The sequence below is a fragment of the Allobosea sp. genome, from assembly GCF_017308015.1.
GTDB lineage: Bacteria > Pseudomonadota > Alphaproteobacteria > Rhizobiales > Beijerinckiaceae > Allobosea.
Map to the genome: position 1 here is coordinate 55,665 of NZ_JAFKFW010000011.1, position 56,553 is coordinate 112,217.

General features: G+C 66.6%; 53 protein-coding genes and 1 riboswitch (2 of these 54 running past the window's edge). Of the genes, 9 read left to right on the plus strand and 44 right to left on the minus strand.

What is annotated here, in order from left to right:
- The 3 genes in view from J0I42_RS11400 to J0I42_RS11410 are tightly spaced (at most 60 nt apart) and all read right to left on the minus strand, a layout consistent with a single transcriptional unit that may run on beyond the window.
- Nucleotides 1-414, minus strand: the 5' end (the start) of a protein-coding gene (locus J0I42_RS11400; protein ID WP_291654949.1) for an ABC transporter substrate-binding protein. Its footprint begins 789 nt before the window's first position; only the first 414 of its 1,203 coding nucleotides appear in the window; its start codon is at nt 412-414; the stop codon falls past the left edge of the window.
- 60 nt (nt 415-474) lie between these two features.
- On the minus strand, nt 475-1,221 hold the full coding sequence (locus tag J0I42_RS11405) for an ABC transporter ATP-binding protein (protein ID WP_291654950.1): 747 nt from the start codon (nt 1,219-1,221) through the stop codon (nt 475-477).
- Nucleotides 1,208-1,978, minus strand: coding sequence for an ABC transporter ATP-binding protein (locus J0I42_RS11410; RefSeq protein ID WP_291654951.1), 771 nt, complete (start codon nt 1,976-1,978; stop codon nt 1,208-1,210). The genes J0I42_RS11405 and J0I42_RS11410 overlap by 14 nt, the downstream gene beginning before the upstream one ends.
- A 401-nt stretch (nt 1,979-2,379) precedes the next feature.
- Between J0I42_RS11410 and J0I42_RS11415 the strand changes: the two genes are divergently transcribed.
- On the plus strand, nt 2,380-4,026 hold the full coding sequence (locus J0I42_RS11415) for a caspase family protein (RefSeq protein WP_291654952.1): 1,647 nt from the start codon (nt 2,380-2,382) through the stop codon (nt 4,024-4,026).
- 59 nt (nt 4,027-4,085) lie between these two features.
- Here J0I42_RS11415 and J0I42_RS11420 read toward each other — a convergent pair whose 3' ends face one another.
- A complete protein-coding gene (locus J0I42_RS11420) occupies nt 4,086-5,009 on the minus strand; it encodes a LysR family transcriptional regulator (RefSeq protein ID WP_291654953.1) in 924 nt (307 codons plus the stop codon).
- A 95-nt stretch (nt 5,010-5,104) separates the two neighbouring features.
- On the opposite strand from J0I42_RS11420, the gene J0I42_RS11425 reads away from it, so the two are divergent.
- On the plus strand, nt 5,105-6,325 hold the full coding sequence (locus J0I42_RS11425; protein WP_291654954.1) for an MFS transporter: 1,221 nt from the start codon (nt 5,105-5,107) through the stop codon (nt 6,323-6,325).
- 3 nt (nt 6,326-6,328) lie between these two features.
- Here J0I42_RS11425 and bluB read toward each other — a convergent pair whose 3' ends face one another.
- From bluB to cbiE, 5 genes are read right to left on the minus strand one after another with little or no spacing between them, the layout of a single operon-like run.
- Entirely contained in the window at nt 6,329-6,940 is a 612-nt protein-coding gene (bluB, locus tag J0I42_RS11430) for a 5,6-dimethylbenzimidazole synthase (protein WP_291654955.1), read from the minus strand.
- On the minus strand, nt 6,937-8,265 hold the full coding sequence (locus tag J0I42_RS11435; protein WP_291654956.1) for a cobyrinate a,c-diamide synthase: 1,329 nt from the start codon (nt 8,263-8,265) through the stop codon (nt 6,937-6,939). Before J0I42_RS11435 ends, bluB begins: the two co-directional genes overlap by 4 nt.
- Complete coding sequence (gene cobM, locus J0I42_RS11440; protein WP_291654957.1) at nt 8,262-9,026, minus strand: precorrin-4 C(11)-methyltransferase; 765 nt, start codon at nt 9,024-9,026, stop codon at nt 8,262-8,264. The genes J0I42_RS11435 and cobM overlap by 4 nt, the downstream gene beginning before the upstream one ends.
- A complete protein-coding gene (locus tag J0I42_RS11445; RefSeq protein WP_291654958.1) occupies nt 9,023-9,415 on the minus strand; it encodes a cobalamin biosynthesis protein in 393 nt (130 codons plus the stop codon). Before J0I42_RS11445 ends, cobM begins: the two co-directional genes overlap by 4 nt.
- Nucleotides 9,412-10,662 (minus strand): precorrin-6y C5,15-methyltransferase (decarboxylating) subunit CbiE, encoded by a 1,251-nt coding sequence (cbiE, locus tag J0I42_RS11450; protein ID WP_291654959.1) that lies wholly within the window; start codon nt 10,660-10,662, stop codon nt 9,412-9,414. Before cbiE ends, J0I42_RS11445 begins: the two co-directional genes overlap by 4 nt.
- Here cbiE and J0I42_RS11455 point away from each other — a divergent pair.
- Complete coding sequence (locus J0I42_RS11455; protein ID WP_291654960.1) at nt 10,661-11,425, plus strand: cobalt-precorrin-6A reductase; 765 nt, start codon at nt 10,661-10,663, stop codon at nt 11,423-11,425. The genes cbiE and J0I42_RS11455 overlap by 2 nt on opposite strands.
- Here J0I42_RS11455 and cobJ read toward each other — a convergent pair.
- From cobJ to J0I42_RS11500, 9 genes are all read right to left on the minus strand, one after another.
- Complete coding sequence (gene cobJ, locus J0I42_RS11460) at nt 11,368-12,159, minus strand: precorrin-3B C(17)-methyltransferase (protein ID WP_291654961.1); 792 nt, start codon at nt 12,157-12,159, stop codon at nt 11,368-11,370. The genes J0I42_RS11455 and cobJ overlap by 58 nt on opposite strands.
- A 187-nt stretch (nt 12,160-12,346) precedes the next feature.
- On the minus strand, nt 12,347-13,087 hold the full coding sequence (locus J0I42_RS11465; RefSeq protein WP_291654962.1) for a precorrin-2 C(20)-methyltransferase: 741 nt from the start codon (nt 13,085-13,087) through the stop codon (nt 12,347-12,349).
- Nucleotides 13,088-13,090: 3 nt separating this feature from the next.
- On the minus strand, nt 13,091-13,723 hold the full coding sequence (locus J0I42_RS11470; protein WP_291654963.1) for a precorrin-8X methylmutase: 633 nt from the start codon (nt 13,721-13,723) through the stop codon (nt 13,091-13,093).
- Complete coding sequence (gene cobG, locus J0I42_RS11475; RefSeq protein ID WP_291654964.1) at nt 13,720-15,003, minus strand: precorrin-3B synthase; 1,284 nt, start codon at nt 15,001-15,003, stop codon at nt 13,720-13,722. Before cobG ends, J0I42_RS11470 begins: the two co-directional genes overlap by 4 nt.
- The gene (gene cobN / locus J0I42_RS11480; RefSeq protein WP_291654965.1) at nt 15,000-18,311 is read right to left on the minus strand and encodes a cobaltochelatase subunit CobN; all 3,312 of its coding nucleotides are present in this window, start codon (nt 18,309-18,311) and stop codon (nt 15,000-15,002) included. The genes cobG and cobN overlap by 4 nt, the downstream gene beginning before the upstream one ends.
- Before the next feature lie 9 nt (nt 18,312-18,320).
- Nucleotides 18,321-19,376 (minus strand): cobalamin biosynthesis protein CobW, encoded by a 1,056-nt coding sequence (gene cobW / locus J0I42_RS11485; RefSeq protein ID WP_291654966.1) that lies wholly within the window; start codon nt 19,374-19,376, stop codon nt 18,321-18,323.
- Nucleotides 19,377-19,380: 4 nt separating this feature from the next.
- Nucleotides 19,381-19,770: a DUF1636 family protein gene (locus tag J0I42_RS11490; protein ID WP_291654967.1), complete on the minus strand. Its 390-nt coding sequence runs from the start codon at nt 19,768-19,770 to the stop codon at nt 19,381-19,383.
- A 10-nt stretch (nt 19,771-19,780) separates the two neighbouring features.
- Nucleotides 19,781-20,521, minus strand: coding sequence for a CbtA family protein (locus J0I42_RS11495; RefSeq protein ID WP_291654968.1), 741 nt, complete (start codon nt 20,519-20,521; stop codon nt 19,781-19,783).
- Nucleotides 20,522-20,533: 12 nt separating this feature from the next.
- Nucleotides 20,534-20,710, minus strand: coding sequence for a CbtB domain-containing protein (locus J0I42_RS11500; RefSeq protein ID WP_291654969.1), 177 nt, complete (start codon nt 20,708-20,710; stop codon nt 20,534-20,536).
- Nucleotides 20,711-20,747: 37 nt separating this feature from the next.
- A riboswitch (cobalamin riboswitch) is annotated at nt 20,748-20,946 on the minus strand.
- 153 nt (nt 20,947-21,099) lie between these two features.
- On the opposite strand from J0I42_RS11500, the gene cobU reads away from it, so the two are divergent.
- Nucleotides 21,100-21,612 carry a bifunctional adenosylcobinamide kinase/adenosylcobinamide-phosphate guanylyltransferase gene (cobU, locus tag J0I42_RS11505; protein WP_291654970.1) on the plus strand — a complete coding sequence of 171 codons (513 nt, stop codon included), beginning with the start codon at nt 21,100-21,102 and terminating at the stop codon, nt 21,610-21,612.
- Complete coding sequence (gene cobO, locus J0I42_RS11510; RefSeq protein ID WP_291654971.1) at nt 21,612-22,220, plus strand: cob(I)yrinic acid a,c-diamide adenosyltransferase; 609 nt, start codon at nt 21,612-21,614, stop codon at nt 22,218-22,220. The genes cobU and cobO overlap by 1 nt, the downstream gene beginning before the upstream one ends.
- A gap of 96 nt (nt 22,221-22,316) precedes the next feature.
- Here cobO and cbiB read toward each other — a convergent pair whose 3' ends face one another.
- Nucleotides 22,317-23,294, minus strand: a complete 978-nt coding sequence (gene cbiB, locus J0I42_RS11515; RefSeq protein ID WP_291654972.1) for an adenosylcobinamide-phosphate synthase CbiB — start codon at nt 23,292-23,294, stop codon at nt 22,317-22,319.
- Between cbiB and cobD the strand changes: the two genes are divergently transcribed.
- The 3 genes from cobD (at nt 23,293) to J0I42_RS11530 (ending at nt 26,620) form a co-directional block, all read left to right on the plus strand.
- Nucleotides 23,293-24,327, plus strand: a complete 1,035-nt coding sequence (gene cobD / locus J0I42_RS11520; protein ID WP_291654973.1) for a threonine-phosphate decarboxylase CobD — start codon at nt 23,293-23,295, stop codon at nt 24,325-24,327. The two genes, cbiB and cobD, sit on opposite strands and share 2 nt — an antisense overlap.
- Before the next feature lie 82 nt (nt 24,328-24,409).
- The gene (locus tag J0I42_RS11525; protein ID WP_291654974.1) at nt 24,410-25,381 is read left to right on the plus strand and encodes a D-2-hydroxyacid dehydrogenase; all 972 of its coding nucleotides are present in this window, start codon (nt 24,410-24,412) and stop codon (nt 25,379-25,381) included.
- An 18-nt stretch (nt 25,382-25,399) separates the two neighbouring features.
- Nucleotides 25,400-26,620 (plus strand): MFS transporter, encoded by a 1,221-nt coding sequence (locus J0I42_RS11530; protein WP_291654975.1) that lies wholly within the window; start codon nt 25,400-25,402, stop codon nt 26,618-26,620.
- Here the strand turns inward: J0I42_RS11530 and J0I42_RS11535 are convergent.
- The 4 genes from J0I42_RS11535 to J0I42_RS11550 all read right to left on the minus strand — a co-directional run bounded on the left by J0I42_RS11535 (nt 26,617) and on the right by J0I42_RS11550 (nt 31,842).
- Complete coding sequence (locus J0I42_RS11535; RefSeq protein WP_291654976.1) at nt 26,617-27,144, minus strand: hypothetical protein; 528 nt, start codon at nt 27,142-27,144, stop codon at nt 26,617-26,619. The two genes, J0I42_RS11530 and J0I42_RS11535, sit on opposite strands and share 4 nt — an antisense overlap.
- A gap of 88 nt (nt 27,145-27,232) precedes the next feature.
- The gene (locus J0I42_RS11540) at nt 27,233-28,897 is read right to left on the minus strand and encodes a GMC family oxidoreductase (protein WP_291654977.1); all 1,665 of its coding nucleotides are present in this window, start codon (nt 28,895-28,897) and stop codon (nt 27,233-27,235) included.
- Nucleotides 28,898-29,062: 165 nt separating this feature from the next.
- The gene (locus J0I42_RS11545; protein ID WP_291654978.1) at nt 29,063-30,451 is read right to left on the minus strand and encodes a glycosyltransferase; all 1,389 of its coding nucleotides are present in this window, start codon (nt 30,449-30,451) and stop codon (nt 29,063-29,065) included.
- Nucleotides 30,448-31,842, minus strand: a complete 1,395-nt coding sequence (locus J0I42_RS11550) for an N-acetyl sugar amidotransferase (RefSeq protein WP_291654979.1) — start codon at nt 31,840-31,842, stop codon at nt 30,448-30,450. The genes J0I42_RS11545 and J0I42_RS11550 overlap by 4 nt, the downstream gene beginning before the upstream one ends.
- A gap of 35 nt (nt 31,843-31,877) precedes the next feature.
- Between J0I42_RS11550 and J0I42_RS11555 the strand changes: the two genes are divergently transcribed.
- The gene (locus J0I42_RS11555; protein ID WP_291654980.1) at nt 31,878-33,158 is read left to right on the plus strand and encodes a glycosyltransferase; all 1,281 of its coding nucleotides are present in this window, start codon (nt 31,878-31,880) and stop codon (nt 33,156-33,158) included.
- On the opposite strand, the gene J0I42_RS11560 is transcribed toward J0I42_RS11555, so the two are convergent.
- The 21 genes from J0I42_RS11560 to J0I42_RS11660 all read right to left on the minus strand — a co-directional run.
- A complete protein-coding gene (locus tag J0I42_RS11560) occupies nt 33,145-33,906 on the minus strand; it encodes an AglZ/HisF2 family acetamidino modification protein (protein ID WP_291654981.1) in 762 nt (253 codons plus the stop codon). The two genes, J0I42_RS11555 and J0I42_RS11560, sit on opposite strands and share 14 nt — an antisense overlap.
- 41 nt (nt 33,907-33,947) lie before the next feature.
- Nucleotides 33,948-34,577 carry an imidazole glycerol phosphate synthase subunit HisH gene (gene hisH / locus J0I42_RS11565; RefSeq protein WP_291654982.1) on the minus strand — a complete coding sequence of 210 codons (630 nt, stop codon included), beginning with the start codon at nt 34,575-34,577 and terminating at the stop codon, nt 33,948-33,950.
- Nucleotides 34,574-36,532 carry an asparagine synthase (glutamine-hydrolyzing) gene (gene asnB, locus J0I42_RS11570; RefSeq protein WP_291654983.1) on the minus strand — a complete coding sequence of 653 codons (1,959 nt, stop codon included), beginning with the start codon at nt 36,530-36,532 and terminating at the stop codon, nt 34,574-34,576. The genes hisH and asnB (J0I42_RS11570) overlap by 4 nt, the downstream gene beginning before the upstream one ends.
- Before the next feature lie 7 nt (nt 36,533-36,539).
- A complete protein-coding gene (locus tag J0I42_RS11575) occupies nt 36,540-37,436 on the minus strand; it encodes a class I SAM-dependent methyltransferase (RefSeq protein WP_291654984.1) in 897 nt (298 codons plus the stop codon).
- A gap of 15 nt (nt 37,437-37,451) precedes the next feature.
- Nucleotides 37,452-38,867, minus strand: a complete 1,416-nt coding sequence (locus J0I42_RS11580) for an ABC transporter ATP-binding protein (protein ID WP_291654985.1) — start codon at nt 38,865-38,867, stop codon at nt 37,452-37,454.
- Nucleotides 38,864-39,493 carry a gamma-glutamyl-gamma-aminobutyrate hydrolase family protein gene (locus J0I42_RS11585; RefSeq protein WP_291654986.1) on the minus strand — a complete coding sequence of 210 codons (630 nt, stop codon included), beginning with the start codon at nt 39,491-39,493 and terminating at the stop codon, nt 38,864-38,866. Before J0I42_RS11585 ends, J0I42_RS11580 begins: the two co-directional genes overlap by 4 nt.
- Before the next feature lie 3 nt (nt 39,494-39,496).
- On the minus strand, nt 39,497-42,511 hold the full coding sequence (locus tag J0I42_RS11590) for a PEP/pyruvate-binding domain-containing protein (protein WP_291654987.1): 3,015 nt from the start codon (nt 42,509-42,511) through the stop codon (nt 39,497-39,499).
- Nucleotides 42,508-43,362 carry a formyl transferase gene (locus tag J0I42_RS11595; protein ID WP_291654988.1) on the minus strand — a complete coding sequence of 285 codons (855 nt, stop codon included), beginning with the start codon at nt 43,360-43,362 and terminating at the stop codon, nt 42,508-42,510. The genes J0I42_RS11590 and J0I42_RS11595 overlap by 4 nt, the downstream gene beginning before the upstream one ends.
- Nucleotides 43,362-43,778, minus strand: coding sequence for a hypothetical protein (locus J0I42_RS11600; protein WP_291654989.1), 417 nt, complete (start codon nt 43,776-43,778; stop codon nt 43,362-43,364). The genes J0I42_RS11595 and J0I42_RS11600 overlap by 1 nt, the downstream gene beginning before the upstream one ends.
- Nucleotides 43,779-43,785: 7 nt before the next feature.
- Nucleotides 43,786-44,574 (minus strand): phosphocholine cytidylyltransferase family protein, encoded by a 789-nt coding sequence (locus J0I42_RS11605; RefSeq protein WP_291654990.1) that lies wholly within the window; start codon nt 44,572-44,574, stop codon nt 43,786-43,788.
- Complete coding sequence (locus tag J0I42_RS11610) at nt 44,571-45,692, minus strand: CDP-glycerol glycerophosphotransferase family protein (RefSeq protein WP_291654991.1); 1,122 nt, start codon at nt 45,690-45,692, stop codon at nt 44,571-44,573. Before J0I42_RS11610 ends, J0I42_RS11605 begins: the two co-directional genes overlap by 4 nt.
- 12 nt (nt 45,693-45,704) lie before the next feature.
- Nucleotides 45,705-46,520: a class I SAM-dependent methyltransferase gene (locus J0I42_RS11615; RefSeq protein WP_291654992.1), complete on the minus strand. Its 816-nt coding sequence runs from the start codon at nt 46,518-46,520 to the stop codon at nt 45,705-45,707.
- Nucleotides 46,521-46,535: 15 nt separating this feature from the next.
- Nucleotides 46,536-47,858, minus strand: coding sequence for an ABC transporter ATP-binding protein (locus tag J0I42_RS11620; protein ID WP_291654993.1), 1,323 nt, complete (start codon nt 47,856-47,858; stop codon nt 46,536-46,538).
- Nucleotides 47,851-48,669 (minus strand): ABC transporter permease, encoded by an 819-nt coding sequence (locus tag J0I42_RS11625; RefSeq protein WP_291654994.1) that lies wholly within the window; start codon nt 48,667-48,669, stop codon nt 47,851-47,853. Before J0I42_RS11625 ends, J0I42_RS11620 begins: the two co-directional genes overlap by 8 nt.
- Before the next feature lie 12 nt (nt 48,670-48,681).
- Nucleotides 48,682-50,571, minus strand: a complete 1,890-nt coding sequence (asnB, locus tag J0I42_RS11630) for an asparagine synthase (glutamine-hydrolyzing) (RefSeq protein WP_291654995.1) — start codon at nt 50,569-50,571, stop codon at nt 48,682-48,684.
- 98 nt (nt 50,572-50,669) lie between these two features.
- Nucleotides 50,670-51,863, minus strand: a complete 1,194-nt coding sequence (locus tag J0I42_RS11635) for a glycosyltransferase (protein WP_291654996.1) — start codon at nt 51,861-51,863, stop codon at nt 50,670-50,672.
- A complete protein-coding gene (locus J0I42_RS11640) occupies nt 51,860-52,957 on the minus strand; it encodes a glycosyltransferase family 4 protein (protein WP_291654997.1) in 1,098 nt (365 codons plus the stop codon). The genes J0I42_RS11635 and J0I42_RS11640 overlap by 4 nt, the downstream gene beginning before the upstream one ends.
- Complete coding sequence (locus J0I42_RS11645; protein ID WP_291654998.1) at nt 52,954-54,111, minus strand: DegT/DnrJ/EryC1/StrS family aminotransferase; 1,158 nt, start codon at nt 54,109-54,111, stop codon at nt 52,954-52,956. Before J0I42_RS11645 ends, J0I42_RS11640 begins: the two co-directional genes overlap by 4 nt.
- Nucleotides 54,111-54,713, minus strand: a complete 603-nt coding sequence (locus J0I42_RS11650; RefSeq protein ID WP_291654999.1) for an acyltransferase — start codon at nt 54,711-54,713, stop codon at nt 54,111-54,113. Before J0I42_RS11650 ends, J0I42_RS11645 begins: the two co-directional genes overlap by 1 nt.
- Before the next feature lie 2 nt (nt 54,714-54,715).
- The gene (locus J0I42_RS11655; protein WP_291655000.1) at nt 54,716-55,654 is read right to left on the minus strand and encodes a Gfo/Idh/MocA family oxidoreductase; all 939 of its coding nucleotides are present in this window, start codon (nt 55,652-55,654) and stop codon (nt 54,716-54,718) included.
- 35 nt (nt 55,655-55,689) lie between these two features.
- Nucleotides 55,690-56,553, minus strand: partial view of a nucleotide sugar dehydrogenase gene (locus J0I42_RS11660; RefSeq protein WP_291655001.1) — the 3' portion only. It continues 504 nt past the right edge of the window; only the last 864 of its 1,368 coding nucleotides appear in the window; the start codon falls outside the window, past its right edge; it ends in the stop codon at nt 55,690-55,692.

Genomic DNA, 56,553 nt, shown 5'->3' on the forward strand with positions numbered 1-56,553 from the left:
GTTGGGGCTGCAGGCCTTGCCGGTGAGGTCCGAGGTGCCGGCGCCCGAGTTGATATGGACCTTGTTCTTCTCCTTGGTGATCTGGCTCACCGCCAGCGCGACCGAGGAGGTCGGAACGTCGAGGATCAGGTCGACGCCGTCCTGGTCGTACCATTGCCGGGCGATGGTCGAGCCGACATCGGGCTTGTTCTGGTGGTCGGCCGAAACGATCTCGACCTTGATGCCCTTGTCGGCCGCCTTGAAGTCCTCGACCGCCATGCGCGCCGCGATCACCGAGCCTTCGCCGGCAAGGTCGGCATAGAGGCCTGAGCGGTCGTTCAGAACGCCGGCCTTGACCGTGATCTGCTGGGCGAGCGCCGGGGCCGCCATCAGGGCCGCGAGCGCCGTGGTCGCGAGAATCGTCTTAAGCTTCATGATCGTTCTCCCTCTGTTGATGCCGGGCGAGCCGGTATTGTTCTGGTGGATCGCGCTGCTTCAGACGCCGAGATAGCGATGCAGCTTGTCGATATTGGCGTCGAGCTCGGCATTCGGGATCATGTCGATCACCTTGCCTTGCTCGACCACATAGTGCCGGTCTGCGACCGTCTGGGCGAAGCGGAAGTTCTGCTCGACCAGGATGATGGTGAAGCCGTCCTGCTTCAGCTTCGCGATGGTGCGGCCGATCTGCTCGATGATCACCGGCGCCAGGCCCTCGGTCGGCTCGTCGAGTAGGAGCAGATGCGCGCCGGTGCGCAGGATGCGGCCGATCGCCAGCATCTGCTGCTCGCCGCCGGAGAGCTTGGTGCCCTGGCTCTTCAGGCGCTCCTTGATATTGGGGAACAGCGTGAAGATCGCGTCGAGCGAAAGTCCGCCGGGCCGGACCTGCGGCGGCAGCATCAGGTTCTCCTCGACCGAGAGCGAGGAATAGATGCCGCGCTCCTCCGGCACGAAGCCGATGCCGAGTCTTGCAATGGCCCGAGAGGGCAGGGCGATCGTCTCCTTGCCTTCCAGCAGGACCGAGCCCTTGCGCTTGCCGATCACGCCCATGATCGACTTCAGCGTCGTGCTCTTGCCGGCGCCGTTGCGGCCGAGCAGCGTCACGACCTCGCCGGGCGCCACGTCGAAATCGATGCCGTGCAGGACATGGCTTTCGCCATACCAGGCCTCGAGCCCGCGCACCGCGAGCAGCGGTGCGGTGCCGGCGGCAGCGGCCGGCATCTTCAGGGCTTCAGTGGTGGCCATGTCCGCCTCCCGAGCCGATATAGGCCTCGACCACGCGCGGATCCTTCGAGACGGTGGCGTAGTCGCCTTCCGCCAGCACCTGGCCGCGCGCCAGCACGGTGATGCGGTCCGAGAGCGAGGCCACGACGGAGAGATTGTGCTCGACCATCAGGATCGTGCGGTTGGCAGAGATCTTGCGGATCAGCGCGGCGATGCGCTCGACATCCTCGCGGCCCATGCCGGCCATCGGCTCGTCGAGCAGGAGCATTTCGGGGTCGAGCGCCAGCGTCGTCGCGATCTCCAGCGCGCGCTTGCGGCCGTAGGAGAGTTCGCCTGCGGTCAGCCCGAGGAACGAGGTCAGGCCGACCGCATCGACCAGGGCCGCCGCTTCGGCATCGAGTTCCTTGAGCGATCGCTCGGATCGCCAGAAGTCGAACGAATCGCCGCGCTTGCGCCGTTGCAGCGCGATGCGGACATTGGTCAGAACCGAGAGCTGGGGGAACACGGCCGAGATCTGGAAGGATCGGACCAGCCCGAGCCTGGCGATCTCCGCCGGCTTCTCGCGGGTGATGTCGCGGCCATTGTAGACGATCGAGCCGCGCGTTGGCGCGAGGAACTTGGTCAAGAGATTGAAGCAGGTCGTCTTGCCGGCCCCGTTCGGTCCGATCAGGGCGTGAATAGACCCGCGGCGCACGCTGAGGTCGACGCCATTAACAGCTGTAAAGCCGGCAAATTCTTTGGTAAGACCTGATGTCGAAAGAATAGTATCCTCAGGCATGCCGGTTGCCAGCCTTCATCAGCTTTATCTTTCTTCTTTGAGCGGTTCCCCTTGCATGGCATGCTGCACCGCGCTCCGAGCATAAGTCAACGCTGGCAGGCTTCAAATCGGTGTTGGCAGACGCGCACTCATCCCTTCGTCTTATGTCGCGCATCTCATGCGTTCGGAGGATGCGGATACCGCCATACCGGCTCGATGCTCGCGGTCCGGCGCGCGACAGGGGAGCGGATTTGAACCGGCGCCACGGTTCGCGCGACCAAGGGATGTTCCGGTTTACCGCCGGAGCGTGTTGCGGTAGAAAAGGCGGCTGGCTTTCATCCATATTGCTGCCTTGTTTTTTGATCGTGCGCTGCGCCGACCGTTGCGGGCGGGCAGCCGATTGCCGAATTGGGGAGATTGTCGTGAGCTTCGCGTCTCTGGTTTCAGGGTTCCGTGCCCGAATGGCTGTCGCCTTTGCGCTGGTGCTCTCAGCGGTGGCGCTTGCCTCTCCTGGCTCTGCTGCCGTGCCCGAGCGGCGGGTCGCGCTCGTCATCGGCAACAGCGCCTATACGGCGGTGCCGCCGCTCGCCAATCCGCAGCGGGATGCCAAGGGGATCTCGGCAGCGTTGAAGCGCCTCGGCTTCGATGTCGTGGAAGGCTATGACCTCAAGATGGACGAGATGACGGGCATCGTGCGCGAGTTCGCGCAGAAGCTCGACGGCGCCAAGGCCGGTCTCGTCTACTATGCCGGCCACGGCATCGCCGTCGGCGACGAGAACTATCTCATCCCCGTCGACGCCTCGCTGCGCTCCGAAGCCGATCTCGATTTCCGGGCGGTGAACGTCCAGCTCGTGCTGCGCCAGATGCAGCGCGACGAGCGCGTCAATATCGTGATTCTCGACGCCTGCCGGGACAACCCTTTCGCCGCCCAGCTTGCCGCCAAGTCGCGTGCCGTCACCCGCGGCCTGACCGCGATCGAGACGCAGTCCGCCTCCGGTATCCTGATCGCCTTCGCCACCGATCCGCGCGCCACGGCGCTCGACGGCGAGCGCGACGGCAACAGCCCCTTCACCAGCGCATTACTCAAGCATATCGAAACGCCCGAGGTGTCGATCACCACGGTGATGGACCGCGTGCGTGCCGATGTCTGGGAGAGCACCGGCAAGAAACAGAAGCCCTGGACCAATTCATCGATCATCGGCGAGTTCAAGATGAACCCGACGCTGAAGCTCGCAGCCGTCGATCCGGGCGTGGCCGCCACCAAGACCATCGACGCCGCCGTGCCGATGCCGGCCATGCCGGCGGCCCCCTCGCTCGATCGTGCCCAGATCGATATCAAGACCTGGGAAGTGGCGGAGCGCGGCAATTCCGCTGCCGATTATCGTGCCTATCTCGACGCCTTCCCGTCGGGCCAGTTCGCGACCTTCGCCCGCAACCGCCTCGCCAGCCTCGAAGCGGCGAAGCCGGCCGCCGGCTTCCTCGCCACGCCTCCCGGCGTCAACGACGAGGCGCTCAAGAAGGAGATCGGGACAGCGCAGACCGAGACCGCGATGAAGCTCGAGGCCAAGGACCGTCGCGAGGTGCAGGCCCGCCTGCGCGTCAGCGGCTTCCAGCCCGGCAAGGCTGCCGCGACCTTCGGCCCGAGCCATCGCAAGGCGATCCAGGCCTGGCAGAAATCGCGCAGCATTCCGGAGACCGGCTTCCTGACGGCGATGCAGGTCAGCGCGCTGCGCGCCCAGAGCGAGACCGCCTATCAGGCCGTCCTCGCCGAGGAAAAGGCTGCTGCCGAGAAGAAGCGCAGCACCAAGTCGGCCGGAGAAGGCAAGGCTGCCACTCGGAATGTGAGCTCCTATGAGGGCGACGAGATGTATCGGCGAGACCTCGCTCGCGAGCGCGGCGAGACCTATCAGGGAACGACGACGCCGCGCCGCGGCACGACCAGCACCGGCTATCAGGGCCGCGTCCGGACGCGTGAAGGCGATGCCGGCGACAGCGCTGGCGCCGCGATCTTCGGCGGTATCGTCGGCGGTGTGCTGGGTGGCGCGATCGGCGGCGGCTTCCGGCGCTGACGGAACGCTCCCTGCTTCCATGACGTGGAAGGCCGGCCTTCGGGCCGGCCTTTTCTTGTTCAGCCGCCGCGGGGCCACGGTTCGGCGCAGAGCCGTTTCAGGGCCGACGCGAAACTGCGCGCGGCCGGGCCGAGCGGTGCGTCCAGCCGGTGCCCGATATAGGCCTCGGCCGGTAATGCGCCGTGCCGGCCGAGCACGCCTGTCTCGACGCGAACCAGCCGGCCGCTGGCGATATCCTCCGCGGCCAGCCAGCCCGGCAGCCGGCCCCAGCCGAGTCCTGCCCGGATCATCGCATGCTTGATGTCCTGCCCGCCGACCCGGCAGGTCCGCGGCGAGATCACGCCGATGTCGCGCCCGTCGGTTAGCGGCGAGCGGTCAAACTGGACGATCTGGAGATGATCGGCGAGCGTGGCGGCATCGAGAACCCGCTGGCGTGTCTGCGCCAGCGGATGGGAAGGGGCCGTAACCGCGATCATCTCGATCGACGTCAGTGCCTCGATCGCGATGCGCGCGTCGCGAAAGCTCTCGCCGACGATGACCGAGACCTGGCTGCGCTGCTCCAGCAGCGCTGTGATCGGGCCGCCCAGCGCCTCGGCAGAGAGCCGGATCGCGACCGACGGGAAGACCACGCTCATCTCGGCCAGCGCCGCGCCGACCAGCAGGGGCGGAAACAGCACGTCGACCGTCAGCGACAGTTCCAGCTCGACGCCTTCACGCAGCCCCCGCGCCCGTGCCCGCATGGCATCGACGCGCAGCAGCACGTCGCGAACATTGGCGAGGAGCGCCCGGCCTTCCGGTGTCGGCACCGGCCGATGGCCTGAGCGGTCGAAGAGGCTGATGCCGAGTTCCCTCTCCAGCTTGGCGATGGCATGGCTCACCGCCGATTGCACGCGGCCGAGCTCCTTGGCGGCGGCGCGGAAGCTGCCGCTGTCGCAGACCGCCCGGAACATGCGCATCTGGTCGAGGGAGAGATTGTCGAGCATGATCGATATCATAGATCATCTCGGTGAGAATTATCTCTCTTCTGTCGATTGGCGGGGTGGTGCATCACAGGGCCCGGGCAACGAGGTGATGCGTCTTGGGTAAGATCGACGAAACGGCCGGGCGCGCGACAGCCGGCCGAACCGACTGGTGGGTGGTGGCGCTGGTCGTCGCGGCCGGCATCGCCGCGTCGTTCCAGATCGGCAAGGCGGCGATCGCGATCCCGTTGCTGCAGGTCGAGACAGGGCGTGATCTCGCGGTGCTCGGTTGGGTCAGCTCGATCTTCGCAGTGCTCGGCCTCTTTGGTGGGGTGCCGGTCGGTGCGCTGGCCGCGCGCTTCGGCGACAGGCGGATGCTGCTGCTCGGCTTGCTCATGCTCGCTATCGGCAGCGTTCTTGGGGCGGTGGCCTCGGGCCTCGGCCTCCTGCTCGCCTGCCGGGTCGTCGAGGGCGCGGGCTTCCTGATGGTTAGCGTCTCCGGCCCGGCGCTGCTGCGCCGTTGCGTCGGCGTGCGTGACCGCGAGATCGCGATGGCCCTGTGGAGCTGCTTCATGCCGGCCGGCATGGCGCTGGCGATGCTGCTCGGGCCGCTTTTCGGCGGCTGGCGCGCGATCTGGCTTGCGGGTGCGGGTTTCGCGCTGGTCGTGGGTGTGGCCGTTGCGCTGCGCGTGCCGGCAGCAATGGCGGGCGCGGTCGTGTCCTGGCGGCAGCTTGCTGCTGATGCCGGCAGCATGTTCCTGACGCGCGGGCCGTTCCTGCTGGCTGTATGCTTCGCGCTCTACGCCATGATGTTCTTCGCCGTGCTGAGTTTTCTTCCCGTTCTGCTGATTGAGCGGATGCACAGCTCCCTTGCGGTCGCAGGTTTGCTCAGCGGGCTCGCCACGGCCGGCAATATCGTCGGCAACCTGATCGCCGGCGCGCTGCTGGCTCGCGGCGTGCCGCGGCTGATCGTCCTCGCCGGGGCTAGCTTCGCGATGGGGCTCGCGGCAGTCTTCGTCTTCCTGCCGCTCCTGCCACCGACGGGGTCGTTTCTGTCCGGCATCCTGTTTGCGACCGCCGGAGGTTTCGTCCCGGCGACTCTGCTCTCGACCGCGGCCTTGCTGGCGCCGCGCCCCAATCTGGTGCCGGCCAGCATCGGGCTCCTGATGCAGGGCAGCAATCTCGGCCAGGTTATGGGGCCGACCGTGGTCGGGCTGGTGATCTCCGGCATCGGCTGGGCCGGCGCCGCTGGGCTGGTGGCGGCTCTCGCCCTTTTGGCGGCGCTGACCGCTTTCGGTCTGCATCGCGATCTGTCCGGCCTTGCGGTGGCACGCGCTTGAGGTTCAACCGCTCTCCCAGCCCGCCCTGACGAGGTCGGGTACTTCGCATTCCTCCTCCGGCCAGCCGACGCAGAGATAGGCGACGAGCTTCCAGCGCGGCGGTGTATCGAGGGCTTCGGCGATCTCCCGGGGATCGAGGATCGAGACCCAGCCGACGCCGAGCCCATGAACGCGCGCAGACAGCCAGAACTGCGTGATCGCCGCGACCACCGAATAGTCCAGCATTTCCGGCATTGTCGCCCGGCCGAGGCCATGGCCGCGCGCGGTGCCATGATCGCAGAACACGGCGAACTGGACGGGCGCTTCCCGCAGGCCTTCGAGTTTGAGACGCGCATAGAGAGCGGCTCGTTCGCCTTCATAGGAGGCCAGCGCATCCGCATTGCAGCGGCTGAAGCTATCCTGCACGGCGGCGCGCCGTGCCGGCTCCGCGATGGACACCCAGCGCCAGGGCTGTGCATTCCCTACGGAGGGCGATAGACGGGTCTGCGCCAGCAGCGTTTCGATCAGTTCGGACGGAACCGGATCGCGCCTGAACCGCCGGACATCGCGCCGCCAGCGCAGCAATTCCGCGAACTGCCGGGAAAAGTCTTCATCGAAGACGGGTGGCCGGCTCACGCCGGGTCCGCGACGGCGATGGCGTGGAAGAACGAGCCCGTGACCTGTCCGCGCCGGCTGCCGGCGGAAGCAGGCGCCGAACCATGCGGGTCGGTCACCATGGCGAAGGGCGGGTCGTCACCTTGTGCGACGATGCTGGCATAATGGAATTCATGCCCGGTCAGGGCCGAGCCCGCCGGCCCCAGCGGGCCGTCCGCTTCCAGCACCGCTCGGCGATAGCCCAGGTTCATCTTCCGCTTGGCGAAGGAGGTCTCGACCGAGAGCAGGCCGGCCATGGCGTGGGTGACGCCGTCCGCGTCAGTCAGGCTGCGTCCGAGCACCATGTAGCCCCCGCATTCGCCATGCACCGGCCGGGTGTTGGCGAAGCGGCGTAACCCGCCGAGGAAGCGGCTTGCCGCCGCGATCGTGCCGGCGTGCAGTTCGGGATAGCCGCCCGGCAGCCAGCAGGCGTCGCAATGATCCGGCGGCGCCTCGTCCTTGAGGGGCGAGAATGGAGCCAGCTCGGCACCCACCGCGCGCCATCCTGCCTCGACATGCGGATAGACGAAGGAGAAGGCCGCATCGCGGGCGATGGCGATCCTCCGGCCGGGTGCGGGCAGGGGCGGAGCCACATTGCCAGCCGTTGCCGGAAGCATCGTGGCGCCGGCTGCCGCGATGACGGCATCGAGATCGACGGCGTTCGAGACGGCCTCCGCGAGAGCATCGAGCCGTGCATGCAGGTCTGCGGTCTCGCCGGCCTGGACCAGCCCGAGATGGCGCTCCGGCAGGATCAGGCTCGCCTCGCGGGGCAAGGCGCCCAGTATGGGCAGGCCGATCCGCTCCAGGCCCTGCCGCACCAGGCGCTCATGGCGGGCGCTCGCGACCTTGTTCAGGATCACGCCTGCGACGCGGATGCGCGGATCATAGAGCTTGCAGCCGAGCGCGACCGCCGCGACCGACTGCGCCGCCCCGGATACATCGACGACGAGCACGACCGGCCAGCCGGTCAGCGCGGCGATATCGGCGCTGGCGCCGGTATGTCCTTCGGGCCCCGGCACCGCGTCGAACAGCCCCATCGAGCCCTCGGCGATCACGATATCGGCGGCTCGGGCTGCTCCCCCCGCGATCCGCCCGAGCAACCCGTCCGTCATCGCATAGCTGTCGAGATTGGCGCTCGGCGCGCCGGTCGCGGCGGCATGGAAGGCTGGATCGATATAATCCGGCCCGCATTTCAGCCCGCGCACGGTCAGGCCGCGACGCGTCAGGGCGCGTTGCAGCCCGAGCGTGATCGTGGTCTTGCCCGAGCCTGAACGCGGTGCGGCGATAAGAAGCCCGCGCGCGCTCATTGCCCGCCACGCGGCCGGAAGCGGCGATCGTAATCGATCGAGTAAAGCGCGCTTTCGCCGAAATCATCGGCGGCCAGTGCGGGCCCGACGAGGATCAGCGCCGTGCGCTCGAGTGCGCTGGCGCGGACTTGTCCCGCGATATCGGCGAGCCTTCCCTGGAGAACTGTCTCATCCGGCCAAGTCGCCCGGAACACCACGGCGACCGGGCAATCAGCGCCGTAGAATGGCGTCAGCTCCGCTACGACCTGCTCGACGACATGGATCGAGAGATGGATCGCGAGCGTCGTGCCGGAAGCTGCGAAAGTCGCGAGCTTCTCCTTCTCGGGCATGGCCGAGGCTCGGCCGGAGGTGCGGGTCAGTACCAGCGATTGCGCCACGCCCGGCAAGGTGAGCTCGCGCTTCAGCACGGCGGCGGCGGCGGCGAAGGCAGGCACGCCCGGTGTCACCGTATAGGGAATGCCTGATCGGTCGAGCCGGCGCATCTGTTCGCCGCAGGCGCTCCAGATCGAGAGATCGCCGGAATGCAGCCGGGCCACATCTTGCCCGGCGCGATGCGCTGCTTCCATCTCGGCAATGATCGCGTCGAGATCGAGCGGAGCGGTGTCGACGATGCGCGCGCCTGGCGGGCACCAGTCGAGCATCGCTTTCGGGATCAGCGAGCCCGCGTAGAGGCAGACAGGGGAGGCTGCGATCAGGTCGCGTCCGCGCAGCGTGATGAGATCGGGTGCACCGGGGCCGGCGCCGATGAAATGAACGGTCATGCGAGGCTTCTGGCGAGCGCGCAGGTGACGCGCGCGGTTGCGATACGCGGCTGTATCAGTTCGCCGCCCGGACCTGCCGCAGCCAAAGCCGCGGCTTCAGCCACCGAGCCGACGCCATAGAGCGAGGCGATCCGGGTCGAACGCGTCGCGCAGGCGGCCTCGAAACCCTTCAGCGCCTCGTCGGGGATGGCGACGAGCTCGGCTGCGCGCTCGTTGGCGGCAGCGACCATGCCGGCTTCCGCGGCGCGGCTCGCCAGCGTGGCGAAGCGCGGCGCCGGTGCACCGGCAAGCCCCGCGCTCGCCAGAGCCTGGTCGAGACAGGCGAGGATGTCGGCGGCCTCCGTTCCAGGCCGGATGCCGATCCCGGCGACGAGGCGGCCCGTGCTCAAGGCTTCTCGACCCGCCATTGCGTCACCGGCATCGCCGGGCGCCAGCCATGCTTGCCGCCGACAGGCGCGAGCCGGTCGATCGAAATGCGGCGCAAGGAACCGCCATGCTCGGCATGGAGTGCGGCGAGCTTGGCCTCGCCCTCGATCGTCACGACGTTGGCGACCAGCCGCCCGCCCGGTTTCAGCGCCGCCCAGGCAGCGTCGAACAGACCGTCCCCGGTCAGGCCGCCGCCGATGAAGACCGCATCCGGCGCCTCGCGACCGACGAAGCCGGCCGGCACCTCACCGACCACCTCGACCGAGAGCCCGCCGAGTTCGAGCTTGTTGCGCCTGATGCGCTCGGCTCGTTCCGGCTTCGCCTCGAAGGCGACGGCCCGGTTGTGCAGATGGCGCTGGCACCATTCGACCGCGACGGAGCCGGAGCCCGCGCCGACATCCCAGAGCAGTTCGCCACCGCGCGGGGCGAGTGCCGAAATCGTGATCGCGCGGATTTCCGACTTGGTGATCTGCCCGTCATGGGCGAACCACTCCTCGTCGAGCCCCGGCGCCAGCGGCAAAATGCGGGAATCGCGGGTGGCGGCGACCTCGACCGCGATCAGGTTGAGCGGCACGATGTCGCTCAGGTCGAAAGCATCGGCGCGGCATTCGCGGATGCGCTCCTGCGGCCCGCCGAGCGATTCCATCACTACGATGCGGCTTGCGCCCATGCCACGTGCGGTCATCAACTCGGCCACGGCGCGCGGTGTCGTCTCGTCCCAGGACAGGGCGAGGATGCGTGCTTCCGGCTGGAGATGCGGCACGATCCGGTAGAGCGTGCGGCCGTGCAGCGAGACCAGCGTGCATTCCTCCTGCGGCCAGCGCATCCGCGTGCAGGCCATCGAAAAAGACGAGAGCTGCGGGATGATCCGCATTTCTTCGGCCGGAATCGCGCGGCTGATGCTGTTGCCGATGCCGTAATGGAACGGATCGCTGGTCGCGAGCACGCAGACCTTGCGGCCGCGCTCTCGGAGAATCTGCGGCAGCGCGTTGCGGAAGGGCTGCGGCCAGGGGCGTAGTTCACCCGGAACGGAACCGACCAGCGCGATATGCCGCTCGCCGCCGAAGACGATCTCTGCGTCGTTCAGAGCCGCCAAGGCCTCCCGGCAGAGCCCGGAGGCTCCATCCTCGCCGAGGCCGATCAGCGAAAGCCAGGGCGCTGGCGTCTCGCGGCTCGACAGAACATCCGATTCACGCAAAACTGGCGACATGACCGTCCTCATCCTCGGCGGAACGAGCGAAGCTGCTGCGCTTGACCAGCATCTGGCTGATCAGGCTCCCGACATCCGTGCCATTATCTCGCTGGCGGGCCATACCGTCGATCCCCGTCCGACCAATCTGCCGGTCCGCACCGGCGGCTTCGGCGGTGTCGAGGGTCTCAGGCGCTATCTGGTCGAGGAAGGCATCGTCGCCGTCGTCGACGCCACGCACCCCTTCGCCGCGATCATGCCCTTCCATGCAGAGCATGCCTGCAAGGCCGAAGGTGTGCCGCTGCTGGCGATCCGGCGCGAGTCCTGGAAGCCTCGCGCCGGCGATCGCTGGAAATCCGTGCCGGACATCGAGGCCGCCGCGCAGGCGCTGGGTGACGAGCCGCGGCGTGTCTTCCTGACGGTCGGCCGGCTCGAACTTCCGGCCTTCGCCGATGCCCCCCAGCATCGCTATCTCGTGCGCGCCATCGAGCCGATCGGCGACCGCCTGCCCGTGCCGCATGTCGACGTCATCCAGCAGCGCGGGCCCTTCGATGCCGACGACGAGGAGGATCTGATGCGCCGCGAGGGCGTCGAGATCCTGGTCAGCAAGAACTCGGGCGGCCCGGCTACGGTCGGCAAGCTCGTAGCGGCGCGCCGGCTCTCCCTGCCGGTCGTGATGGTGGAGCGCCCGCCCAAGCCCGATGTCGAGACCGTCGATCATATCGATCAGGTCCTGCCCTGGCTGGTGGCGCAGGGCATCTTCGCGACCGAACGCGGCGTGTAGAGGTAAGGCGCAGCGCCCTCGCGCGCGATCAGGCGCGTGCTCGACGCTCCGATCATCACCAGCGTCGCCATGTCCGCGGTGCCGGCAGCCGCCACGGCTTCCGCCAGCGTCAGAATGCGCAGGCTTTCGTCCGGCCGCCCGACGGCGCGGGCGAACAGCACCGGCGTTGTCACCGCACGGTGCTTGGCCGCCAGATCCAGCGCCTTGCCGAGCTGCCAGGGCCGCGCTTTCGAGATCGGGTTGTAGAGGCAGATCACCAGATCGGCTGCGAGCACCGCTTCAAGCCGTGCCGTCACCACCTCCCAGGGCTTCAGGTTGTCCGAGAGCGAGATCGCGCAGAAATCGCCGCCGAGTGGGGCACCGGCCCGGGCCGCTGCCGCCAGCATCGCGGTGATGCCGGGCTCGACCGTGATCGGAAGTGCACGCCATGTGGCTGGTCCGGCTTCCAGCGCCTCGAACACCGCTGCCGCCATCGCGAAGACGCCGGGATCGCCGCCCGAGACCACCGCGACCGTCCGGCCTTCCGACGCCATTTGCAGCGCGTGCGAGGCACGCTCGACCTCGACGCGATTGTCGGAGGCGTGCTTGGTCAATCCGGTCCGCTCGGGCACGCGGTCGACATAGGGGCCGTAGCCGACGAGATCGGTCGCGGCATCGAGCGCGGCCTGTGCGGCCGGCGTGATCCACCCCGCAGTGCCGGGTCCGAGTCCGACGATGGTGAGCGAGCCCGTCACAGCAGCCGCCCCGCTCTTTGTGCCGGGCCTTCTCCCCGCGCCGTCATCCCGGACGTAGCGAAGCGAAGATCCGGGATCCATGCCTGAACCCTCGTCGGAAGCGCTCCGGCATGGATCCCGGATCGGTGCCGCTTCGCGGCTTGTCCGGGATGACGGCGGAGAGACGGAAAGAGACGTCGGACCGAATTCACAGCCGCCGCCCCTCGCCCGGCACGAGCACCATTGCGAAATAGGGCGCCTCGTCATCGGTCTTGTCGGCGAGGCGCGCCACGACCTGCCGGGCCATGGTCGCGCGCTCGACATAGATCGCGCGCCCTTCCAGCCCGGCGGCCACGAGCGCGCGGCGCACCTTCGGCAGGTTGCGGCCGAGCTTCATGATCACGGCTGCGTCGGTATCAGCCAACCGGCGCGCCAGTTCCGCCTCCGACAGCGTGCCGGGCAGCACGGTCATCACGTCGTCGCCCCAGGTGATCGGCGCGCCGGCCTCGCCCCAGGCGCCGGTCATCCCGGTGACGCCGGGCACCACCTCGGTCGGGAAGCGGTGGCTGAGCCGACGCCACAGATGCATGAAGGAGCCATAGAAGAACGGATCGCCGTCGCAGAGCACGGCGAGCGTCCGCCCGGCCTGCATCTCGACGGCCAGCCGCTCGGCCGCCTCCTCGTAGAAGGCCGCAATCGGGCCGTCGTAATCGGGCTCGCCGACGCTGGCCTCGATCGTTACCGGGAAGGCGAGCTCGATCTCGCGGGCCGGATCAGGCGCGATGATCGCGTCCGCCGTGCCGCGGGCGTTGCCGCGCCTGCCGCGCTTGCAGAAATGCACGAGACGGTCGGCCGTGGTGATGATCTCGCGCGCCCTGACGGTCATCAGGTCCGGAGCGCCCGGCCCGAGGCCGACGCCGTAGAGCAGGGTCCTGTTCGTCCCGCTCATCGCCTATTCCTTGTCCTGCGCCAGCGCATTGACGGCCGCCGCCGCCATGGCCGAGCCGCCGCGGCGCCCATGCACGACGACGAAAGGCACGCGCCCATCGTTTGCCAGCGCTTCCTTCGATTCCGCCGCGCCGACGAAGCCGACGGGGATGCCGATCACGGCGGCAGGCTTCGGCGCCCCGGCGTCGAGCATTTCGAGCAGGCGGAAGAGCGAGGTCGGTGCATTGCCGATCACCACCACGGCGCCGGCAAGCCGGGGCTTCCAGAGTTCCATCGCGGCAGCGGAGCGGGTCGTGCCCATCTGCGCCGCCAGAGCCGGAACCTGCGGATCGTCGAGCGTGCAGAGAACCTCGTTATTCGCCGGCAGGCGCGCGCGGGTCACGCCATTCGCCACCATCTTGGCGTCGCAGAGGATCGGCGCGCCGGCCTTGAGCGCGGCCTGCGCGGCCTCCGCGAAACCGGCTGATATCTCGACGTCCTTGGGCAGGTCGGTCATGCCGCAGGCATGGATCATGCGGACGACGACGCGCTCGGCCGCCCCGCTGAAGCGGGCGAGGTCGGCCTCGGCGCGGATGATGGCGAAGGAGCGCTCGTAGATCGCCGCGCCGTCCCGGATATAGTCGTATGCCTTGCTCAACCCTGCGATCCCATTGAACGCCCGGCCTTCACCAGCCGGGCGTGAATATCCTGTCCGGGCTGCAATCGCGTGAGCAGCGCCGAAAGGTCAAGCGTCGCGAGCGGCTTGTCCCGCGTCGTCCCGCCCGGCACGATATCGTAGTTCCCGTCCCGCCCCACCAGCGTGAGATCGGCGGCTGTCGGGTGAGCGCAGGCCTTGACGCAGCCGGAGACATGCAGCGTCACGCCCTGTACGAGCAGGCTGGCGGCGGCCGCGGCAAGCGCCGCCGCATCGGTCATGGTCGGTGCCTCGGCGCGCGAGCAGGAGGGGCTGCCGGCGCAAGCCTGCACCGAGAGGCGAGGATCGTCGTCCTGCGTGATGAGGCCGAGATCGCCGGCCAGCCGCAGCAGTGCCTCTGCTCCGGTGCGATCGAGATCGCGGAAGGCAAGCCCGCGCCACGGCGAAAGCCGGATGTCGGCCTTTGCCAGTGCGGCGCCGAGCCTGTCGAGCGTCTCCGCATCGCAACGGCCGAAGGGCAGGCCGACGAGCGTAGCGAACCGATCGTTTTCCAGCGCGAACAGCCCGGCGCGTCGGGGTGGCATCCGGGGCGCCGGAGCGGCGGCTTCGGGCAGGGTGCTCAGGCTCGCCAAGGCTTCGGATGACAGGTCGCGCAGGCGGCGGATCTGATCCGGTGCGGCGGCTCGCAGTGCGGCAAAGTCACGGAGGATCGCTGCCACGGTTGGCGCGGCTTCGGTGACCGGGATAGGGCCAAGCCAGAGACGATCAGCGAGACACAAGACTGCGCTCCTGGCGTCCATCCCGACCAGCCGGATATCCCCGGAAAAACCATCGAGAGCCTGTGCGCCGCCATCGTCCACGACGATGCCGAGCTTGGCCGGCAGGCCATCAACGGTGCGGGCGCGCGGCTCGATCAGCGCAACCAGAGCGGCGGCGTCGATCAGGCCGGTCGGATCTCGTCCCGCCAGCGGCGAGACCAGCGTCACGCGCTGCGGCCCGTCGCCTTCATGTTCGTCGACGAGCTGCTCCGTCAGCAGCCGTTCGACGAGCTTCGGATGGCTCTCCGCCGTCACGCCGCGGATCTGCAGATTGGCGCGGGCGGAAATCTCGATGAGCCCGTTGCCATGCTCGGCCGCCAGCGCCGCGATCCGTTGCAACTGCACAGGCGTCAGCGTCGCGCCGGGCGGATGCAGCCGCACCAGCCAGCCGTCCCCGGTTTCCATCGGTTTCAGCGTGCTCGGGCACCAGCCGCGCCGCAATGCTTCCTGTGACAGCGCGCTCATTCCGCCGCTTCCCGCGCGAGGAAGGCGCCGACGGAATTGCGCCGGCTGGTCCAGAGACCTCGCCGGGCCGCGTCTGTCAGCCGCGAACGGATCGAGGTGGCGGCGGGCGCGTTGGCGGCTTCCAGCGCCGCCCAGACCTGGGGATCGGCGCAATAGGCCTGGAACACCGCGTCGAACAGCCCGTCGGCGACCGCATCCGTGCTGGCGGCGAAGACGAAGAGCGTGTCGACTGCTTCCGCCAGTTCCGCCGCGCCGCGCCAGCCATGGGCGAGCTGCGCGGCGATCCAGCGCGGATGCGTTAACCGGCCATGGACGATGCGGGCGATGTCCTCGGCGAGCGTGCGGGCCTTCGGCGCCTCCGGGTTCGAGCTGTCGAGGCTGTAGAGCGCAGGATCGGTGCCGAGCGCCTTCGCTGCCGCTGCAAGTCCGCCGATGACGTCGGCGGCGCTGCTGGCTTCGAGGATGTCGCGCCCCGCCGTGTCGCTTACATGGATGAAGGCGTCGGAGACGCGGATGCGATCGGCAAAGCCTGCATCGATCGCAGCCGTGCCTTCCGCCCCGCCATAGGCATGGTCCGACGCCGCGAGATAGGCGGCACCCAATTCCTCGCGGTGCGTCCAGTTGCCGTCGAGGGCACGGTCGGCCATCGCCGCGCCATAGCGGCCGGGCGCGGCGCCGAAGATGCGCGCTCCGTGCTCGCCGCGGCGGCGGGCGGCGGCGGGCTCGTTCCAGTCATCCGTCTCGTCCAGCGCAGCCACGGCCCGCGCGGCCTGGTCGAGAAGCGCGATCTGGCCCGGAAACGTGTCGCGGAAGGTGCCGGAAATGCGCAACGTCACGTCGAGACGCGGATAGGAGAGCTTCGGCTGCGGCACGACGCTGAAGCCCGTGACGCGGGTCGAAGCATTGTCCCAGATCGGCTCGATGCCCATCAGTGCCAGCGCGTGCGCGATATCTTCGCCTCCGGAGCGGAGCGTCGGCGAAGCCCACAGGTCCATGACGATCCGGCGGGGATAGTCGCCGTGATCCTGGAGATGGCGCGAGACCACCGCCTGCGCCGCCAGTCGACCCAATCGCGCAGCGGCACGTGTCGGGATGGCGCGGGGATCGAGCGTCGAGAGGTTGCGCCCGGTCGGCAGCACGTCGGGCCGGCCACGATGCGGAGCGCCTGCCGGGCCGGGCGCGACGAAACGACCATCGAGCGCGGCGAGAAGGTTTTCGCGCTCGTTGCGGGCGGATTCTAGATCGATCTCGGAACGGCCGAAGACATGCAGCCCGTCGCGGAAGGGCAATTCGGCGATGTCGCAGAGATGCGCGTCGAGACGCGTCAACGCCTCGTTCATCTCGGTATCGGCGGCGACGCCGCAGGAGGCAGCGAGCCCGCTCGCCTCGGCCCGCGCCCGGATTTCGCTGGCGACGACATCTGCCCGGCGCGGATCGAGCACCTGAGCCTGCGAAAACTCCTCGACGAGGTCGCGCAGCAAGGCGGTTTCGCCGGCGGCTTCCGTCTCGGCTAGAGGCGGCGGCAGATGGCCGAGCGTGACGGCCGAGAGCCGCCGCTTGGCCGGCGCGGCCTCGCCGGGATCGTCGACGACGTATGGATAGATCATCGGCAACCCGCCGACGGCGAGGCGGGGCCAGCAGGCCGCCGAGAGCGCCACCGCCTTGCCCGGCAGCCATTCCGTTGTGCCATGCGTGCCCAGATGGATCAGCGCATCGATGGCTTCCGCCTCACGCAGCGCGAGGTAGAACGCGAGGTAGCCATGACCCGGCGGCGCGTCGGGGTCGTGATAGCGTGCCTTGCGGTCGGGCGTGGCGTCGCGTGGCGGCTGCAGGGCGACGGTAAGGTGGCCGCAGCGCACGGCGCGGAAATGGAAGGCGCCGTCGCGGCAGGCGGGGTCGGTCTCCGGCGCGCCGTGGCTGGCAAGAAGGGTCTCACGGGCCGCGGCAGGAATGGTGTCGAACCAGTCTCGGTAGGTCGCGAGCGGAATGCTCAGCTCTGCAGGACCCGTCGTCAGGGCAGCCATCAAAGCCTGGCCATTCAGGTGGGGGGCATCGAGCGTGTAGCCGGCATTATCCAGCAACTCCCGGATCGCCGTCACGCTCGCCGGCGTGTCGAGCCCGACGGCGAAGCCGGCACGTCCGCCGCGCGCGGGATAATCCGACATCACCAGTGCCAGCCGGCGCCCGGCGGCCGGTTTGCGCGCCAATGCGACCCAGCCCGCCGCCAGATCGGCCAGCCCGGCAATGCCCTCCGCATCGGGCACGAGCCGGCGGATGGACAGGCCGGCCGCCGGGCCGGTCTCGTCCGCCTTGAAGGCAACGGGGATCGCACCGATGCGCCCGTCGAATTCCGGCAGCGCCACCTGCATGGCGAGATCGGCGGCCGATAGCCCGCGCGGCGATGCCTCCCAGGCCTCGCGGGGGCTGCCGACCGGCACCGCCTGCAGGATCGGGCAATCGGCGCCGTCGAGCACGAAATCCGCGCCTTCGCGGGCGGAGAAGGCGGTGGTGGTGATGATCAGCGCGGGCTTCGGGATCGCAAGCAGCGCCGCGAGCTCGGTGGTGACGGCGGGGTCTTTCAGGCTGGTCAGCGCGAGCGGCAAGGGTGCGAGGCCGCGTGCGGTCAGCGTGGTGGCAATCGCTTCACCCATGGCGGTGTCGCCCGCTGCGACGCCGGAGCGGTAGAGCAGGATCGGGACGAGTGCGCGATCGCGGGGCAGGGTGGCGAGTGCTGCGCGCCAGGGCAGGGGACGACCACCGGCGCCAAGCGCGAAGAAGGATGGCAGCGGGACGGGAGCGAGGTCCGTATCGTTCCGCTCAGGCTTATCCGCCTGATATCCTTCGATCCGCCGCAAGAGTCGCCGCATGTTCTCGGCACCGCCGCCCGCCTGGAAGTAGGCCTGCAGCTCTGCCGTGAATTCCGCCGGCACCGTCGCATGCTCGCCAAGCCGAGGATCGTCCCGCTTGTCTCCGGGGAGGATCACGAGCGGAATGCTGCGCTCGCGGCAGGCGATACCGAGCTGCTCGATGCCGTAGCGCCAGTAATCCAGCCCGCCGAGGCAGCGCACCAGCACGAAGCGGCATTGCGCCGCCGTCTTCTCGATGAGGAAATCAATCGAGAGCGGATGCTTCAGGCGTCGGAGCGGCGCGAGCCGCACCGACAGATTGCTGCCGCCTGCCGCCACCGCCAGCGCCGAAAGGTCGCTGTCGGTGAAGGACAGGACGAGCACGTCTCCCGGCGGCAAGGCGAGATCGACGGCGTCCTCGCCGTCGTCGAGCCTGATCTCGCTGGTCGGGAGAAGGTGCATCGGCCGATGTTACGCCCCCGCGAGAGCCGCTTCCACGGCCTTGAGGTCGAAGCCCTTGAGGCCGATCACGGTGAGGCGGCCGTCGCGTGGCTCGCTCGCGCCCCAGGCCCGGTCGAAATGATGCCCGACGCGGCGGCCGACGCCCTGCACGACGAGCCGCATCGGCTTGCCCGTCACGGCGGTGAAGCCCTTGAGCCGCAGGACGCCTTCGGCTTCGGCAGCCTTGGCGACGCGCGCCGTCAGTTCTTCCGGCGAGAGACCGGCCGGCAGCGGCACGGCGACCGAGTCGAAGTCGTCATGGTCGTGATCGTGCTCGCCTTCGCCATGATGCGAGGGGCGGGCGGCGAGATCGTTCTCGGCGGCGGCGCCGAGGCCCACGATCAGCGCCGGCTCGACCTTGCCATGGGCCGTCTCGACGATCTTGATCGCCTTGGGCAGGTGCTCGGCGATCTCGGCCTTGACCCGCGCGCGGCCGGCCTCGTCGACGAGGTCGCTCTTGTTGAGCAGGATCAGGTCGGCGCAGAGGATCTGGTCCTCGAACACCTCTTCCAGCGGATTGTCGTGATCGACGGAGGCGTCGGCCGCCTTCTGCGCCGCGAGCGCTTCCGGATCATCCGCGAACTGGCCCTCGGCCACGGCCGGGCCGTCGACTACGGCGATGACGCCGTCGACGGTGACGCGAGAGCGGATCGCCGGCCAGTTGAACGCCGTGACGAGCGGTTTCGGCAGGGCGAGGCCGGAGGTCTCGATCAGGATGTGCTCGGGCGGGTTCGGGCGGTTCAGCAGCTTCTCCAGTGCCGGCACGAAATCGTCGGCGACGGTGCAGCAGATGCAGCCGTTCGGCAGCTCGACCACGTCCTCGTCGCTGCAGCCGGCGATGCCGCAGCCCTTCAGGAATTCGCCGTCGAAGCCGAGGTCGCCGAACTCGTTGACGAGCACGGCGAGCTTCTTGCCCTGCGCGTTCTCGAGGAGGTGGCGCACCAGCGTCGTCTTTCCGGCGCCGAGGAAGCCGGTGATGATCGTGCAGGGCGTCTTGCCCAGATTGGCGGTCTGCGGAGCATTCATGATGTCATCCTTGCTGGCGCGCTGGCAAAGGCGGCACGCGCGCGACCACGCCCTTGCGGAAGGACTGCGGCCGCTCTTTCCAGGGAACGATGCCGTTGGCGCTGGCGGCATAGGCCTCCGCGGCGCCGACGATCTCGTCGAGATGGGTGTCGGGGTCGAGATCGCCGATCAGATAGGTCCATTTGCCGTCGGCGCTGAGCGCGATGGTGCAGGGCCGCTTGCAGACGCAGAGGCACTCGACGGGCAGCACGGGGATCGTGCTGCCCTTGGCTTTGAGCTCGGCGGTGAGCCGCTCCGCCAGCGCCAGTCCCGGCTGGTCGTAACCTTCCGGGAGATCGGCGCGGGCGCGGCGGCAGGCCGTGCAGACATGGATGGTGAGGTCGCCCCCGGACATTGGCTTGCCTTCAGGCTTGCGCGGCCCGACGGCTCGCCCAGGGCCAGAGCACGCCGACCATGAAGGCGGTGGCGAGCCAGAGCGCCGCCTGGATGCCGAGCGAGAGCGACGCGAAATGCGCGGCGACCTCGGCCGGAACCTTGCTCTCCGGCGCGGCCGGATGCGGGGCGCCGACGACATGCGGCAGCAGGATCAGGACGACGGCGGCAAGCTTGAGCCAGGGCTGATCGAAGCGCAGGAACAGGAAGAGCCCGGCCGCTGTGGCGATGGCGGTCCAGAGCCACCAAAACTGGCGCTGTTCCAGCGCGGCGGAAGCCGCACCGGGCAGTTCGGGCGCCAGACCCATCGCCGGTGCGAGCCCGAGAGCGAGGAAGCCGCAGGCACCCCAGACGAGCGCGCGGCTCTGGTCGATCGTATCGCCGGCCGCGATCATGCCGGCGAGCAGCAGCGCCGCGAAGCCGATCGCGGTCGCGATCGTCACCGCGCCCGTGAAGAGCGTGCGCTGGAAGCCGTCCTGCGGTTTCCATTCGGCATGGTCGTGGCCGGGCGCATCACCCGCCGGTCCATGCGCGAGAATGAGCTTCGCTTCGCCGTCGAAGGCGGCCAGCGTCGGCGCCTTCAGCGCGAGCGCCGCCTCATAGGTCTCGGCCTTGAGGATCAGCGGGGTGGTGGTGACATGCTGCAGGGCGGCGACGATCAAGCCAGCCAGAAGCCCGGCCAGGATGCTGACCGTGAGAACACGCGTGACCATGATGGCTTTCCCTCAGTGGCAGGGAAAGGCGAGGCCGTGACGGGTGTCGTGCGCGGCGTTGTGGACATCGGTCGAGGCCGCGAAGCCGGTCGTGTAGATCAGCGCGAGGCCGATCACGAGCGCGGCCGCGACCGCCTTGACGCGTTCCGAAACGCTGAGTGTGGGTGTGGAAACCGAAACGGTGTTCATAGGCGTTCTCCGTGGCCGCCCCGCCGGCAGCCGGTTGGATCTCTGCGGGTCGACGGCAGGTCTCCTGGCTCGCGGATTTGGCGCCCCTTGCCGCCTTCCCGGAGCGAGCTCCAGTGGCCGATGGCGAAGAACATCCGCTTACAGTTGCGGGGGCAGCCGCGGCATTGGGCAAGACAAGCCCGCACCGCGTTCCCTTTTCACCTCCTTGCGGAGGCACCGTCGGCGATCATCATTAGCCATCGCCGTGCCGCTGTGCAATGCAGTGCGCGTCGCAAGGGCGCCATTCTCGGGCTCGCCCCGAGAATCCCTTGCAGGAAGGGGCTCCGGTGCCTCCTTGGGATCGAGATGCCCCGGGTCGCGCCCGAGCATGACGGCAGAGGATCTTTCGAATGGAGCTGCCCCGTCTCACTCTCGTCCTCGGTGGCGCTCGGTCCGGCAAGAGCCGCCATGCCGAGGCGTTGATCGAGTCCTTGCCGGCGCCCTGGACCTATATCGCCACCGCCCAGGCCTATGACGACGAGATGCGGGAGCGCATCGCCGAGCATCGTGCCCGCCGCCCGGACGGCTGGCAGACAGTGGACGCGCCGCTCGAACTGGCCGATGCTATCGCCGCCCAGCCGGTGGGCCGGCCGATCCTGGTCGATTGCCTGACGCTCTGGCTGACCAATCTGATTCTGGCGGAACGCGATACCGCCGCCGCGAGCGAGGCCCTGATCGCCGCCTGCGAGCGCGCCTCCGCGCCGCTCGTGTTGGTCGGCAACGAGGTCGGCCTCGGCATCGTGCCGGAGAATGCGTTGGCCCGCCGCTTTCGTGACGAAGCCGGCCGGCTGCATCAGGCGCTTGCGGCGCGTGCGGCCGGCGTGGTCTTCATGGTCGCCGGACTGCCGATGCGAGTGAAATGATGACGGACACCGAAGATGCCGCCCGCCACAAGGCGAAGATGGAGAAGCGCAAGGCGGTGCAGGACGCCGAGGTCGCTTCCAAGACGCTCGAGAAGGGATTGCTGATCGTCAATACCGGCCCCGGCAAGGGCAAGTCGACGGCGGCCTTCGGGCTGATCCTGCGCGCGCTCGGCCATGGCTGGCGCATCGGCGTGGTGCAGTTCATCAAGGGCGCCTGGTCGACCGGCGAGCGCAAGGCGCTGGAGGCCTTCGGCGACCAGGTGAGTTGGCACAGCATGGGCGAAGGCTTCACCTGGGAGACGCAGGACAAGGCCCGCGACATCGCCGCCGCCGAGCGCGCCTTCGCCAAGGCGAAGGAGCTGATGGCCGATCCGGATATCCGTCTGCTTGTGCTCGACGAGCTCAACATCGCCCTGCGCTACGACTACCTGCCGCTGGCCGAAGTGGTCGCGACGCTGACCGCCCGCCGGCCTGACCTCCACATCGTCGTCACCGGACGCAACGCCAAGCCGGAGCTGATCGAGGCGGCCGATCTCGTCACCGAGATGACTTTGGTGAAGCACCATTTCACGGCCGGGGTGAAAGCGCAGCAAGGGATCGAGTTCTGAAGAGCTGGCGCGCCACAGGGCTCTGGCGACCTTCCGGCAGGAGACCCTCGTATCTGCGCTGCGCTGCGCCCGAGAATGACGAGCGCTTTGCGGGCGCTAGCCCCACATCGCCAGCGCCCCTATGAGCGCCAGCGCCCATAACAGCCCGCACGCTTTCCGATAAAGGCCCAGCGCCCGGCGGATGTCGGCCGCGTTCGCCTCCGCCCGGCCATCGCCCATCCAGTGATCCTCGACGCGGGTCTCGCCATAGATGCGCGGTCCGGCCAGGCGCAACTCCAGCGCCCCGGCCATCGCGGCTTCCGGCCAGCCGGCATTGGGCGAGCGGTGCTTGCCGGCATCCCGCCGCAATGCCCCCCAGGCACCGGCAGCATCCGCGTTGCGGTCGAGCGCCGCCGAGACGACCAGCAGCAGTGCCGTCAGGCGCGAGGCCGGCAGATTGACGAGATCGTCGAGCCGCGCTGCCGCCCAGCCAAAGGCCAGATGGCGCGGCGTACGGTGGCCGACCATCGAATCGGCCGTGTTGATTGCCTTGTAGGCGGCGATGCCCGGCAAACCGCCGACGCCGAGCCAGAAGGCCGGCGCGACGATGCCGTCCGAAAAATTCTCGGCGAGGCTTTCGATGGCGGCGCGCGATACGCCGGCCTCGTCCAGCGTCTGCGGATTGCGCCCGACGATCATCGAGACGGCGCGCCGCCCGCCTGCGAGTCCGTCCCGCTCCAGGCCCTCGGCGACGCGGGCGACATGCTCGTAGAGGCTGCGCTGGGCGATCAGCGTCGAGGCGAGCAGTGCGAGCGGGATCAGGCCGAGCGGCCCGAACGACAGGCACAGGCGCTGGGCCAGCGCCGACAGCGCGGCGACGGCGGCGAGCAGCAGCAGGAGCGCCAGCACGCCCATCGCCTTTCGCTGCGTGGAAGAGGCAGTCTCGCGATTCAGCCTTCGGTCAAGCGTGCCGATCAGCCTCCCGATCCAGGTGACGGGATGGCCGATCGCGGCATAGAAGCGCTGGGGATAGCCGAATGCCGCCTCGATGGTCAGCGCGAGCACGAGCAGCGGCAGGCTGGCGGAGAGATTCATGCAGGGCGCGCGGGGCAGGGTCGTGGCTGAGGACGGTATCTGGCATGGCGGCGATCTCGCCACGGCCCGCACGCTCTTTCCGGAAGCGCCTGGGCCCTGGGTCGATCTCTCCACGGGGATCAATCCGATTCCCTATCCGCTTCCGGCGCTGCCGTTAAGCCTCTGGACGCGTCTGCCCGGTGCCGATGACGAGGCGGCGCTGATCATCGCCGCCCGAGCCGCCTATCGCGTGCCGGCTTTTGTGGACATCGTGGCGGCGCCCGGCACGCAGAGCCTGATCGAATTGCTGCCGCGCCTTGCACCCGCCGGCCCGGTCGCGATCCTCGGCCCGACTTATGCCGAGCACGGCCATGGCTGGCGCAAGGCTGGTTATGCCGTCACCGAAACCGCTGTGCCTGCGGAAACGGCCGCGACCATCGTCGTGGTCAATCCGAACAATCCCGACGGCCGCGTGTTGCCGCGAGCCGAACTCGCGAGTCTTGCCGCAGGTTGCACCGCCCGAGGCGGCCTGCTCGTCGTCGACGAGGCTTTCGCGGATTTCACGCCTGAAGCCAGCATCGTGCCGGATCTGCCTGATGGCACGATCGTGCTGCGCTCCTTCGGCAAGACCTATGGCCTCGCCGGCCTGCGCCTCGGCTTCGCCATCGGGGCGCCGGAGCCGATCGCGCGGCTCAAGGCGATGTTAGGCCCCTGGTCCGTCGCCGGCCCCGCGCTTCATGTCGGTGCACAGGCCTTGTCGGATGCCGGTTGGCTCGCGGGGACCGGCCGGGAACGGGCCCACGATGCCGCCCGTCTCGACGCGCTGCTGGCGCCCCATGGCCGCATCGTCGGTGGCACGACTCTGTTCCGCCTGCTCGAAACGCCGCAAGCGGCAACGCTCTTCGCCCGCCTCGGCCGGCACGGCATCTATGTCCGCCGCTTCCAGCATGCGCCCGAGCGCCTGCGCTTCGGCCTGCCGGGCGACGAGCCCGCGTGGTCGCGCCTGCGCGCTGCGCTCACTCTCCACGCCCCGGAAGCATCGCCACCAGCGTGAAGCTTGCATGCGGCACATGCGGGGACAGGAGCCGGCGGGCGGGCTAACGTCGACCGCTCAAGGAATCGGGGAGAGACACCGCATGGCATTCCTGCCGCCGGAAGGCGAGCTGACGATCGGCTTCGCTCATAGCGCCTATCAGCTCCGGGACGAGTTCCTGAGGCGCGGCCGTGCGGTGAAGAGCTTCGAGCTCCGCACCCTCGACGAACTGCGCGAGCAGGCGCCCGAGGCGGACGTGCTCGTGATCTCCGGCCTCTGGCGCAATGACCTGCTGCCGCGTCTGCCCAAGCTGCGCCTCATTCAGTCGGTCAGTGCCGGCACAGACCAGTTCGACAAGACGGCGATCGGCGCAGGCGGCATCCGCCTCGCCAGCGCACAGGGCAGCAACGAGCGGGCGGTTGCCGAGCATGCGCTGTCGCTGATCCTGGCACTGACCCGTCAACTCCATTTCGCCCGCGACAACCAGGCGAAGCAGCTCTGGCGTCGGATAATCGGCGATCCCGCGCAGCGGGAGGATGAACTCGGCGGCAAGACGCTGGTCATCGTCGGGCTCGGCCGTATCGGCCTGCGGTTGGCGAAGCTCGCGAGCGCCTTCGACATGCGCGTCATCGGTGTGCGCCGCAGCGCCGAGCCGCAGCCTCATGTCGAGGCGCTCGTCCATCCGGGCAAGCTCGCGGAGGCGGTGGCCGACGCCGATTTCGTCGCCCTGACCTGTCCGCTGACTCCCGAAACCGAAGGCCTGATCGATGCCCGCATCCTCGGCGCGATGAAGCCTTCCGCTTTCCTGATCAATGTCGCGCGTGGCCGTGTCGTCGATGAGATGGCCCTGCTCGATGCGCTCGGCAACAGCGCCATCGCCGGCGCGGGGCTCGACTGCTTCCATGATGAGCCGCTACCGCCGACCTCGCCCTTCTGGCGGATGCCGCAGGTGATCGTGACGCCGCACAGTGCCGGAGAGACGCGCGCCTATGAGGCCAACGTCATCGATATCCTTCTCGACAATCTGGAGCGTCTCGGACGCGGGGAAACGGGTCTGCGCAATCAGATCGTCTGAGCGGAGCAGGTGGCGGCGATGGCTTCACCCAGATTCTTTCGGCCGGGTGGGCCAGCGCTGATCCCGGCGCTCGGCATTACCCAGGTGCTCGGCTACGGTGCGCTCTACTACGCCTTCACCGTTCTGGCGCCGCGCATGACCGCCGATTTCGGCTGGGCGCCGGAATGGACCTATGGCGGGTTCGCTGTCGGGTTGCTGCTGGGCGGCGCCGTCGCACCTGTCACCGGCAGCCTGATCGATCGCTATGGCACGCGGCTCGTCATGACCATCGGCTCCGCGCTGGCCGGCCTGTCGCTTTTCGGGCTGGCCGAGGCGCGTGGCATCGTCAGCTACACGGTGGCGATGGTCGCACTCCAGGCCGTCACGACGGCGGTGTTCTACGATGCCGCTTTCGCCGCACTGACCCAGGCCCGCGGCAGCCAGGCGCGTCGCGCCATCAGTCAGCTCACCTTGATCGGCGGCTTCGCCTCGACCCTGTTCTGGCCGCTGACCTCGAGCCTGCTCGGGATGTTCGACTGGCGCGGCGTCTACCGGCTCTACGGTCTTTCGCAGATCGTGGTCTGCCTGCCCCTTCATCTCTTTTTCCTGCCGGGGCGCGTGAAGCGACCGGTGGTCGCCGAGACCGGCGCTGCTGTCCCTTCCGGCTCGCAGGAGCCGGAGGCAGCCTATCTCACGGGCGATACCCGTCGCCGCGCCTTCCTGCTGCTGGCGCTGGCCTTCTCGCTCCAGGGCTTCGCCGTCTCGGCCATGGCGGTGCATATGCTGACGCTGCTCCAGGGCTTCGGGCTCAGCGCTGCGGTCGCCGTCGGCATCGGCGCGATGCTCGGCCCCTCGCAGGTTGCCGGGCGCCTCGCCGAGATGCTGTTCGGCCGTGCCGTCTCGCCGGTGACCACCGCCTGGGCCTCGGCCTCGCTCATGCCATTGGGTCTCGCTTTGCTGCTGGCGGGCGGTGCGCTTCCGGTCGTCGCAGGGCTCTTTGCCGTTGCCTTCGGCATCAGCGTGGGGCTGAGCTCGATCGTGCGCGGCACCGTCCCGCTTCAGCTCTTCGGCCCGGTCGGCTTCGGAGCGACCATGGGCAAGCTCTCGGCGCCCGGGCTGGTCATCAAGGCGGCGGCACCGCTCGCCTTCGCCGTCGCGCTGGAGCGCGGCGGCGTCATGCTTTCGACGCTGCTTCTGATCGCCTTTTCGGCGCTCGCAGCCGGCGCGCTCTTGCTGCTTGCCCGCAGCCGCCCGGTCTAGGCCCGAACCGCCCGCCACCAGTTGCGCACGGCGTCGCGTGTGCGCATGGCCAGATCATAGGCCGCCGTGGCCCGAACCCAGCCGAGCATGTGGTCGCGCACGCGCACCACCTGATCCATGATCCAGGCGAACCAGCGGTAGCTCAAAAGCTTCTCGCGTCCGGCATCGTAGATTCGCTCGACGAAGACGAAACTCATCAGATGCGCGAAGGCGGTCACCACGAGCCCCGCCCAGAACTGCCCGCGTGCGAACAACAGCAGGCCGAACAGCTTCAGCGGCTCGGCAATGGCGAAAGGGATCGCCAGCGCCAGCAAAACGAAGACGCGGGGCAGGGCCGCGACGGTCTCCTCCAGCCGGCGCATGATGCGCAGGTCCGCGAGCCGGCGCAGCAGTGGTCGGTAGAGCGGCCGCAGGAGTTCGTCGAGAATGACGAAGACGGTGATGACGGCGCGCAAGACCGCGAGCAGTCCGCGCATCAGCGGACCGCGTTCCGGCGCAGGCGAAGGCGAAAGCTCCTCGGTCATCGCGGGTGATTCATAAGCGGGGATTTACGGCAATTCCATGCCGCTGCCGTTCCATGCCGCTCCTCGCCAGCGCGCTCCGGCGGCCGTACTAGCGGCGCGCGTCTTCCTTCAGCATGGCCACGCCCTTTTCGGCGATCATCATCGTCGGATTGGCGGTGTTGCCGGAGGTGATCGTCGGCATCACCGAAGCATCGATGACGCGCAGGCCCTCGACGCCGCGCACCCTGAGCCGCTCGTCGAGAACAGCGCCGGGATCGTCGTCGCTGCCCATCCGTGCCGTGCCGACGGGATGGAAGATCGTGGTGCCGAGCTTGGCGGCGGCCTCCAGCAAGGCTTCGTCTGACTGGGTTGCCTCGCCGGGCGTGTACTCCTCCGGCCGAAAGCGGGCGAGAGGTGCCTGCGCGACGATACGGCGCGTCAGTTTCATTGCATCGATCGCGACCTGCCGATCCTCTTCCGTGTCGAAATAATTCGGCGAGATCACGGGATTGTCGCGCGGATCGGCAGAGCGCAGATGGACGCTGCCGCGGCTCGTCGGTCTGAGGTTGCAGACGCTTGCCGTGAAGGCGTCGAACGGATGCAGCCCGGAGCCCCAGCTATCGAGCGAGAGCGGCTGGAAATGATATTGCAGGTTCGCCGTCGCGTATTGGGGTGAGGACTTGGCGAAGGCGCCGACCTGTGAGGGTGCCATGGTCAGCGGGCCGGTGCGCAAGGCTGCCCATTCCAGCGCCATCAGGGGCCGGCGCCAGAGCCTGGCATAGTCGCTGTTCAGCGTCTTGACGCCCTCGACCTTGTAGACCGGCCTGATCTGAAGATGGTCCTGCAGGTTCTCGCCGACGCCCGGCGCATCGACCAGCGTCTCGATGCCGAGGCTCTGCAGGCGCGCCCCGCCGCCGATGCCCGAGCGTTCGAGCAGGAGCGGCGAGGCGACGGCCCCGGCCGAAAGCACGACCTCGCCGCTGACCTTGACCAAAAGCTTCTCTTCGCTCGGCGTACCCAGCCCGTGGGTGAATTCGATGGCTTTGGCCCGCCCGTCTTCGAAGACGATGCGCTCGACATGGACGCGCGTCTCCAGCCGGAGATTGCTGCGCTCTTTCTCCCGGAGCAGCGGTTTCAGGAAGGCGCCGTAGGCGCTCAAGCGTCGTCCACGCCGCTGGTTCACCTGGAAATAGGACGAGCCCTCGTTGTCGCCGGTGTTGAAGTCCGGGATCTTGGCGATGCCGGCCGCTTCCGCAGCGTCCCGGATCGCATCGAGGATCGCCCAGCGCACGCGCGGATGCTCGACGCGCCACTCCCCGCCCGCCTTGTGCAACCCGCCCGGCGGCGGCGCGATATGGTCCTCATGCTTCAGGAAATAGGGCAGCACGTCGTCCCAGCCCCAGCCGGCGAGGCCGCGCTGGCGCCAGCCTTCATAGTCGGCCGCCTGGCCGCGCATATAGACCATGGCGTTGATCGCGGATGAGCCGCCCACGACCTTGCCCCGCGGATAGGCGAGAACCCGCCCGCCGAGCCCGGCTTGCGGCTCGGTCTGGAACAGCCAGTCGGCACGGGGATTGCCGATGGCGAAAAGATAACCGACCGGAATGTGGAACCAGATCCAGTCGTCCATGCCGCCGGCTTCGAGCACGAGCACTTTGATATTGGGATCGGCCGCCAACCGGTTGGCGACGACGCAGCCGGCCGAGCCCGCGCCGATCACGACATAGTCGAAGCTGCCGATCAGGCGGCGGTCGGTGGAGGCGAGGTCGGGCATTGGGGTTCCTGCGTTGAGTTGCAAGCCTGCCCGATGCTCCGGCAGTGATGGAGCAATCTGGCATAGGCCGGCTGCCGTGACAGCAGGTGAAAATGCACAGCGCGATGGAGGTGATACGGGGTCGGGGTTGTCTGGTGCCTGAAGGGTGACAGTAACCCTGCAAATTCAGGATATCCGGTATCCTTCGAGGAAGACCTTCTGCTCAACCTCCCAGCAAAGGCTTTCTGCCGCTTTGAGAGAGTTCCGCTTCATCTCTTCGATATCACAACGCGTAAGGCTGTTTATCGAATTGGCTATCGTTTCGGCATCGAATTCCGCAACAAGCTTGCCGTTCTTATGCTTTCGGATGATTTTTGAAAGCTCGGGGACATCCATCACGACTAGGGCCAGGCCCGACATGATGTATTCAAAGAATTTGTTCGGGAGAGTGTACTTTCGCTGATTGGAAAAGACGTCGAAGGCAAAATAGCCGATATCGGCCTGGTTGGCCGATGCTACGAGGTCCGCGAACGGCACGGGAGGCGCGATCGTGAACCGATGCGCCACGCCGAGCTGCTTGGCGAGGTCCAGCAACTCCCGATCGTAGTTTGGATCGGCAGGCCCGCGCATCGTCAGTTGGAATTCTTCGCGGCACAAGACCAGTGCTCGCACGGCGATATCGAGATTGCGAGTGGGAGTGATCAGCCCGTGATAGACGATCTCGATTGTCTCGCCGCAGGGCCTGAAGGGCATCCGCTCGTAGAAGGGTGTCGATCTGACGACGACCGGCCGCTGCGCAAGCTTGTAATCTGCGGTCAGAAGGTCGGCAATCCCGTCGCATACTGTACTGACGACGTTCGCGCTGTTGAAACAATGGCGCTGCAACGCATCGACATAAGGCCGTGTCACGGTCAACCAGTAATTCCGCGCATCATGGTCCGGATTTTTCGCGTAATCATATTGCTGGAGCGCGTATTCGTGACAATCGAGCCCAAGCCTCGCGCCGCGTCGTTTTGCGACGTCGTCCGCCAGGATATACGTGAAATAGTCATGCGCTATGACGAGGTCGCACGGCGGAACCTTCGCGATCAGGTACCTTTTCAGGTTCCGCGTCGCCTTGTCGCGATAGAAATGTTTTCGCGCCTCGCGCCATGACCATGGACGATCTATGGGCGAGGCTAGGGGCAACCTCACGCGCAGCTTCGGCACAGCCCTCCTCGCATGAGCGACGAGGATTTCCGAAATGCGGCGTGCTGCTGCTAGGGGATCCGAGAGGACCATTTGCCGGATTCTGCGGGTTTCCGGCGGTCTTACGCGACCGGAGCGATCCGGCAGAAGCTTGAGGTCGGCTTCGATGAAGTCCCATGTGTCTGGGGGCTGCTTGCCGTGGCTGTATCCGACCACGGTCACCAGCCAGCCCTTTTCCAGGAAGGCGCTGATCTGACGTAGAACCCGTGGCTCCTGGACTACGGACGTGAGCGAGATGATGCAGACCCGTTGGGTTCGGGCTTTGGGCTCTACGACAAGGGACGCGTCCGCAGCGCCGGAATGCTCGGAAGACGGTTGCTGCGTCATGCACCACCGAGCTTGCGTCGGAGCAGCCGCACGGCACCGCGTGCGCGGGGGACGAACCATCCCTTCAAACTTGCGACGGGGCTTTGCACAACCTTTGCCAAGCGGAGAGCCGGATAGTAATACCGCGGTCGATACTTCGTGTCGGTATCGAAGTCCCACAAGGAGATCGGGGGGGTCTTCAACAAATCTTCATATTCCGCGTCCGAAATGCCGAGTTTCTTGAGCACGAATTGCCGGTCAATCTTGGCCTGCTCCTCGGCGATGGGCGGCTTCTGGATCGCGGCAAGCGCCTCGTCTCGCGTCATGCGGTGGTCGTTGATCAGGCAGGACAGATGCGGCCGTCGCTTGTCGGCGCCGAATTTCGTGAAGAGATACTGCGTCTGGTAGAAACGCGTGTAGATCGACTCGTGGTGCTTGTCGCCGTAGGAGACCCAGCCGAGCTCCGACTTCATCAGGTCGAGAGCCTCGAACTTGTTGTATTCGAAGTAGTTGAGCACATAGACCATCTCCATGTGCTTGATCGCCGGCCAGAGCACGGCGTAGTCGAAGAACGTGTAGTGCGGATAGGTGCGAAGCGGGCCGGCTCCGAACTTTTCCCCGATGGTGCGGATATAGCGCCAGTCCGAATGCCCGTCCGACCAGGTGCGCGGAACCATCTGCTCCGTCGCATAGTTCGAGCCGCCCATGATGAAGCGGACACCCTGCTCCATCGCCACGCGATAGAGCACGGCGGTGATCGCGTGATCGGTCGGAATCTCGCAATCAGGAACGCCAGAGCGGACGAAGGCGGCCTGCAGGCCCCGGAATTCCTCCCAGTTCAGCACCTCGGTATAGAGATCGATGCCGAGCTTCGTGACGACGTTCTCGATGTTGCTGACGGCGATCTCGGTATTCCAGCCATTGTCCAGATGGATGGCGAGTGGACGAAGGCCGAGCTTCTTCACCACGACATAGGCGACATAGGTCGAATCGACGCCGCCGCTGAGGCCGATGATGCAGTCGTATTTCTTGCCGCGGCCTTCGTCGCGGATACGCTGCGCGATCGCTTCCAGCTCGGCCCAGCCGTCCGGTCCACGTTTTACATATTGCTCGATCGTGGCGTCGTAGGAGATGCAGTGATTGCAGACACCGTTTTCATCAAACGAAATTTCGGGGTCAGACGTATCCATGATGCATCGGGAGCAGATCTGGTAGCGCGTCGAAGATTGCTCGCCCGGCCGCTGGCGCGGCGGCTTATAATTCTCTCCGATTGAACGGTTCACATGAGCCGCGAAAAATTTGTCGAGAGCGTTGATCGCCGTTTCGCGAACATAGGTCGACGTTTTCGTCACGGGAATTGTCCATACATCTGAGCGCGCGGTTCGCGTGACATGGCGGAGAAAATCGGCCATGTCAAAACTCCGGGTTTCCGAGCTTTGTTCCGATTATGACCGAGCGTTCCATCTGCATCCTGTCGCTTTCCGCTATCGCGGACGATCCGCGCGTGAGGCGCCAGGGTGATGCATTTGCGGACGCAGGCTGGCAGGTGACGGCCGTCGGATTGGATGGAGGAGCGTCTCCGGCACCATCCTGGACCATCAGAACACCTGGCGGAGGCCGGCAGCAGAGCGCCGCCACCGAGGCGGTCACGCCCAGGGCCAGGGCGCTGGCAGCGCGCATGCCGGGCGCATTGCGTCGGCTCGTCCAGCCTTGCTGGCGCCTGGCTTTGCGCCTGTTGAAGCTGCCGGAATATGTCAGGCTGGCCTCGTTCCGGATGGCCCCCGGCCAAGCCGCTGCTTATTACTTGCGACGCCCGCATATTGCTCCACTCTATGCCGCGGCTCGTGACGTGAAGGCGGCGGTATATCTGGCCAATGATTGGCATATGCTGCCGGTCGCGATGGCTCTGGCGGATCGGCATGGCGGTATCGTCGGGTACGATACCCATGAATATGCACTCGAAGAATATGGCCATAGATTGGCTTGGAAGCTGACGCGGGTGCCCCTGGTTCGCGCCGTCGAGGGTGCCGGACTTGCCCGCGCTAGGGTCAGGACGGCGGTTTCAGCCGGCATCGGTCAGGATATCGCGCGCGTCTACGGGCTCCCTGAAGCGCTGCAGGAGATCAGGAACGTTCCCGATCGCCACGACGTGCCATTTCGGGCGGTCGGCGGCCGATGTTCCGTCCTTTTCCACGGGATTCTCGCACCCAATCGCGGCATCGAGGCTTGCCTCGAAAGCGTGCCGCACTGGCGTCCCGAATTCGAGTTCGTGCTGCGCGGCCCCGGAGAGCGCAGCTATCTGGACCTCATCGAGCAGACGATCGACCGGCTGAAGATCCGCGACCGGGTGCGGTTGGATCCGCCGGTGCCCATGGTCGAGCTGGTCGCACGGGCGACGGAAGCCGATATCGGGATCGTCACGCTGCCACCCAGCTCGAAGCACAATCTCTATGCGCTCCCGAACAAGTTCTTCGAGTATGTGCAGGCAGGCTTGGCGCTGATCGTGTCGGATCTGCCCGATATGAGAGCCCTCGTCGAGCGCCACGGCTTCGGGGTCCTGACCGAGAGCCTGACGCCGGAGGCGATCGCTGCTGCCGTGAACGGTCTCGATGCCGCCCGGATCGAGACGCTGAAGCGGCGTAGCCTCGAGGCCGCCCGGGAGCTCAATTGGGATGTCGAGCGCTCCCGGCTCGTCGGTCTCTACGACGACGTGGTCAGCCGAGCCTGAACACGTCGTCCAGCACGTTTTGCGTCGGGTAGGTGATCAGCACCGCCCGATGTGTTCCCTGGAAGACGAACATGCTGCCGGCGGCCGCCGCGGCCGCACCGGCCTCGACTGCCATCCTGAAATCCTCCGGCCTGCCAGCGCCGCCGAGCGCGACCACGGGAACATCGACCGCGTCGGCAACGGCCTTGATCAGCGGGAGATTATAGCCCGCGAGCGAGCCTTCACGCTTCATGTCCTGGATGATGATCTCGCCGGCGCCGCGCCGCACGCTCTCCTTGGCGATTGCCAGCGGGTCCATGCCGGTTGCGCGCGTGCCGTTCTGCGTGAAGACCTTGTAGTTTCCTAGCAGATTGCGCTTGGCGTCGATGCAGACCACGGTGCTGGAGGCGCCGAGGAGGGCGGATACCTCCTCGATCAGTGCCGGGCTCTCCACGGCTGCGGTGTTGATGATCGCCTTTTCGACGCCGAGCGACGCAAGTCGGGCGGCGTGTTCGACCGAGCGGATCCCGCCGCCATAGCCGATCGGCATGAAGCTCTCGCTGACGATTTCCTCGATCAGCGCGTAATCCGGTTCGCGGCGCTGGGGCGTCGCGCTCATGTCGAGCAGGACGAGTTCGTCGGCGCCCTTGTCGTTGAAAATCTTCACGGCCACGCGCGGGTCGCCGACGTAGCGCGGCGCACGGAAGCCCTGCGGCTTGTACAGAAGTCCATCCTTGATCAGCAGGACCGGGATGACGCGCGGGCGCATCGGGGGGAGCTGAAGCGGGGGAAGACCGGTCGGGTCGGACATTAGGGACGCCATGCAGCGAAATTGGACAGGAGCTGCATGCCGTAACGGTGGCTTTTCTCGGGATGGAACTGGACGCCGATGACCGTGCCGTTGGCGATCCCTGCATTAAACCGGCAGCCGCCATAGGAGGACTCCAGCAGGACGTCCTGGCGCGAGGCGCAATCGACCCAGTACGAATGCACGAAATAGAAGCGAGGCATTTCCAACCCCGTCAGAACCGGGTGCTCTTTGGCCGCCGCGACATGGTTCCATCCCATATGAGGGACGGTCGGCGGCTTCTGCCCGGTTTCGCCGGGCTGCAGGCGAAACTTGATGCTGCTCGCCGCGATCAGCCCAAGGCCTTCGCCGGGACCCTCCTCGCTGTCGTTGCCGAGTAACTGCATACCCATGCAGATGCCAAGCAGCGGTGTACCGCTCTTGAGGACTTTGTCGCGGAGCAGCGAACGCAATCCCATCTGAGCGACATTGCCGGCGCAGCGCGAAAAATTGCCGACGCCCGGCAGCAGCAGCTTGTCGGCTTTGGCGATGTCCTCATGCTTGTCGGTCAGCTTGGCTTCGATCCCCAGACGCCTGAACATGTTGAGGATCGAGCCGAGATTCCCCATCTTATAGTCAATGATTGTAATCACGCGCAGACAACCTGCATGGGGTCGCTGGAGGGCGCATCGTCATTGTCGAAGCCGTCGCGCCAGACATCGTCGCGACCGAGCCTAAGCCACTCGCTCGCGCTGATCCAGCGCCATAGATACCAGGAGGTATCGGCCCCGGTCTGGTGCCGTTGCCATGCGGTCTCGATCGCGTCGCGATCGTAGGTCGCCTGCTCCACGATGGGACCGGCGAACAGCAGTTCATGGGCCCAGTCCTTCAGCGCGCCGCGCAGCCACCGATCCTGGGGCGCGGCAAAGCCGACCTTGTCGCCGCGCCATTGCACGTCTCGCGGGATGATGCCGTCCATCGCCTTGCGTAGCGGCCATTTCTGCCAGCCGTCCCGAATGAGGATCTCGTCCGGGAGATGGCTACACCAGTCGACCAGCTCGTGGTCGAGGAATGGGAAGCGGGCCTCGATGCCGAACGCCATTGCATTGCGATCCGACATGACGAGCTGGTTGGGCAGCATGTCGTGGAGCATACCATCGGCGAGGTAGGCCCGGAAGAAGCGCCCGCCCGCCGGATCGGGTGTCCCGATGCGGCGCTCGAGTTGCGGCTCCAACCGGGATGGCTTTCCGCGCATCACACGCGCTTTGTCGATGAAGCCGCGCTTGAGCATGTCGAGGATCGATCCGGCGGCATCGGCATTGAACCGGCGGTCGGCATCGGCATATTTCCGTGCTTCCTGCATCAGATGCCGGCGGTGAAGGTATGTCTGACGCGTCAGCTCGAACCAGCGGCCGGTGTTCAGCCAGTCGATCTGCTTGACGCCGAAATAGAACTGATAGCCGCCGAGCAGTTCATCTGCGCCCTGGCCGTCGATCATCACCGTCAGGCCGCTTTCGCGCGCGGCCCGATGTACGCACCATTCGAGATAGGCGGAAGCCGACAGGAACGGCATCTCCTGGTGCCAGTGGAGTGCCCGGGACTCCTCCATCAGTCGCAGCGGATCGGGCTCGATGCCGACGCCCGTGGCGCCACAATGGCGCAGCACGCTATCGATATGAGTTCCTTCGCTCAACGTCGGATCATCGCCGAAGCGCGCCGATATCGTATGAAGCAACTGGTCTTTTCGGGCGACACCCTGTCCGGCCATGAGGCCGACGAGCGAGGACGAGTCGAGGCCGCCTGACAAGCAGGCGCCGACCTGTACATCGGAGCGCAGGCGAAGCCTGACCCCATGCATGAGTCTTTCCCGGAACTCCGCCACGGCATCCGCCGGGCGGATCGGGCGGACATCGCCGAAATCGGGGAGCCAGTAGCGCCAGGAGCGGCGAATCCGGCCGTCTGCGGAGACGACCATCGCATGTGCCGCCTCGAGCTGGCTTACGCCGCGAAATAGGGTGTCGGCGCTGGCATAATCCGCCCGCCCGCCGGTGAAGACATTCAGGCGGTCCCGATCGAGCTCGACCGTCACGCCCGGATGCGCGAACAGCGCCTTCATTTCCGAGCCGATCGCCAGGCCGCCGCCGGCGATGGCGGCATAGTAGAGCGGCTTCTCGCCGTAGCGGTCACGCGCCACGAAAGCTTCGTTGCGTCTTCCGTCCCAGATCACGAAGGCGAACTGCCCGTTGAGGCGCCTCAGGCAATCCTCTCCCCAGACCAGGTAGGCCTGGACGAGCACTTCGGTATCGGACTCGGTCCGGAACGTGACACCCGCCGCCCTCAGCTCATCGCGCAGTTCGATGTAGTTGAAGATCTCGCCGTTGAAGACGATCGCGATCCGGCCATCCGCTGCCAGCATGGGCTGCGTCGCGGCATTCGACAGGTCGATGATCGAAAGCCGGCGATGGCCCAGCCCGACAGTGGCGTCGCCGACGCGCTCCAGCCAATGTCCGGCGCCGTCGGGGCCGCGATGGACGAGGCGGTCCCGCATCCGGACGAGGGTGGATGTATCGAGCGGTCCCGGAGCCAGGACCGCGACCAAGCCGCACATTCTCTTCTCACGCGTTAGGAAGTTTCCGGAAGATCATCGTCGATCTCCGTCTGTCTCGGGCGCGGAAAGCATAGCACGCTTTGCCGCTGCGCTCCGCCGACACCAAACGCCGCACTGCCGGCTGCTCATGCAGATATCGTGCTAGGGTCCAGTAGCGATTCAGGTCGTGATCGTAGACATAGAGGCTCGGATCCGTCTCGTCGGCGCGGCTCTGCAGGATGTAGCCGGCCTTATCGAAGGTGCGGATCACGCTTTCCGGCTGGCGCAGGCGGAAATAGCTGAACTCGTCGAGCTGGACCCGCAGCATCACGCCGAGCGTCGGGATGACGCTGTGGTTGACGATCAACAGCCCGTCATCGGCGAGGATCTCGCGGGTATCCTGCGCGAATTTCGCAAGGTCCTGGCAGAACATGATCGCGGCGCGCGCCATCACGATATCGAACGTCTTGGGAACCTCGCTCTGGATGCTGTGGCTGTTGAAATTGAACAGGCGGACATCGATTCCATGCGTGGCCTTCGCATAGTCGATGGTCGGCTGGTTGATCTCCGTCAGCGTCACCTTGGCGCCGAGCTTGGCGATCTCCATCAGGAAATGTCCGTTGCCGCCACTGATGTCGAGTACGCGCTTGCCGTAGAAGGCGATCCGGTTCGGTTCGGCATGCTGGCGCAGGAAGTCGCCGGCCGTGCCGATCGAGTAGTCGATATGATCCTGGTGGGTGAAGTAATCATACATCGACGCCTCGTCCTCCTTCATCTTCTTCAGATGGGGGTCGGGCAGAAACGTCAGGGAATACCGGTCCTTCTGCTGCGGAAAGGCGTCGCCGCAGGCATGGCACAGGAACCAGCTCCGCTTGTAGGTGTTCAGCGAAAGCAGATCGTCCGACTGGCAGGAAGGGCAGATCACGGCGGATCCCATCGTTCACTGGCGCGCCGCGAGGCGGGCGTCTTCAGGCGGCCGATCAGGGTAATGCCACATTCCGTTCATATGCACGAGAGGCGGATCGGAATCATTGCTCGGTGCGTAGTTCAGGCAGCCGAAGCGCGACCAGAGATCGTAATGCGCAGCACTATCTGCTTTCGCCGCCGCATCATCGATCGCCAGCGAAAGCAGATAGTGCTGCGCGCCGAGGAGAAGCGGGCCGAGCACCATGCGGAAGGTCGTCTCCGCGCCGGCGGGAAGATCGTCCAGCTTGATGAGCTCTCCTCCGGCAGACGCAAAGCGCTCGCCGGACAGCGAGTATATCCGCAATTGCGGCGTGATCGCGAAACTGCCGCCCGTGGCGCTGGACAGCCGCACCGTCAGTTCCAGCTCGTCGCCGACGACGAGGCCGGTCATCCGTGCCGGGGATGCGCGCATCTCGATCCCGGCGATGCGCAACCCCGGCTTGCCCGGATAGGACATGACGGTCCGCCCGTTCACCCGTGTGATGGGGACCGGCTCGCCGTCTATCCGTTCCGCAGCGCGGATGGCCTCGGCCACGAATTCGGTGTCGAGGCTGGCCGGGAGGTCGAAGGGATCGGTCGCTTCCTCGATCCGGGCGGCCGCGCCGCCATGGGCCGCGGCGATGTCCTCCATCTCCGCCTGATAAGCCGCAAGCACGGCTTCGGCAGGGCCGTCCTGGTGGACCCGCCCCTCTCGCAGCCAGATGACGCGCTCGCAATATTGCAGGATCTGCGTGGCGTCGTGGGACACGAGCAGGATCGTGCAGCCGCTATCGACCAGTCCCCGCATCCGGTTTGCGGACTTGACCGCAAAATAGCCGTCTCCCGCGCCCAGCACCTCGTCGATTACGAGGATGTCGGGCTGGATGGCCGTCGCCACCGCGAACTGGGTCCGTGCCTGCATGCCCAGCGAGTAGACGCCGAAGGGCTGGTTGATATGCAGGCCCAGCTCCGTGAAGGCGACCACGTCGGCGATGGCGTCCCTCAGGCGCTGGCCGGTCAGCCCGCTCTGGGACAGGGCGGCTTCGATGTTCTGGAAGCCGGTCAGGTCGGGATGGAACCCGCCCGCTACGCTCATCAGCGCCTGGACGGTCCCGTTCCTTTCGATCGCGCCTTCGCTCGGCGCGACGGCACCCGTCGCGAGCTTGAGCATCGTCGTCTTGCCGGAGCCGTTGCGCCCGACGATGCAGACCCGCTCGCCGCGGCGGATCGACAGGTTCAGGCCCCTGAGCGCGGAGAAGACCGGAATCTCCGGCCGCTTCCGAAAAGGCAGGCGGCGCAGGCCGAGCTGGTCGACGGCGACCTGCAGCGGCGAGGCATACATCTTGTAGAGCTTGGCGACGCCGGAGAACGACAGGGCCGGCTGCTCGGGGAGCGGAGAGGGGAGCGTCATCCGAGCGCGACCTTCAAGGGCTGTCCGGACAGGATCGCTTTAAGCAGCCGCTGCTGACGCTCCGGCTCGGCGATCGTCCTTTCAGGATGCCACATCAGGCAGGTGATCGGGCGAGCGCCGTGGAACGCGGCCTCGACGGTATCGTCGCTGCCCCAGAGCAATGGCTCGAGCTCGGGAGCGAGATCCGCGCGGTCGATGCCGAAATCGTGGAAACTGTTGACGAGGAACGACGCTCCATTGGCGGCCGAAACCTTGTGGCTGGCCGCGACATGGCCTTGCACGGGCCGAACCTGTCCGCCGAGGCGCTGGTTGATCGCCTGCATGCCCCTGCAGATGCCGATGGTGACACGTCCGTGCCGCTCCGCCCAGGACAGCATGGCCCCTTCGAGCAGGTTGCGGTCCGCATCCGGCTCGCTGCCGGGCAAGGGATCGCTTCCGCCGGTCAGGATCAGCGCATCGGGCTGAAGCCGATCGAGCAGCGCAAGGGGATCGGTCGCGGCATTGGGCAAGGCGATCATCTGGCAGCCGAGACGGCCGAGCAGCCGCGCCCATTCCTGGTCGAGGCAGTCACGGCGCTCCTTGTAGCGCGTTTCCTCATGGGTCCGTTGACTGAGCGCGACCAGCATCGACTACCTCAGCACCATGATGCGCCGTGCTGCGCAGTCGAGCTCGACGATTTCGGCCTTCAGCAACGCGTCCATCTTGATCTCGCCAACCCCGATCGCGGCCGGTAACCCGAACTCCGCCGCACGGATGGCCATGTGTGAATTGGCCCCACCATAGGTCGTGACGAAGCCCGCGAGCTTGCGCCCGAACAGCCAGTCATAGCCGGGATCGGCATTCTCGATAAGGGCGATGGCGCCGTCGAGCGCATCGTCCTTCACCAGGCTGGTGACGGGGACGACACGCGCTGTAGCCTTGCCCATCGTGACGAAGTTCGGATCGACCTCCGGCATGATGAAGGACTCGAAGTCACGGGCGTCGGTCAGAAGCGGCGGCAATTGCATGGACTGGACGAGCCGCACCCTGTCCTTGGCGGTCGAGATCCGGCGCCGCAGGCGGTCGACATCCGGCCCTATCGATCCCGCGCCGATGCTCAGCACGTCGCCGATGCTGAGATAGGCCGCATCGGAGTGCTCGATGCCGCTGGCTTCCGCCCAGGAGGCGATGTCCCTCAGGGCCGAGCAGACGCTGCGGGAGAAGATGAACTTGGCTTCCTCGCGCCCTTCGATCGAACGCCGCAGGAAGCGATCGATCTCATGCATCTCTTGCGGAAGCTCTGCCGCCTGCATGGCTTTCTGCCAGTTCCGGGTCTCGTCCGCCGACCAGGCGAAGGAGGGGTGGGATGGCTCCACAGCGTTGTCGACGAGCGGGCGCAGGTAATCTTCCGGTGCCTCCCCATAGGATGGCGCCCCGATATCGTATGTGCCCGGACGCAGGTGAGCGTAACGCGCGACGAATTCATCCCACCCGAGAGCGCCCTTGCGCACCTGCCAGGCATCTTCGGGAAGGCGATGGCCCACCGTCCGGATCGAGCCGAGGAAATCGGTCATGCGGGCAGCCGAGATCAACCCGGTCTGCACGGTGCTCTTGAGCAGCGACATCGCGACGAAGCCGCAGCGCGCGAGATGCGCGAATAGCAGAGTCCCGGTCCGGCGGCAGACATGCAGGCTGGCCTGGAGCCGGCTGAACAGGGCGCCCTCGGCCGCCAGGAGTCTTTCCTGCAGCGCGGCATAGGACTCCAGCGCAGTCCATGAGCGTTCGCAGCGCGTGAACGCATGGCGCGTAACTGTGGCCAGGGCCGCCCGATAATCGGCGATTTCGGCTTGGTCGAGTCCGGCTTCACCCAGCCGCTCCCGCCAGGAATCGAACGTGAAATCGAAGCAGGTCAGCGTGATCCCGAATTCCAGCTTGTCGTGCAGATGCGGTTCGCGGCGCAGCCGGGCGATGCCTGCCTCGACGATCTTGCGGGCGACGGCATCGGGAATGGCGGCGGGGATGAAGCTGTTCAGGCTCGCGCGGACATCCACGTAAGGGTGGCCCGCGAACAGCCGAATGAGCGGTTGATGCCGGAGATCGCGATAGCCGAATTCGGCGCGCTGGACCGCCCAGGTCTCGTCGGTGATGAGATGGCGGTACAGGCTTTCCGCGAGCGGAGCGGGTGTGATCCCGATCAGCTCGGCTGGGTTCCAGTCCGGCATGATGCCGTAGATCGTGGCGGCGCCGACGACGCCGGGCATCGGCGCCTGGCTGTCGCGGAACGCCTGCTGCGCATAGGCGATCTCACGGGCGATGAGCGCGTCCGTGTCGCCGGTCCGCTCTCGCTCCATGACCAGGGGGCGAACCTGGAGAATATGGCAGGTGCCCTCGTCGTCGATCGCGAACTCGACATCGAGCGTATCCAGCTCCGTCAGGCGCTCGACCTCGTCGAGCGCCTCGACGAGGCGGGCGAGTGAGGAGTGCGCGTCGGGTGGCAGCTCGGTCGCGCTCCGATGCAGGTAGATGACGCTGCTCTCTCCGCGCATGCCGCTGGTCACGATATCGGTGCGGCTGCCCTCGGAGGAGTTGATCACCCGATAGGGCGCCCCGATGCCGAGCGTCCGGGTGAAGGCCACGCCGCTGCGCGCGACATTACGGATCATCGGCTGGACGAGGACCTGATGATCGTCGCCCTCGTCATAGGATGCGATGACGCGCTCGATCGCTGCGGCAAGGCTTTCCGCATCGAAGCCGACGTTCAGCTCGGACTGGAACTTGCCCGCATTGCTTTCGCTGAAGCCATCCTCGTTGCGGGCGCTGGAGCGGACGGCGAGATCGCCGGCCGGCAGCTCCGCCAGGACACGTTCTGCGATCGCAGCCCGATCGCAGCGCCAGTCTGCGACCGAAAACGTCGCCTGCGGCGCGATCCGGGCCTTGGTCACGACCTTCGCCAGCCGCGCCAGCGTTTCGGCCTTGGTGCCGAAGATGAAGCGGGCGAGAACGGCCTCGCTGTCCAGGTCGGTCCAGTGGCCGGACGCGTCATGGAAGCTGAAGGCTTCGCCGCGCTGGCGGAGCGTCTCCAGCCAGGCGGTGAGATGGGCCTTGGGGTCTTTCGTCAGCGTGGCGGCGAGAGCATCGGCCGCGGCCTCGACGCGAGAGGCTGGGATCCTGATGAAGCCGACGACGTCATGCACGGCCTTATCGAGCTCGGCTGCCCGCCCGAAAGCGGATGGCTGGCCGTCCGGGCCGAACAGGACGACCTCGCGGCTGGTGCGGCGCGCCGTCCGGCGCGACGAATCCACGGCGAGCCCGATCCGCTCCGGCGAAGCGGTGCTGCTCAGTGCCTGGACGAGATCCGGCCGGAACAGGATGTCGGCGTAGCTGATATAGACATCCTGCCCTGAGCCCAGCCCGGCTTCGGCGAGCGAGCGGATGCTGCCCGAACGTTCCCAGTCAGGATTGACGGCATAGTGCAGTTGCGGGAACCGCTCCATGATGTCGGTAACGGCGTATCCGCCGACGAAATGGACGTCGTCGCCGAGCGGCGACAGGGTCGAGAGCAGCCAGTCGAGCACGTTGCCGCGCCGGCTCACCGCCCTCAGCGAGCTGTGGCTCTCGCCGTGAAAGGGCCGGCCGGCGCCAAGAATGATGACGCGCGGCTTCATGGTGTTCCATCACTGAGAAGGCGCATTGCCTTGCGCTGCAGGCGGGCATGCATCCAGTAGAAATTCCGTCCGCTCTCGGGATCCTGCGGCGTGTTCGGCAGCAAGGCGAGGTCCCGGCCTCCGCAGGCCGCGACGACATCGGCAAGAAGCTGAGCGCGCAGATGCGGGTCATAGGCGTAGAGCAGGGCCGAATAAACGACGTCCGGACGCTGCTCGATCGCCTCCTTCAGGAACGGCATGGTCGGCCGTTCGAACTCCCGCGTGCGGATGATCGAGCCGGTATCGATTCCGGGATTCATGTAGAAGCAGCTCATCCCTGGCCGCCCGCGCGTCAGCAACGACCAGAACAGGCCGTCCGAGCCCCGCACATGCGGAACCACGCCGGGGTGGATATGGATCATCCTGAAGCCCGGCCGGTCGAGCAGCGCCGGCGGAACCCTGCCGCCATTGGTGTAGAGCCAGACGGGGATGCCGGCCTTCATCAGCCGCTCGTGCAGGTCCCTGTCGTCATAATCCTCGGCGACGAAGGGCAGAACCTGTTCAGCATGTTTCGACCAATCGAAGGCGCCGAAATAGTCGACCGGGTGCGGAACGACGGCCTGCATGGCCTCGCAGAGCGCCCGGAAACCGTCGTCGAAATGCCGGTCCGGCAGCCTGCGCCGCTGTTTCAGTAGTGGCGCGACGAGCCGGTCGAACTGCCCGCGCAGGCCTTGCCTGTGCCGGAAAGGGCCGGTGAAATCGGTCAGCAGCACGAGCCGGACCCGATAGCCCGCGGCCCTGAGATAGGTCAGATAGGTGCGCGACGTCGAACAGAAGCGGTCCGCGACGATTCCGAGATCGATGGTCTGCATCACGGGGCTTCGCCGAGGGAGACGCGCAGGGCACTCTCGAAGGCGGCGGGAAGGGCGATGGGCCTGTCGATGAGAATGCCGTCCTGCATTTTCATGGCGGTGTTCAGAAATTTCCAGTCGCCGCGTACGAGGCCGGCGAACACGAACAGACAGGCGAGATAGGTCGACACCTCGGCCCGTACCGGCCTGTCATCCACGGGCTTGCCGAAGCCGTCGATATAGGCAGCCCGAAGCCGGCGGCCAACCTCGACCTTCCGCGACAATTGTTCCAGCACGGCAACGGCTGCATCGTCGGCCGTCAGCAGGGCGGGATCGAGGATGATCCCCTCGGTCGCGGGCTGCTCGGGCGACGCGAGCGACTTGAGCGCCGCCGCGAGCATCTCCCGCAGCGCCTCCGGGGTGCCGGCTGTGACCACGGGCCTTTCAGCGGCGATCGTCATAGAAGGCCAGCAATTCGCCGCTTTGCGCGAGGCCGTTATAGGCCTCGTAATCGGCCAGGCTGTCGATCTCCAGCCAGCCGCGGTTGAAGAAGCCCGGACGCACCTCGATTCCTGCGTTGATCATCGCCTGGATGAAGGACGTCATGAACATGTTCGCCTTGTCCCGGCCGTCATGCGGGCCGACGGGGTCGAGCTTGTCGTAGAGATCGACGATGCCGCGCTGGGCATCGGCCCTGAGCTTTATCAGGCCAATGTACTGGCCTTCAATGTCGGCGTAGCTCTGGGGCTTGCGGCCGAGCTCGACCAGTTCGCCGGCCGGTCCGATCTTGAGTGTCTCCGCATCCGAGAGCGGATCGTCCATGCGCAGGCTCCACAGGTCGCGCCAGCCCCGGTCGACCGCCACGGCGACGGGGGCATCGACCGCAAGCAGCGCGGCCAGGACCGTGCGCTGGTAGACGATGTCGCCATAGCAGATCAGGAGGTCGCGCGATCCGTCGAGAAGATGACGTGCGCAGAAGAGCGACGACACCATGTTGGTGCGCTCATAGTCCGGATTCAGGACCTTCTTCAGACCCGGAAGCTGGATCCGATCCTCAAGATGCCCGGCCACGATCGAGATGTCGTCGACCCCCTCCGCGGCGAGCGTCCGCAACTGACGCGACAGCAGGCTCTCCCCGGCCAGGGGCGTCAGGCATTTGGGAGCGGTGTCGGTGAGCGGCCTCAGCCGGGAGCCGAAGCCGGCGGCGAGGATGACGGCACGCGGTGAGGTCATCGGAGGTCCTTCATCAAGGCGATCAGGCTGGCCGCGGCGCGCTCGCCGACATGGGCTTGTTCATAGAGGAAATCGGGTACGACGGCCGCAATGGCCTCCGGAGGCGGGGGCACCTCGATCGCCGTGAGGATCGCCTGCATCGCATCGCCAAGATTGCAGGCTGCGATGGCGCCGAGCCGCGCGCGCAGCGCGATTTCGACCGGTTCGGACGCGATCTCCTGCCAATCCGGGTTCAGCACCTTCTTGGGCAGGTCGACGAAGACCGTCGGCCGGTGCCGCAATGCGGCGTATTCGAAGGCGATGCCGGAATAGTCGGTCACCAGCACATCCGCGCTCAGCATCGCGGTCTGGACGATATCGGTCGAGGTTTCCAGGACGAAGCGGGGGTTGCCGGCCGCGGCTTCCAGCGTTGCGGCCAGTTCCGGCTCCTGCTTGAGGAAGAAGCTCGGATGTGGTCGCAGCGTGACCTGCAGGCTTTCCGCCAAGAGCCCGGCCACGAGCTGCGGACCCATACTGCGCAGCAGATTGGCCTCGCCCCAGGAGGGTGCCAGAAGCACATGCCGTTGGGGCTTGGAGGGGCCAGCCGCCTTGAGCACATCGGCGAGCGGGTCCATCTTTCCGTAGCCGACATCCACGGACAGCCCCGGCGCCAGGCCATGGCGCGCACGGATCAGTTCCCACTCGCGGGTATGATGCGGGCCGGCCGCAAACAGCACGTCGTAATCGTCGAACGCATCGCCCGGATAGATCATGTGCAGGCTGACCAGCGAATGCGGCATGTGAACGAACCGCCGCAGCGACGGCCCGAAGAACGCCCTGGGAATGCCGCTCGACGCGGTGACGACTAGTCGCATCCGGAGCTTGTGTAGCTCTTCGATATTCGAGGTCTCGATCAGCGAAACCCCAAGCGCAGCATAGCGGTCCTTGAGCGCCTGCGGCGCCGCGCCCGGCCCGCCCGAGAGCACCAGCCGCAGCTTGAGCCCGCGGGCGAGGCAGGCCGCGATCGTGCTGCGGACCCAGATCTCGTCGATCCAGCTCGATGCGTAGAAATCGACATCGACGCCATGGCCCGGCCTTCCGAAGAAGCGGCGCATCGCTTGCAGGAGGCGGCGTTCCACGATCCGTGCCTGTCAGATCTTTCTCATCACGTAGAATTCGCGCAGGCCGGATTCCGTCTTCTTGAAGACGCCGTCCCACGAGAACAGGTCGCGCACGGTTTCCATCGCCGCGTAGAAATCGGCCTGGCCGGGATCGGCCGCATGGGTTTCGAACAGGAGCAGCCCGTCCGGCGCGAGATAGGAGTGCATCCGCTCCATATGGTCCCGGATCGACACCCGGTAATTCTCGTCGTCGGTCCAGTGCGTCGCGAAGGACAGAACGACGGTGAACGGTTCCTTGGCCGCGTATTCTTGAATGCGGACGGCCTCCAGGGAGACGAGGCTCCCGACATTGAGATGGTCCGCGCAGAGACGGCCGATCTCGATCATATAGGGGTTGATGTCGATGCCATGGGCGCGGCACCCGGTCCGATAAGCCGCCATCAGCGCGATGAAGCCGCAGGAGCACCCGATGTCGAGGACGTTGTCCTTCTCGCTGATGAACTTCCTCAGCTCGTATTCGTCGAAGCGCGGATCGGCGAGCCGGTCCCCGAACACGTTCAGGAGCCCGAGGCCCTGATAGGGATAGCCGTTGAAATAGGTATAGCTCTTGTATTCCTGCGCTTGCCGGCGAAGCGTGTCGTTGATCGCGGCGTTGAGGCCGCGCAGGCGCACGACGGGATCGCGGTCGTTCAGTCCGCGATCATCGGCATAGATCGCGTTCATGAGCTCGCGGCTCAGCGCGACCATCTTGACGCCGAAATCGTTCAGGCGCGACGAGAGCTTGAGCGCGAGAGGCCAGCGGCGCTGGTCTGCTGAAAAATAGCGGCGGACGAAAACCGGGATCATGGTGCTTCTTGAACCTTAATGTCGTGCGGGTCGAGCGAGCGAGACCTGCAGGGGATGCCGTATCAGAAAATCGTCATCGCCGCCCGGGGGCACGACCTCGAAGTCGAGCGCATGCGCCAGCACGTCGTACCGGGCCTCCTGAGCTGCAGCCGAGCCGTGCTTGTCGACATCGTAGACGGAAAACGACACGAAATAGCGGCCGCGGGTCAGGACTTGCGCCGGCGTCTCGAAGCGGATGCTGCGGCGTTCGCCGGCCACCAGAGTGAAGCGGTCCACGTCGTTCTCGATCCTGCCCACCCGCCGTCCGGCCGCGGTCCAGAGCGTGATCACATAGCGGCAGATATAGTCGCCGTCTTCTTCCGCCACGATCGAGAGGCCGACCTTCAGCGGCTCGCCGGGCCGGAACTTGTTCGTCGGTCCCAGTTCGTTCTCCAGGCTCAGGCTGTCGATCTTGACCCCCTTCTTGCCCGGCCAGCGGTAGACGTGGCGGCCGTCGCCAAGCCGTGTCTTCATCTCGTCGGAGGAGGCCGGCGGCTCGAAGCGCGATTGCGGGTCCTCGCTGCTGATGCCCAGTCGCGACAGTCGCTCCAGATAGACTTCATAGGCGTCGATCACCTCGAGCGCCGGCCCGTCCATGACGAGGCGTCCGCGATCCAGCCAGATCACGCGATCGCAGAACTCCAGGATCTGCTGCATCGAATGTGACACGATCAGCATCGTGGCGCCGCGCTCGACGAAGCCCTTCATCCGGGCGGCGGATTTATGCGTGAAATAGACGTCGCCCGCGCCGAGGATCTCGTCGATGATCAGGATATCGGGGTCGACCGCCGTGGCGACCGCGAATTGCAGCCTCGAGCCCATGCCGAGCGAATAGGTCTTGAGCGGCTGGTCGAGATGGTCGCCGAGCTCGCAGAAATCGATGATCTCGTCGACGACGCGGAGCATCTCGCTCTCCGGCAGCCCGTTATAGGCGAGGGCGGCATGGATGTTCTCCCGCCCCGTCATCTCGTTCGAGAAGCCGATCCCGGTCTGCATGAGGCTGTGGACGGTTCCGTTCCGCTCGATCGTGCCGCGGCTCGGCTTGAAATTGTCGGTGACGAGCTTCAGGAGGCTCGTCTTGCCAGCGCCGTTGCGGCCGATGACGCCGACGCGCTCCCCCTTGCTGACCGAGAAGCTGATATCGGCGAGGGCGTCGAAGGAAGGAAATTGCGGCCGCAGCGCACGCGGCACCAGCCGATAGAATCCGAAAGCGTCCAGCGCCCGCTGCCCCGGCGTCTCGTAGAGCGGGAACGTCTTGCCGACATTCGAGAAGCGCAAGGCCGGGCTTGCGTCAGGCATAGTCGTAGAATGCCAGCTTGGCGCGCTGGAACAGCCAGAAACCGCCCGAGAACGACAGGATCGACGAGAGGACCATGGCCGTCGCGAGCTTGCCCGTCGGAAGGGCGCCGCGCACGAGGATCTCCTGATAGGACAGGACGAAATAGGCCAGCGGATTGAGATAGGTCAGCAGCGCCAGCCGCGGCGGGACCATTTCCAGCACGTAGCCGATCGGCGTCACGATCAGCAGGATGATCACGAGATACTGGATGAGATGCTGGATGTCCCGCAGCACCAGGGTCACCAGCGCCAGCACCCAGACGATGCCGCAGGTGAACATGAACTGGAGCAGCATGACGACGGGAAGCGCGAGGACGCTGGTGTCGGCCGATCCGTAGAGCATCGCACCCAGAGCAATCACCAGCCCTCCGACGAGAAGGGGCGGAAGCGTGACGATCACTGCCCTGACCGGAAGAAGTTCCGGCGGGAAGACGGTGCTGGTCAGCATCTGCTTGTTGCGGATCACCGAGACCGAGCCGCCGGCCAGAGCCCCCGCGAAGGAGAGAAAGGCGATCAGCCCTGCCGAGACATGGGCGATGTAGTCCGCGGTGGTCAGTCCGGGGACGCGAACCTGGAAGATATAGGCGTAGGTCAGAGTGTAGATGGCGAGCAGCAGAAGCGGCGCCAGGATCACCCAGGCCAGCCCGAGCACCGATCCCGCATACATCATGCGCAGCTCGATCAGCGACGTCGTGGTCAGGATCGCCCGGTGCCGGAAGACCAGTTGCCACGGCGCCAGCAGGAAATCTCCGACTTTACGGGCAAGTGTCATGAACCTGCGCCTTCAAGCCGCGACGCCGAAGCGCTGGCCCCAGCGCCCGAAGCAGATGATACGCCAGAGTGCGAAGGAGAACGGCACCCGGCCGTCGAGCATGTCGCGGGCATAACGCCGGACCTGATCAGCGTTGAAGATCGTCGGATAGGCCTCGACCGTCTCGTCGGCGGCGGCGAGGATGCGCTCGCGCAAGGGGCCCTTGAACCAGACCTCTTCGGGGGTCGGGAAGCCGAGCTTGTCCTGCCGGTTTGTGACCTTCGAGGGAAGGATCGGCTCCATCGCGCGGCGCAGGATCGCCTTCGTCTCACCATCGACGAGCTTGTGCGCTTCGCCGAGGCCGATGGTCAGCTCCGCCAGCCGGTAGTCGAGGAACGGTACGCGCGCCTCGATCGCATGGGCCATCGAATTGCGATCCTCGAAATGCAAGAGCATCGGGACGCTCGTCGTGGTCAGTTGATGGGCACAGAGCGCGCCGAGCGGCGAGGCATCGGCCGTCCTGGGCACGCGGAGAGATCCCAGCAGATCGCCCTCGTTCGCGGCGGTGAAGCCGGTGTTGAGCCAGGCCGGCGCGGGCGAGCGGCCCGTCAGCCTCAGGATCGGCGTGAACCAGCCGCGCGGCAGCAGGCTGGCGAGCACGAGCCCGGTCAGCCTTTCCATCGAGGTCCCATGCCGGCGGCGGATGGCCTTGATCTCGTTGACGAAGCGCTGAAGGCGCAGCTTCTTGAGATGGCCCGCGAGAGCGGCGCCGAACATCGGATGGTAGCCCGCGAGCTGCTCGTCGGCCCCCTGGCCGTCGAGCATGACCGTCACCCCGGCCTTGTGGGCCTCCGCGAAGACGGACCATTGGGCGAAGATCGAGGTCGAGCCGAAGGGCTCGTCCTGATGCCAGATCATCGCATCGATCGCCGCCCAGAGATCCTCGGCGCTCGGCGAGACGATATGGCTGGTCGTGCCGCACTGCTCGTTGACCGCCTTGGCATAGGTCCATTCGTCGAGGCCGGGCGTATCAAAGGCGCAGGTGAAGCTATGCTGCTGCGCATTCGGATCGTCCGCGATCAACTCGCTCATCAGGCAGACGATCGTCGATGAATCGAGGCCGCCCGACAGGCAGGTCCCGACCGGAACGTCCGCCCTGAGGCGCAAACGCACCGAGTCGCGCATGAGGTCGAGGAAGCGGGCCGACGCCTCCTCCATCGGCAGCGCAAGCGAGTCCGGCCGCGGCAGCTCGTACCAGCGGCGGGGGGCGGGAACGCCGCCGGGCCGCCAGGCCGCGAGGTCGATCGAGAGATATTCTCCGCCGCGCAGTTGCTGGACGCCCGAGAACATCGTCTCCCGCCGATGGTCGAACACGCCGGAGACGAGGAAGTCCCAGGCGCCGCGCTCGTCGCGCCGGGCCTGGAAACCTTCGACGGCGGTGAACTGCTTGATCTCGGAGGCGAAGGCGATGCCCTTGGGGGAGGCCCAGTAGTACAGTGGCTTCACGCCGAAGCGGTCGCGCGCGATGAACAGCCGCTGCGCCTGCTTGTCGAAAAGCACGAAGGCGAACATGCCGTTGCATCGGGAGAGGCAGGCCTCTCCCCATTGGGCATAGGCCGCGAGCAGGACCTCCGTATCGGTCTTGGTGCGGATGCTGCGCCCAAGCGCGGTCAATTCGTCGCGCAATTCGCGGTAATTGTAGATCTCGCCGTTGAAGACGATGACGTAGCGGTCGTCATAGGTCATCGGCTGGAGGCCGCTGGCATCGGGGGCGATGATGGCGAGGCGGCGATGCCCGAGCGCGAGCGGGCCAGCCTGCGTCGCGATCTCTTCCCAGCCGTCGCCGTCAGGGCCTCGGTGAGCCACGAGGTCGATCGCCCGCTTGTCGGGAGACAGGCCAAGCGAGGCCCAGATTCCGCACATCGTCCTGTTCCGCTTGCTTTTCCGCCGCCGCAGCGACGAAGGCGCCGCGCAGTCGGCAGCTTCTATACGGTGCGTCCGCGCTCTTCAAGCGAAGCCGGCTAGGCCGTCAGGGCGTCCGCGATCTCCATCATGCGTCGCTCTTCGTGCTCCCAGCTCAATTCCCGGGCGGCGGCGAGCGCGCGGCGCTTGTGCTCCTCCACGGCGGACCGGTCCAGTCCGTTGACGACCGTGGCGATGTCGGTGGCGGAGAGGCCTGGGATCAGGCGGCCCTGGCCATAATGAGCGACCACCGCCGCCATTTCCGGGAGATCCGAGACGCAGACGCAAAGCCCGGCCATCGTGTATTCGAATAGCTTGTTGGGCAGGACGTAGCGGTTCTGGTGCGAATGCGGCGAGAGGACGAAGATGCCGATGTCGTGCGTCGATGCAGCCTGAACCAGGTCCGTGAACGGTACGGGCGGATCGAAATGGACCCGCTGCGCCACGTTGCCGGCCTCGGCGAGGCGGCGAAGTTCGGCGAGATAGGCGTCGCTGCCCGGCCCGCGGATCGTCAGCTCGAACGCGTCGCGCCAGAGCGTGACGGAGCCGATCAGGGCCTCCAGCCCGCGGTTCGGCATCACCAGCCCATGATAGAGCACCTTGATGCGCTCGCCGCACGGGCGGAACGGCACCTCCTCGTAGCGCGGCACGTTGCGGACCACCACAGGGCGGCGCGCCAGCCCGTAGACGGCCGCCAGCCTGTCGGCGATGCCATCGGAAACGCAGGTAATCTCCGCCGCCCGGGCGATGCCGGCCGCTTCGATCTTGCTGACCAGCGGGCGCATGAAGGTCCGCCATTTCCAGTTCTCGGGAAACTCGTCCGAGGCGAATTCATGCGTGTCGTAGATGAAAGGGGTGCGATCCCTCTCGGTCAGCCGTGTCGCGAGAGGCAGCATGGTCCAGTCGTTCGCCAGCCAGAGATCCGGGCGATAGGGCTCGGCGAGCTCCAGAATGGCACCGTAGTTTTCCGGGAGATTCCAGAAGACGGCCTCCGGCGCCCACGGTTGCACCTGCAGGCGGCCGAGGCGCACGAGCCGCCGCAGCCGGCTTCGGAACGAACGGTCGTGGGATGGCAGATGCGCTTCCAGCAGCTCGCCCGCCGGCGGCGCGGCACGCCCACCCGTGGCGCCGAAAGCGAGAACACGCCAGCCGGCCTTGCTGAAAGCCTCCACCTGCCGGCGAACCCGTGGGTCGTCGGCAATGGCCGTGTGGGTCAGGATACCGACCGAGCGGCGGCGGTCCCTGGCTGTCATCGCCCGCCCTCGATCTGCGCGAGAACGCTATCGATCGCTGCGGCACGCGCCGCCCATGAATGGTAAGCAAGTGCCTCGGTCGCGCCGCGTTCACCCATTGCTGCCGCGGCTGATGGATCAGCGGCCAGGCGTGCGACGGTTTCCGCCAGCGCCGCCGGGTCTTGCGGGGGAATGACCAGCCCGCAATCGGTGGAGCGCACCAGCTCCGCCTGTCCCTTCAGGTCGCTGGCGATGACGGCGACGCCGCAGGCCATCGATTCGAACAGCTTGAGTGGCATGACGCCGTAATCGGAGCGCCCCTCGGGATTCTCGATCGTGACGAGGCTGGCCAGCGCTCCCCGGTACAGCGGCGGGATGGCGTCCTGCTCTTGCCTGCCGAGATAGGTGAGCCGGTCCGACCGGGCGGCCTTGACGGCGGGAGCCTCGACGCCGTCACCGGCGATGACGAGGCGGACGCCGTCGGGCCATGATGGATGATCGATCGCCGCGAGCATCGTCTGGATGCCGTGCCAGCGCACCAGTCCGCCGACGAACACGACATAGGGGTGATCGAAGGAGGCTTTCGGGCCCTGCGGATTGAACAGCGCAGTATCGGCGGCATTCGTCACGACCGAAACCCGGTCATGCCCGGCATGATCGCTGGCCCATCGGGCGAGTGCTTCCGTCACGGCGAAAAGATGATCCGCCTTCTTGTGCTGGATGCGATCGAGCCAGGCGAAAACCGGATAAAGCCGCCGCAGTGCCGGATAGGTGACGACGATATCGCGCGTGGTGCCGTTGATCTCGTGGACGACGGTCTTGCCGAGAAGCCGCAGGATGAGCGCGGCCGGCGCCGCCATGCAATGCCCTCTCACGAAGACGACGCGGTAACGTGCAGCCCTCATCAGCAGGGAGGCCTGCGCGGCGAGCTGCGACATGAGCCGAACCGGGAACGAGGCGCGGCCGGAGGCGCCGCTCTTCGCGGCGGTAAAGAGAGAGACGTTCCAGCCGAGCGCTCTCAGTTCGCCGATGATGGCGTGGACATGCGTATGCGCGGCCTGGCCGGGTCGCGGGTTTTCCAGCGCCAGATAAGCAAGACGCTTCTGCCGGCTCATGCCACCGCGGCCGACGGTGCGGCCAGAGCCTCCAGAACCTGTGCGATGATGTAATCCTGCGTCTCTTCGTCGAGATAGGGATGCATCGGCAGGGCAACGACTTCCTGCGCGGCGCTCTCCGAGATCGGCAGGCCGTTCCCGGCTACGGGATAATGTTTGTAGGCGGTCTGCAGGTGCAGCGGCTTCGGGTAATAGACAGTCGTCGGCACACCCTTGGCCTTCAGCGCCGCCTGGAAGGCGTCGCGGCGATCGGCATCGACGCGGATCGTGTACTGGGCCCAGGTCGAGACGCAGTCCGCCATGACGTGGGGTGTGATCACGACGTCCTTGAGGGCGGCGGTGTAGCGGGCCGCCACGACCTGCCGCTTCTCGATCTCCTCGGCATAGACCTTGAGCTTCTCGATCAGAACGGCGGCCTGGATGGTGTCTAATCGCGAATTCACGCCGACGCGGACATTGTCGTACTTGTACGAGCCCTTGCCGTGGAAGCGCAGCGACATCAGCAGTGCCGCATGCTCGTCGCTGTCGGTCAGGATCGCGCCGCCGTCGCCATAGCAGCCGAGCGGCTTGGCCGGGAAGAAGCTGGTCGTGACGAAATCGCCGATTGCGCCTGCGACGCGGCCCTTGTAGCGGGCGCCGTAGCCCTGCGCGGAATCCGAGATCAGGACGAGGCCGTTCTGCTTGCAGAAGGCCTCGATCGGCTCGTAGTCGCAGGCCTGGCCGAAGAGATCGACGCTGATCAGGGCGCGCGGGTTGAGCTTGTGCTGCTTCGCCGTCTCGAGGGCGGCGCCGAGGCTCTTCGGGTCGATATTGTAGGTCGCTTCGTCGATCTCGGCGAAGACGGGTGTAGCGCCCATCCAGGCGACGACCTCGGCAGTCGCTGCGAAGGTGAAACTTGGGCAGATCACCGCGTCGCCGGGGCCGATGCCGAGCGCTTCGAGCACGAGGATCAGCGCATCGGTGCCGTTGGCGACTCCGATCGCATGTTTCGCACCGCAGAAAGCGGCGAGCTCGGTCTCGAACTGCTGGACCTGCTGGCCGAGGATGTAGTTGCCATCATGGACGACCTTGAGGATCGCCTCGTCCATCGCCTTGCCGATGTACTGGCGCTGGGCCTTGAGGTCGATGAACTCGATCACGGGACGCTCGCTCATCAGGCAATCTCCTCAAGCTGCTCCGGTGCGGTTTCCCGGTAGCGCGTTCCGGTCAGTGGGCAGGTCAGGTCGGGCCCGAGCCTCTCGCCGGCCTTGCTCATCCAGCCGATCCGGCGCGCCGGCACCCCGGCCATCAGAGCATAGTCCGGCACATTCTTGGTCACCACCGCGCCGGCGGCAATGAAGCAATACGCGCCGAGCGTGTGCCCGCAGACGATGGTCGCGTTCGCCCCGATGCTCGCGCCGCGCTTCACCAGCGTGCGGCGGAACTCTGCCTTGCGGTTCATGAAGGCGCGCGGATTGTTGACATTGGTGAAGACGCAGGACGGGCCGCAGAACACGTCCGCCTCCAGCTCGACACCGTCATAGAGTGCGACGTTGTTCTGGATCTTGCAGCCGTCGCCGATGGTTACCCGCGGCCCGGCCATCACGTTCTGGCCAAGCACGCAGTCGCGGCCGATCGTGGTCTGGCCGAGCACATGCACGAAGTGCCAGATCTTGGTGCCGGTGCCGAGCGTCGCGCCCTCGTCGACATAGGCGCTCTCATGCACGAGCGCGCCCGGGAAACGCGGATCTTCCCGCATCTGGGACGCGCCGGCCATCGTCAGCCCTTGAGGTATTTGGCGACGAAGGGATGCGTCTCGCCGTGCGTCACGACAGGCGCGTTGCGGAACTGCGAGACGACCTCGATCGAGAAGCGGACATCCTCGAGGCCATAGCCCTTGCCGGCGAGGATCTCCTCGTAGCTGCGGGTATGCAGGTCGGTGAATCCTTCGGAGAACTCGACCTCTTCGCCATCCACCGTGATCGAGCGATAGGTCGTCTTCTGGCCCTTGACGCTGTCGGGCAGGTCGTTGGCATCGACGGAGAGGAACCAGCGCACATCGGCTTTCTCATAGGAGAGCAGGCCGCCGGCCCGCTCGGCCTCGCGCAGGCTCGCGCTCTGCGACTGCAGCGGGCCGAAGACATAGGCCAGCATGTCGAAGAAATGCACGCCGATATTGGTGGCGACGCCGCCGGACTTGGCATCGTCGCCTTTCCAGGAGGCATGGTACCAGCGCCCGCGCGAGGTGATGTAGGTCAGGTCGACCGAATGGCGCTCGTTGGAGGTGGCGATGCGCTCCTTGAGCGCCTGGATCGCCGGGTGCAGGCGCAACTGCAGGATGGTGTTGACCTTGCGGCCCGAGTCGCGCTCGATCTCGATCAGCCCGTCGATGTTCCAGGGGTTGAGGACGAGCGGCTTCTCGCAGATCACGTCGCTACCGGCGCGCAGGCCGAAGCGGATATGGGCGTCGTGCAGGTAGTTCGGCGAGCAGATCGAGACATAGTCGATGCGTTCGTCGCGGCGGCGCAACTTGTCGACATGGCGGTCGAAGCGTTCGAACTCGGTGAAGAAATGCGCCTGCGGGAAGTGGCTGTCGATGATCCCCACGGAATCGTTGGGATCGAAGGCGACCTTGAGATTGCCGCCCACGGCCTTGATGGCCTTCATATGGCGCGGCGCGATATAGCCGGCGGCACCGATCAGCGCGAATGACGTCATGGCATGTTCTCTGGCGTTTCCTGAGGCGTTCCGGCTCAGGCCTTGACGATATTGTCGCCGGTCAGGCCGGCCTTGGCGCAGGCGTTGCGCGTATCGACCACAAGATGGGCCGCAGCGACCAGCGCCTTGTAGTCGACCGCGTCATGGTCCGTCGCGATCAGCACGGCGTCATAGCTCTTGATCGTCTCCGGAGAAAGCGCAATCGAGGCGCGGCCGGTCAGGTTCGCATGTTCGCGGGTCGGCGGGATCACTGGCACATGCGGGTCGTGATAGTCGGCCCTGGCGCCGCGCTCCTCCAGCAATTCGATCAGGCGCAGCGAGGGGCTTTCGCGCATGTCGTCGATGTTCTTCTTGTAGGCGATGCCCATCACCAGGATTTTCGCCTTGTTCAAGCCGCGGCCCTGCTGGCGGTCGAGCGCCTCGGCAATGCGGTCCACCACCCAGTGCGGCATGGCCGTGTTGATCTGTCCCGCGAGTTCGATAAAGCGGGTTGTGACGTCGAACTCGCGCGCCTTCCAGGTCAGGTAGAACGGGTCGATCGGGATGCAGTGCCCGCCGAGGCCGGGGCCCGGATAGAACGGCATGAAGCCGAAGGGCTTGGTCTTGGCGGCATCGATCACCTCCCAGACATCGATACCCATCTTGCCGTAGATGACCTTGAGCTCGTTCACGAGCGCGATATTGACGGCGCGGAAAATGTTCTCGGTCAGCTTGACGGCCTCGGCGGTCGCCGAGGAGGAGACCGGTACTGTCTTGACCACGAGGGCGGCATAGACTGCGTTGGCCAGCTTCAGGGCATCAGCCCCGTCACCACCGACGACCTTCGGGATGGTCGAGGTGCCGAAATGCGGATTGCCGGGGTCCTCGCGCTCGGGCGAGAAGGCGAGGTAGAAATCGAC

Coding starts and splice junctions, on each gene's coding strand:
- J0I42_RS11490 (WP_291654967.1), bottom strand. CDS start 19,770: ATGTCCGGGGGCGACCTCACCATCCATGTCTGCACGGCCTGCCGCCGC.
- J0I42_RS11535 (WP_291654976.1), bottom strand. CDS start 27,144: ATGACCGAGGAGCTTTCGCCTTCGCCTGCGCCGGAACGCGGTCCGCTG.
- J0I42_RS11495 (WP_291654968.1), bottom strand. CDS start 20,521: ATGGTCACGCGTGTTCTCACGGTCAGCATCCTGGCCGGGCTTCTGGCT.
- cobO (WP_291654971.1), top strand. CDS start 21,612: ATGACGGACACCGAAGATGCCGCCCGCCACAAGGCGAAGATGGAGAAG.
- asnB (WP_291654983.1), bottom strand. CDS start 36,532: ATGTGCGGCTTGGTCGCGGTCCTGGCTCCGGGACCGCTCGATACATCC.
- J0I42_RS11595 (WP_291654988.1), bottom strand. CDS start 43,362: ATGCAGACCATCGATCTCGGAATCGTCGCGGACCGCTTCTGTTCGACG.
- J0I42_RS11605 (WP_291654990.1), bottom strand. CDS start 44,574: ATGACCTCACCGCGTGCCGTCATCCTCGCCGCCGGCTTCGGCTCCCGG.
- cobG (WP_291654964.1), bottom strand. CDS start 15,003: ATGAGCGCGCTGTCACAGGAAGCATTGCGGCGCGGCTGGTGCCCGAGC.
- J0I42_RS11640 (WP_291654997.1), bottom strand. CDS start 52,957: ATGAGCCGGCAGAAGCGTCTTGCTTATCTGGCGCTGGAAAACCCGCGA.
- J0I42_RS11500 (WP_291654969.1), bottom strand. CDS start 20,710: ATGAACACCGTTTCGGTTTCCACACCCACACTCAGCGTTTCGGAACGC.
- cobD (WP_291654973.1), top strand. CDS start 23,293: ATGCAGGGCGCGCGGGGCAGGGTCGTGGCTGAGGACGGTATCTGGCAT.
- J0I42_RS11435 (WP_291654956.1), bottom strand. CDS start 8,265: ATGAGCGCGCGCGGGCTTCTTATCGCCGCACCGCGTTCAGGCTCGGGC.
- cobW (WP_291654966.1), bottom strand. CDS start 19,376: ATGAATGCTCCGCAGACCGCCAATCTGGGCAAGACGCCCTGCACGATC.
- asnB (WP_291654995.1), bottom strand. CDS start 50,571: ATGTGCGGAATCTGGGCCTCGCTTGGCCTGTCTCCCGACAAGCGGGCG.
- J0I42_RS11585 (WP_291654986.1), bottom strand. CDS start 39,493: ATGCTGGTCGCGCTCAGTCAACGGACCCATGAGGAAACGCGCTACAAG.
- J0I42_RS11655 (WP_291655000.1), bottom strand. CDS start 55,654: ATGACGTCATTCGCGCTGATCGGTGCCGCCGGCTATATCGCGCCGCGC.
- J0I42_RS11580 (WP_291654985.1), bottom strand. CDS start 38,867: ATGACGCTCCCCTCTCCGCTCCCCGAGCAGCCGGCCCTGTCGTTCTCC.
- J0I42_RS11615 (WP_291654992.1), bottom strand. CDS start 46,520: ATGATCCCGGTTTTCGTCCGCCGCTATTTTTCAGCAGACCAGCGCCGC.
- J0I42_RS11645 (WP_291654998.1), bottom strand. CDS start 54,111: ATGAGCGAGCGTCCCGTGATCGAGTTCATCGACCTCAAGGCCCAGCGC.
- cobN (WP_291654965.1), bottom strand. CDS start 18,311: ATGCACCTTCTCCCGACCAGCGAGATCAGGCTCGACGACGGCGAGGAC.
- J0I42_RS11530 (WP_291654975.1), top strand. CDS start 25,400: ATGGCTTCACCCAGATTCTTTCGGCCGGGTGGGCCAGCGCTGATCCCG.
- J0I42_RS11455 (WP_291654960.1), top strand. CDS start 10,661: ATGACCGTCCTCATCCTCGGCGGAACGAGCGAAGCTGCTGCGCTTGAC.
- J0I42_RS11420 (WP_291654953.1), bottom strand. CDS start 5,009: ATGCTCGACAATCTCTCCCTCGACCAGATGCGCATGTTCCGGGCGGTC.
- J0I42_RS11590 (WP_291654987.1), bottom strand. CDS start 42,511: ATGAAGCCGCGCGTCATCATTCTTGGCGCCGGCCGGCCCTTTCACGGC.
- J0I42_RS11410 (WP_291654951.1), bottom strand. CDS start 1,978: ATGCCTGAGGATACTATTCTTTCGACATCAGGTCTTACCAAAGAATTT.
- J0I42_RS11545 (WP_291654978.1), bottom strand. CDS start 30,451: ATGACGCAGCAACCGTCTTCCGAGCATTCCGGCGCTGCGGACGCGTCC.
- cobU (WP_291654970.1), top strand. CDS start 21,100: ATGGAGCTGCCCCGTCTCACTCTCGTCCTCGGTGGCGCTCGGTCCGGC.
- J0I42_RS11540 (WP_291654977.1), bottom strand. CDS start 28,897: ATGCCCGACCTCGCCTCCACCGACCGCCGCCTGATCGGCAGCTTCGAC.
- J0I42_RS11635 (WP_291654996.1), bottom strand. CDS start 51,863: ATGACAGCCAGGGACCGCCGCCGCTCGGTCGGTATCCTGACCCACACG.
- J0I42_RS11550 (WP_291654979.1), bottom strand. CDS start 31,842: ATGGCCGATTTTCTCCGCCATGTCACGCGAACCGCGCGCTCAGATGTA.
- J0I42_RS11560 (WP_291654981.1), bottom strand. CDS start 33,906: ATGCGCCCGCGCGTCATCCCGGTCCTGCTGATCAAGGATGGACTTCTG.
- J0I42_RS11650 (WP_291654999.1), bottom strand. CDS start 54,713: ATGGCCGGCGCGTCCCAGATGCGGGAAGATCCGCGTTTCCCGGGCGCG.
- J0I42_RS11405 (WP_291654950.1), bottom strand. CDS start 1,221: ATGGCCACCACTGAAGCCCTGAAGATGCCGGCCGCTGCCGCCGGCACC.
- cbiE (WP_291654959.1), bottom strand. CDS start 10,662: ATGTCGCCAGTTTTGCGTGAATCGGATGTTCTGTCGAGCCGCGAGACG.
- cobM (WP_291654957.1), bottom strand. CDS start 9,026: ATGACCGTTCATTTCATCGGCGCCGGCCCCGGTGCACCCGATCTCATC.
- J0I42_RS11465 (WP_291654962.1), bottom strand. CDS start 13,087: ATGAGCGGGACGAACAGGACCCTGCTCTACGGCGTCGGCCTCGGGCCG.
- J0I42_RS11525 (WP_291654974.1), top strand. CDS start 24,410: ATGGCATTCCTGCCGCCGGAAGGCGAGCTGACGATCGGCTTCGCTCAT.
- J0I42_RS11620 (WP_291654993.1), bottom strand. CDS start 47,858: ATGCCTGACGCAAGCCCGGCCTTGCGCTTCTCGAATGTCGGCAAGACG.
- J0I42_RS11555 (WP_291654980.1), top strand. CDS start 31,878: ATGACCGAGCGTTCCATCTGCATCCTGTCGCTTTCCGCTATCGCGGAC.
- cbiB (WP_291654972.1), bottom strand. CDS start 23,294: ATGAATCTCTCCGCCAGCCTGCCGCTGCTCGTGCTCGCGCTGACCATC.
- J0I42_RS11625 (WP_291654994.1), bottom strand. CDS start 48,669: ATGACACTTGCCCGTAAAGTCGGAGATTTCCTGCTGGCGCCGTGGCAA.